53 protein-coding genes and 1 tRNA gene (1 of these 54 only partly in view) are annotated in these 55,878 nt (G+C 62.3%); 10 read left to right on the top strand and 44 right to left on the bottom strand.

Features of this window, described 5'->3' with window-relative positions:
* Together ACMKFF_RS09810 and trpS are read right to left on the bottom strand one after the other, a co-directional pair.
* Window positions 1-902: the 5' portion of an MraY family glycosyltransferase gene (locus ACMKFF_RS09810; RefSeq protein ID WP_349135495.1), read on the bottom strand. 166 nt of this gene lie to the left of the window's left edge; 902 of the gene's 1,068 nt are visible here — the first part of the coding sequence; its start codon is at window positions 900-902; its stop codon lies off the left edge, out of view.
* Between the two features lie 20 nt (window positions 903-922).
* On the bottom strand, window positions 923-1,945 hold the full coding sequence (gene trpS, locus ACMKFF_RS09805) for a tryptophan--tRNA ligase (RefSeq protein ID WP_418465273.1): 1,023 nt from the start codon (window positions 1,943-1,945) through the stop codon (window positions 923-925).
* Between the two features lie 185 nt (window positions 1,946-2,130).
* Here trpS and ACMKFF_RS09800 point away from each other — a divergent pair.
* Both ACMKFF_RS09800 and ACMKFF_RS09795 read left to right on the top strand, forming a co-directional pair.
* Window positions 2,131-2,207, top strand: a tRNA-Val gene (locus tag ACMKFF_RS09800).
* 239 nt (window positions 2,208-2,446) lie between these two features.
* Entirely contained in the window at window positions 2,447-2,821 is a 375-nt protein-coding gene (locus ACMKFF_RS09795) for a four helix bundle protein (protein ID WP_419496819.1), read from the top strand.
* 88 nt (window positions 2,822-2,909) lie between these two features.
* Here ACMKFF_RS09795 and ACMKFF_RS09790 read toward each other — a convergent pair whose 3' ends face one another.
* Genes ACMKFF_RS09790 through ACMKFF_RS09760 form a run of 7 tightly spaced genes read right to left on the bottom strand, consistent with a single transcriptional unit; the run spans window position 2,910 to window position 12,012 of the window.
* The gene (locus tag ACMKFF_RS09790; RefSeq protein WP_419496818.1) at window positions 2,910-6,728 is read right to left on the bottom strand and encodes an S-layer homology domain-containing protein; all 3,819 of its coding nucleotides are present in this window, start codon (window positions 6,726-6,728) and stop codon (window positions 2,910-2,912) included.
* Complete coding sequence (locus ACMKFF_RS09785; RefSeq protein ID WP_419496817.1) at window positions 6,725-7,510, bottom strand: ABC transporter ATP-binding protein; 786 nt, start codon at window positions 7,508-7,510, stop codon at window positions 6,725-6,727. Before ACMKFF_RS09785 ends, ACMKFF_RS09790 begins: the two co-directional genes overlap by 4 nt.
* Window positions 7,500-8,522: a FecCD family ABC transporter permease gene (locus ACMKFF_RS09780; RefSeq protein WP_419496816.1), complete on the bottom strand. Its 1,023-nt coding sequence runs from the start codon at window positions 8,520-8,522 to the stop codon at window positions 7,500-7,502. Before ACMKFF_RS09780 ends, ACMKFF_RS09785 begins: the two co-directional genes overlap by 11 nt.
* 4 nt (window positions 8,523-8,526) lie before the next feature.
* On the bottom strand, window positions 8,527-8,895 hold the full coding sequence (locus ACMKFF_RS09775) for a DUF2149 domain-containing protein (RefSeq protein WP_419496815.1): 369 nt from the start codon (window positions 8,893-8,895) through the stop codon (window positions 8,527-8,529).
* Entirely contained in the window at window positions 8,892-9,512 is a 621-nt protein-coding gene (locus ACMKFF_RS09770) for a MotA/TolQ/ExbB proton channel family protein (RefSeq protein ID WP_419496814.1), read from the bottom strand. The genes ACMKFF_RS09775 and ACMKFF_RS09770 overlap by 4 nt, the downstream gene beginning before the upstream one ends.
* Window positions 9,509-10,924 carry a hypothetical protein gene (locus ACMKFF_RS09765; protein WP_419496813.1) on the bottom strand — a complete coding sequence of 472 codons (1,416 nt, stop codon included), beginning with the start codon at window positions 10,922-10,924 and terminating at the stop codon, window positions 9,509-9,511. The genes ACMKFF_RS09770 and ACMKFF_RS09765 overlap by 4 nt, the downstream gene beginning before the upstream one ends.
* Window positions 10,921-12,012 carry an ABC transporter substrate-binding protein gene (locus ACMKFF_RS09760; RefSeq protein ID WP_419496812.1) on the bottom strand — a complete coding sequence of 364 codons (1,092 nt, stop codon included), beginning with the start codon at window positions 12,010-12,012 and terminating at the stop codon, window positions 10,921-10,923. Before ACMKFF_RS09760 ends, ACMKFF_RS09765 begins: the two co-directional genes overlap by 4 nt.
* An 860-nt stretch (window positions 12,013-12,872) precedes the next feature.
* On the opposite strand from ACMKFF_RS09760, the gene ACMKFF_RS09755 reads away from it, so the two are divergent.
* Window positions 12,873-13,496, top strand: a complete 624-nt coding sequence (locus ACMKFF_RS09755) for a hypothetical protein (RefSeq protein ID WP_419496811.1) — start codon at window positions 12,873-12,875, stop codon at window positions 13,494-13,496.
* Between the two features lie 450 nt (window positions 13,497-13,946).
* The gene (locus ACMKFF_RS09750; protein WP_419496810.1) at window positions 13,947-15,842 is read left to right on the top strand and encodes an S-layer homology domain-containing protein; all 1,896 of its coding nucleotides are present in this window, start codon (window positions 13,947-13,949) and stop codon (window positions 15,840-15,842) included.
* 66 nt (window positions 15,843-15,908) lie between these two features.
* Here the strand turns inward: ACMKFF_RS09750 and ACMKFF_RS09745 are convergent, their stop codons facing one another.
* The 10 genes from ACMKFF_RS09745 to ACMKFF_RS09700 form a co-directional block, all read right to left on the bottom strand.
* Window positions 15,909-16,328 carry a hypothetical protein gene (locus ACMKFF_RS09745; RefSeq protein WP_419496809.1) on the bottom strand — a complete coding sequence of 140 codons (420 nt, stop codon included), beginning with the start codon at window positions 16,326-16,328 and terminating at the stop codon, window positions 15,909-15,911.
* Window positions 16,325-16,843, bottom strand: coding sequence for a DUF4279 domain-containing protein (locus ACMKFF_RS09740; protein ID WP_419496808.1), 519 nt, complete (start codon window positions 16,841-16,843; stop codon window positions 16,325-16,327). Before ACMKFF_RS09740 ends, ACMKFF_RS09745 begins: the two co-directional genes overlap by 4 nt.
* Window positions 16,844-16,858: 15 nt before the next feature.
* Entirely contained in the window at window positions 16,859-17,410 is a 552-nt protein-coding gene (locus ACMKFF_RS09735) for a hypothetical protein (RefSeq protein WP_419496807.1), read from the bottom strand.
* A 67-nt stretch (window positions 17,411-17,477) separates the two neighbouring features.
* Window positions 17,478-17,924 (bottom strand): hypothetical protein, encoded by a 447-nt coding sequence (locus tag ACMKFF_RS09730; RefSeq protein WP_419496806.1) that lies wholly within the window; start codon window positions 17,922-17,924, stop codon window positions 17,478-17,480.
* Between the two features lie 122 nt (window positions 17,925-18,046).
* A complete protein-coding gene (locus ACMKFF_RS09725; RefSeq protein ID WP_418465261.1) occupies window positions 18,047-18,484 on the bottom strand; it encodes an RrF2 family transcriptional regulator in 438 nt (145 codons plus the stop codon).
* A gap of 88 nt (window positions 18,485-18,572) precedes the next feature.
* Entirely contained in the window at window positions 18,573-18,821 is a 249-nt protein-coding gene (gene spoIIID, locus ACMKFF_RS09720) for a sporulation transcriptional regulator SpoIIID (RefSeq protein WP_419496805.1), read from the bottom strand.
* A gap of 121 nt (window positions 18,822-18,942) precedes the next feature.
* Window positions 18,943-19,203 carry a hypothetical protein gene (locus ACMKFF_RS09715; RefSeq protein ID WP_419496804.1) on the bottom strand — a complete coding sequence of 87 codons (261 nt, stop codon included), beginning with the start codon at window positions 19,201-19,203 and terminating at the stop codon, window positions 18,943-18,945.
* Window positions 19,204-19,268: 65 nt separating this feature from the next.
* Window positions 19,269-19,712, bottom strand: coding sequence for a stage V sporulation protein AC (spoVAC, locus tag ACMKFF_RS09710; protein WP_418468322.1), 444 nt, complete (start codon window positions 19,710-19,712; stop codon window positions 19,269-19,271).
* Window positions 19,703-19,939 carry a hypothetical protein gene (locus tag ACMKFF_RS09705; RefSeq protein WP_419496803.1) on the bottom strand — a complete coding sequence of 79 codons (237 nt, stop codon included), beginning with the start codon at window positions 19,937-19,939 and terminating at the stop codon, window positions 19,703-19,705. Before ACMKFF_RS09705 ends, spoVAC begins: the two co-directional genes overlap by 10 nt.
* A 446-nt stretch (window positions 19,940-20,385) precedes the next feature.
* On the bottom strand, window positions 20,386-21,447 hold the full coding sequence (locus ACMKFF_RS09700; RefSeq protein ID WP_349134789.1) for an NAD(P)-dependent alcohol dehydrogenase: 1,062 nt from the start codon (window positions 21,445-21,447) through the stop codon (window positions 20,386-20,388).
* 215 nt (window positions 21,448-21,662) lie between these two features.
* On the opposite strand from ACMKFF_RS09700, the gene ACMKFF_RS09695 reads away from it, so the two are divergent.
* The gene (locus ACMKFF_RS09695; RefSeq protein ID WP_419496802.1) at window positions 21,663-22,535 is read left to right on the top strand and encodes a DegV family protein; all 873 of its coding nucleotides are present in this window, start codon (window positions 21,663-21,665) and stop codon (window positions 22,533-22,535) included.
* Window positions 22,536-22,564: 29 nt separating this feature from the next.
* On the opposite strand, the gene ACMKFF_RS09690 is transcribed toward ACMKFF_RS09695, so the two are convergent.
* The 11 genes from ACMKFF_RS09690 to ACMKFF_RS09640 all read right to left on the bottom strand — a co-directional run bounded on the left by ACMKFF_RS09690 (window position 22,565) and on the right by ACMKFF_RS09640 (window position 30,913).
* Entirely contained in the window at window positions 22,565-22,738 is a 174-nt protein-coding gene (locus ACMKFF_RS09690) for a hypothetical protein (RefSeq protein ID WP_419496801.1), read from the bottom strand.
* Between the two features lie 252 nt (window positions 22,739-22,990).
* Entirely contained in the window at window positions 22,991-23,170 is a 180-nt protein-coding gene (locus ACMKFF_RS09685) for a hypothetical protein (RefSeq protein ID WP_417326003.1), read from the bottom strand.
* Window positions 23,171-23,196: 26 nt separating this feature from the next.
* A complete protein-coding gene (locus tag ACMKFF_RS09680; protein ID WP_419496800.1) occupies window positions 23,197-23,448 on the bottom strand; it encodes a hypothetical protein in 252 nt (83 codons plus the stop codon).
* Between the two features lie 70 nt (window positions 23,449-23,518).
* The gene (locus ACMKFF_RS09675; RefSeq protein ID WP_419496799.1) at window positions 23,519-24,778 is read right to left on the bottom strand and encodes an amidohydrolase family protein; all 1,260 of its coding nucleotides are present in this window, start codon (window positions 24,776-24,778) and stop codon (window positions 23,519-23,521) included.
* 87 nt (window positions 24,779-24,865) lie between these two features.
* A complete protein-coding gene (locus ACMKFF_RS09670; RefSeq protein ID WP_419496798.1) occupies window positions 24,866-26,206 on the bottom strand; it encodes a CCA tRNA nucleotidyltransferase in 1,341 nt (446 codons plus the stop codon).
* Window positions 26,203-26,466, bottom strand: a complete 264-nt coding sequence (locus ACMKFF_RS09665) for a hypothetical protein (protein WP_349134986.1) — start codon at window positions 26,464-26,466, stop codon at window positions 26,203-26,205. The genes ACMKFF_RS09670 and ACMKFF_RS09665 overlap by 4 nt, the downstream gene beginning before the upstream one ends.
* Window positions 26,463-26,816, bottom strand: coding sequence for an arsenate reductase family protein (locus ACMKFF_RS09660; protein WP_418465254.1), 354 nt, complete (start codon window positions 26,814-26,816; stop codon window positions 26,463-26,465). The genes ACMKFF_RS09665 and ACMKFF_RS09660 overlap by 4 nt, the downstream gene beginning before the upstream one ends.
* On the bottom strand, window positions 26,813-27,547 hold the full coding sequence (truA, locus tag ACMKFF_RS09655) for a tRNA pseudouridine(38-40) synthase TruA (RefSeq protein ID WP_419496797.1): 735 nt from the start codon (window positions 27,545-27,547) through the stop codon (window positions 26,813-26,815). Before truA ends, ACMKFF_RS09660 begins: the two co-directional genes overlap by 4 nt.
* Complete coding sequence (locus ACMKFF_RS09650) at window positions 27,529-27,651, bottom strand: hypothetical protein (protein WP_349134983.1); 123 nt, start codon at window positions 27,649-27,651, stop codon at window positions 27,529-27,531. The genes truA and ACMKFF_RS09650 overlap by 19 nt, the downstream gene beginning before the upstream one ends.
* A 95-nt stretch (window positions 27,652-27,746) precedes the next feature.
* Window positions 27,747-29,876 carry a glycoside hydrolase family protein gene (locus ACMKFF_RS09645; protein ID WP_419496796.1) on the bottom strand — a complete coding sequence of 710 codons (2,130 nt, stop codon included), beginning with the start codon at window positions 29,874-29,876 and terminating at the stop codon, window positions 27,747-27,749.
* A 128-nt stretch (window positions 29,877-30,004) separates the two neighbouring features.
* A complete protein-coding gene (locus tag ACMKFF_RS09640) occupies window positions 30,005-30,913 on the bottom strand; it encodes an alpha/beta fold hydrolase (protein WP_418465251.1) in 909 nt (302 codons plus the stop codon).
* 115 nt (window positions 30,914-31,028) lie between these two features.
* Between ACMKFF_RS09640 and ACMKFF_RS09635 the strand changes: the two genes are divergently transcribed.
* On the top strand, window positions 31,029-31,199 hold the full coding sequence (locus ACMKFF_RS09635) for a hypothetical protein (protein ID WP_419496795.1): 171 nt from the start codon (window positions 31,029-31,031) through the stop codon (window positions 31,197-31,199).
* On the opposite strand, the gene ACMKFF_RS09630 is transcribed toward ACMKFF_RS09635, so the two are convergent.
* From ACMKFF_RS09630 to ACMKFF_RS09620, 3 genes are read right to left on the bottom strand one after another with little or no spacing between them, the layout of a single operon-like run.
* Window positions 31,138-32,433 (bottom strand): diaminopimelate decarboxylase family protein, encoded by a 1,296-nt coding sequence (locus ACMKFF_RS09630; RefSeq protein WP_419496794.1) that lies wholly within the window; start codon window positions 32,431-32,433, stop codon window positions 31,138-31,140. The genes ACMKFF_RS09635 and ACMKFF_RS09630 overlap by 62 nt on opposite strands.
* The gene (locus ACMKFF_RS09625) at window positions 32,420-33,190 is read right to left on the bottom strand and encodes a type III pantothenate kinase (protein ID WP_419496793.1); all 771 of its coding nucleotides are present in this window, start codon (window positions 33,188-33,190) and stop codon (window positions 32,420-32,422) included. The genes ACMKFF_RS09630 and ACMKFF_RS09625 overlap by 14 nt, the downstream gene beginning before the upstream one ends.
* Window positions 33,187-33,669 (bottom strand): metallophosphoesterase family protein, encoded by a 483-nt coding sequence (locus tag ACMKFF_RS09620; RefSeq protein WP_367927492.1) that lies wholly within the window; start codon window positions 33,667-33,669, stop codon window positions 33,187-33,189. The genes ACMKFF_RS09625 and ACMKFF_RS09620 overlap by 4 nt, the downstream gene beginning before the upstream one ends.
* A 65-nt stretch (window positions 33,670-33,734) precedes the next feature.
* Between ACMKFF_RS09620 and ACMKFF_RS09615 the strand changes: the two genes are divergently transcribed.
* Together ACMKFF_RS09615 and ACMKFF_RS09610 are read left to right on the top strand one after the other, a co-directional pair.
* Window positions 33,735-33,956 carry a hypothetical protein gene (locus ACMKFF_RS09615; protein WP_349134976.1) on the top strand — a complete coding sequence of 74 codons (222 nt, stop codon included), beginning with the start codon at window positions 33,735-33,737 and terminating at the stop codon, window positions 33,954-33,956.
* Complete coding sequence (locus ACMKFF_RS09610; protein ID WP_419496792.1) at window positions 33,953-34,333, top strand: hypothetical protein; 381 nt, start codon at window positions 33,953-33,955, stop codon at window positions 34,331-34,333. Before ACMKFF_RS09615 ends, ACMKFF_RS09610 begins: the two co-directional genes overlap by 4 nt.
* A gap of 760 nt (window positions 34,334-35,093) precedes the next feature.
* On the opposite strand, the gene cysK is transcribed toward ACMKFF_RS09610, so the two are convergent.
* The 9 genes from cysK to ACMKFF_RS09565 all read right to left on the bottom strand — a co-directional run bounded on the left by cysK (window position 35,094) and on the right by ACMKFF_RS09565 (window position 45,862).
* On the bottom strand, window positions 35,094-36,023 hold the full coding sequence (cysK, locus tag ACMKFF_RS09605; protein ID WP_419496791.1) for a cysteine synthase A: 930 nt from the start codon (window positions 36,021-36,023) through the stop codon (window positions 35,094-35,096).
* Window positions 36,024-36,179: 156 nt separating this feature from the next.
* Entirely contained in the window at window positions 36,180-36,869 is a 690-nt protein-coding gene (gene araD, locus ACMKFF_RS09600; protein WP_417326007.1) for an L-ribulose-5-phosphate 4-epimerase, read from the bottom strand.
* Between the two features lie 10 nt (window positions 36,870-36,879).
* On the bottom strand, window positions 36,880-38,346 hold the full coding sequence (gene araA / locus ACMKFF_RS09595) for an L-arabinose isomerase (protein ID WP_349136891.1): 1,467 nt from the start codon (window positions 38,344-38,346) through the stop codon (window positions 36,880-36,882).
* A 13-nt stretch (window positions 38,347-38,359) separates the two neighbouring features.
* A complete protein-coding gene (locus tag ACMKFF_RS09590; RefSeq protein WP_419496790.1) occupies window positions 38,360-39,874 on the bottom strand; it encodes a xylulokinase in 1,515 nt (504 codons plus the stop codon).
* 1 nt (window position 39,875) lies between these two features.
* Entirely contained in the window at window positions 39,876-40,553 is a 678-nt protein-coding gene (locus tag ACMKFF_RS09585) for a DUF624 domain-containing protein (protein ID WP_419496789.1), read from the bottom strand.
* 11 nt (window positions 40,554-40,564) lie between these two features.
* Window positions 40,565-41,419, bottom strand: a complete 855-nt coding sequence (locus tag ACMKFF_RS09580; protein ID WP_418465245.1) for a carbohydrate ABC transporter permease — start codon at window positions 41,417-41,419, stop codon at window positions 40,565-40,567.
* Entirely contained in the window at window positions 41,416-42,336 is a 921-nt protein-coding gene (locus ACMKFF_RS09575; RefSeq protein WP_417326015.1) for a carbohydrate ABC transporter permease, read from the bottom strand. The genes ACMKFF_RS09580 and ACMKFF_RS09575 overlap by 4 nt, the downstream gene beginning before the upstream one ends.
* Window positions 42,337-42,445: 109 nt before the next feature.
* Complete coding sequence (locus ACMKFF_RS09570; protein ID WP_417326017.1) at window positions 42,446-43,855, bottom strand: extracellular solute-binding protein; 1,410 nt, start codon at window positions 43,853-43,855, stop codon at window positions 42,446-42,448.
* A 60-nt stretch (window positions 43,856-43,915) separates the two neighbouring features.
* A complete protein-coding gene (locus ACMKFF_RS09565) occupies window positions 43,916-45,862 on the bottom strand; it encodes a glycoside hydrolase family 127 protein (protein ID WP_419496788.1) in 1,947 nt (648 codons plus the stop codon).
* Between the two features lie 436 nt (window positions 45,863-46,298).
* Between ACMKFF_RS09565 and ACMKFF_RS09560 the strand changes: the two genes are divergently transcribed.
* Together ACMKFF_RS09560 and ACMKFF_RS09555 are read left to right on the top strand one after the other, a co-directional pair.
* Window positions 46,299-47,324, top strand: coding sequence for a LacI family DNA-binding transcriptional regulator (locus ACMKFF_RS09560; RefSeq protein WP_349135281.1), 1,026 nt, complete (start codon window positions 46,299-46,301; stop codon window positions 47,322-47,324).
* Between the two features lie 3 nt (window positions 47,325-47,327).
* Window positions 47,328-48,803 carry an alpha-N-arabinofuranosidase gene (locus ACMKFF_RS09555; RefSeq protein ID WP_419496787.1) on the top strand — a complete coding sequence of 492 codons (1,476 nt, stop codon included), beginning with the start codon at window positions 47,328-47,330 and terminating at the stop codon, window positions 48,801-48,803.
* Window positions 48,804-49,283: 480 nt separating this feature from the next.
* On the opposite strand, the gene ACMKFF_RS09550 is transcribed toward ACMKFF_RS09555, so the two are convergent.
* On the bottom strand, window positions 49,284-55,607 hold the full coding sequence (locus ACMKFF_RS09550) for an S-layer homology domain-containing protein (protein ID WP_419496786.1): 6,324 nt from the start codon (window positions 55,605-55,607) through the stop codon (window positions 49,284-49,286).
* 117 nt (window positions 55,608-55,724) lie between these two features.
* Window positions 55,725-55,865, bottom strand: a complete 141-nt coding sequence (locus ACMKFF_RS09545; RefSeq protein ID WP_419496603.1) for an S-layer homology domain-containing protein — start codon at window positions 55,863-55,865, stop codon at window positions 55,725-55,727.
* Between the last annotated feature and the right edge of the window lie 13 nt (window positions 55,866-55,878).

Here is a 55,878-nt window from a genome sequence, read left to right as displayed (position 1 = left end):
ATGCCGAGAATGGCCGAGAGCATATAGGCGATGGCGACGGCCTGCTTCTGGCTGAAGCCCATGTCGATCAGGCGATGGTGCACATGGCCGCGGTCGGCATGCATCGGGCTCTGACCCTTGGAGACGCGGCGGATGACCGCGAAGCAGATATCGAAGATCGGCAGGCCCAGTACAAGGAATGGCACGGCAAACGAAATGATCGCATACATCTTGAACAGGCCGTAGATGGAGATGGACGAGAGCATAAAGCCGAGGAATGTCGAGCCGGTGTCGCCCATGAAGATCTTTGCCGGGTTGAAATTATACGGGATGAAGCCCGCGCACGCGCCGACGATGGCCGCTAGCAGGATGGCGGAGTTGTAATCCGGCACGAGCAGCGCCACGACGAGCATGGAGCCGGCCGAGATCGCAGACACGCCGGCAGCAAGGCCGTCGAGACCATCGATGAAGTTCACGGCGTTCGTGATGGCCACGATCCAGATCACGCTGACGGGATAGGAAAGCCACGTTGCCAGACGGAAACCCATAAAATGCTCGATCCGGCAGCCGTGCAGAACGGCGATAACGGCCGCAACAATCTGCACGGCAAATTTCGGCAGGGCATTGAGCGTCAGGATATCGTCAAGAATGCCGAGCACGACGATGATCGTCGCACCGAGCAAGATGCCGCGCAGCTCACGGTCGATCCCGGCAAAGCACAGCACCGCGATAAGGAACGCGAAGAAGATGGCGAGGCCGCCCATGCGCGGGATGGGGATCTTGTGCATGCGGCGCTCGTCCTTCGGCACATCCATCGCGCCGACGCGCTGCGCCAGCCGCTTGACGAGCGGCGTGACCGCAAAGGCCAGCGCCGCCGCCACGATGAGCGACAGCAGGACCTTGACAATGAAATTCGGATCCATAATCATGTTCTGCTCCCCGGTCAGCGCGCCACGAAGCCGACCTTCTTATAAACCTTGCGCAGCGTTTTTTCCGCAACATAGGCCGCCTTCTGCGCGCCGCTCTCGCAGACGCTCTGCAGATAGGCCTTGTCGGCCAGCAGGCGCTGGCTCTCCTCGCGGATGGGCCGCAGCAGCTCCACGACGGCCTCGCCGACCGTCTTCTTGAAGTCGCCGTAGCCGCGCCCTGCAAATTCCGCCTCGATCTCGGCGAACGTCCGCCCGGTCGCAGCGGAGTAGATGGTCATCAGGTTCGAAACGCCCTTCTTGTGCTCAGGGTCATAGCGCACCTCGGAGTCGCAGTCCGTGATGGCGCGCTTGAACAGGCGCATGATATCCTCCGGCTTATCCATCAGGCAGACGCGGCCGGGATCGTCGTTCTCGGACTTCGACATTTTGGCCTCGGGGTTGGCAAGGCTCATGATGCGCGCGCCGACCTTGGGGATATACGGCTCCGGCAGCTTGAACACGTCGCCGTAGATGCCGTTGAAGCGCTTGGCGATGTTGCGCGTCAGCTCGACGTGCTGCTTCTGGTCCTCGCCCACCGGAACAAGATCCGCCTGATACAGCAGGATATCCGCCGCCATCAGCGCGGGATAGGTAAACAGGCCGCCGTTGATATTGTCGGCATTTTTCGCGCTTTTATCCTTGAACTGCGTCATGCGGCTCAGCTCGCCGAACATGGAATAGCAGTTGAGCACCCAGCCGAGCTCCGCGTGCTGATGCACATGGCTCTGGATGAACAGCACGTTCTTCTCCGGGTCCAGACCGCAGGCGATATACTGCGCCAGCTGCTCCATCGTGCGGCGGCGCAGGTCTGCCGGGTTCTGCCGGACGGTAATGGCGTGAAGGTCCGCCATAAAGTAATAGCAATCGAATTCCTCTGCACGGTCGCGCCAGTTCCGGATCGCGCCGAGGTAAGAGCCGAGCGTCAGGTCGCCCGATGGCTTGATGCCGGAAAGCATACGCTTGCGCGGCGCAGTTCTTTCCGTAGTCTGTTCTGTCATAAGATCACGCCTCTTTCTCAGAAAACAGAGTTGTGCCCAGGGCACTTGATTCTATATATTCTAGCATAATTCCCGCCGATACGCAAGGCCCATGTCGTATCCTTGCGGTCCGCGTCCTTTTTTCGAAAAAAAGAAAAAAGTGCTTGACAAAAGGGCAGCCTTCTGGTATACTATGCCTTGCTGACGGACGATTAGCTCAGCTGGCTAGAGCATCCGCTTGACGTGCGGAAGGTCATAGGTTCGAGTCCTATATCGTCCACCATGAAAAGCCCTCTTTTGTCAACTTGACAAAAGAGGGTTTTTCCATGATATCCGTTCCTGTCCGAACGGGTGATATATCTTCGATATGATATCGCACTTTCGTGCGATGATATATGCCTGCGGCATATGAGGGAACGGATATTATATCATGCTTGCACAGCAAGCATATCATACGGCTTGCCGTATATCGTATCGCGATAGCGATATATCACTGGGAATCGCAGCGTCTTATGATATAATATGTTAGAAAAAGGTGCTTTTATGTCTGGAAACAAATTGCTCGACTTATCTTTTGAATTTGCGGTGGCAATTGTTCATCTTGTTGATAGCGTAACGGCACCTAAAAGCTCATATATGATCAATCAGCTTGCAAGAGCAGGTACTTCTGTAGGCGCGAATATACACGAAGCGCAGTATGCGCAGAGCAAGAAAGATTTTGTTGCAAAGTTGGAAATTGCATTGAAAGAGTCCAACGAAACAAGTTATTGGCTGAAGCTAATGTACGAAACCAAAAGAATTGATCTTACTACCTATCGATATACCGAGAAACTATGTGGTAATATTCGCAGATTGCTGATCGCTTCCTGCAAAACGGCAAAGGGAAACTTACAATAAAGCGCGTGATAGGAATCGGGATTTTTTCTATCCCCACAAATCAGCCGGGCGGCGGACTTTTTCGGTCCGCCGCCCGGCGTTTTTCTGCTTATGCCGCGCCGAGGTAGCGCATCAGGATGACGGCGACCTGCGCGCGCGTGGCGTTCTGCTGCGGCGCAAGGTAGTCCACCCCGCCCTCGCGCGTTCCGGCGATCAGTCCCGCCGCGTTGGCCCAGGACAGGGCGTCATAGGCCCAGCCGCTGACGGCTCCGCCGTCCGGGAAGCTGCCGAGGTCCGCGCGCCCGCCGGTCGGAACGCCGCGCAGGCATGCATAGCGATACAGGATCGTGGCGATCTGCTCACGCGTGACATTGCCGTCCGGCTCGAATTTCCCGCCGCCGACGCCGTTGACGACGCCGTTTTCGGCCGCCCACGCGACGGCCTCCGTATACCACTGGCCGCGCGGCACATCCGTAAAACTACTGCCGCCCGCCGCGCCGGGCTTACCGTCCATGCGCCAGAGCACCGTAACGAGCATGGCGCGCGTCATCGGCGCATCCGGGCTGAACATATCGGCCGCCGTGCCCTGGAACAGGCCGTGCTGATAAGCGAATTTCACACCGGAATAGAACCAGTCGCTCGCACGGACGTCGCGGAACGGGTCGTTCCACGGCAGCTCCGGTCCGGACCAGCGCGGGTCCCTCGCGCCGCACACCGTGCACGCGCCGTTGCGGTACTGATGTCCCGCAGCCGGGATGACCTCGCCGTGCGTGATCTCCGTGCCGCAGGCCTTACAGACCGTGTCGCCGGTGTAACCCGCCTCCGTGCAGGTGGCCGCGCGGGCGTCGCGCAGCTCCGTCTCCAGATGGGCGCAGCGCGCAGAGGCGGAAAGCTCCGGATAGGCTCCGTTTTCCAGCATGAAGCAGCCGTTTTTGTCCAGCTGCCGCAGGAAGGACAGCGCAGCGAATTCTGCCGCCGTGCGCGCCGCCGTGCCGGATGCCTCCGCCTTGCCGCCGACGGCGGTACCGCAGGAATCCGCGCGGTAATAGAGATTTTCGCGCACGTTTGTCGAACGGCTGCTGTCCCGGCCGATCAGGCCGCCCGCCGTTCCGGCCGCCGCGCTGACCGCGCCGTAGCCGAAGCAATTTTCTGCGCGGTAATCGTTTCCGTAGCCAATCAGGCCGCCCGTGCCGGAGGAGGCATAGGTATGGGCATTGCGCACCTCGCCGGCGCTGTAGCAGTCGGTGAGTGCCGACGCGCCCTCCGTCATACACGCACCGGCCACGCCGCCCAGATACCAGCCGCTGCCGGTGACGGCTCCGTAATTCGCGCAGCGGAGCAGGCTGCCTCCGATGCGCCCGGCTACGCCGCCGATGCCCGTGGCCGCACCGTTTCCGGTCACGGTGCCGCGGTTCACGCAGCCGGTCAGTGTGCTTTCCTTGTCGTTGACCACACCGGCGAGGCCGCCGACGCCGTCCGTGCCCGTGACGGCCCCGAGGTTGGTGCAGCCCGTCAGGCTGCTTGCCCCGTCGAGGAGTGCGGCAATGCCGCCCGCCTTTTCGCCGGTCGAAGTCACGGCCGCTTCATTCACGCAGCCAAGGAACTGCGTGTTCTTCGCCTGCGCCGCGATCCCGGCCGCGCTGCCGTTGGCCTTCGCCGTGCCGGAGACGCGGATGTTTTTGAGCACCGCGCCGTCCGCCGCAAGGAACAGGGCAGCGCCGCTGCCGGTCGTCTCCGCCGTCATCTCCGTGATGCGGTAGCCGTTGCCATCAAATGTACCCGCAAACGGGGCCTGCGTGCTGCCGATACCGTCGAACCAGCGGACGCTGCGGTTGAAGGTCTTGTCGTCATTTGCCAGCGAGATATCCGCGCCGAGCAGGACGGTCTTGCCCGCGAAGGAATTGCCCTGCTTGACCAGCTGGGCCAGGCCCGCCAGCTGCCGCGCGGACGTCAGGGTGAAGCGGTCGGCAGACGGCGTATACCAGTCCGTCTCGGCCAGCTGCGTCCAGACCTTGTGCGTCGTGTAGGCCGTGGCGCGCAGGCGCAGTGAGGCGCTCGTGATCCGGCTCGTGACGGTGAATTTCCCGGTGTCCGTGCTTTTCTCCGTCTGGGCCGCATCCTGGAAGGTGAAATAGTAACGGAATTTCCCGTTGTAGACATAGCTCAGATCCTCCGGCTCTGCGCCTTCCGCCAGCGTGGCCGTAGCCGTCAGCATGTCGCCCTCATAGAGCGGGTCGCCGTCCGCCACGGGATAGTCCGTCACGCGCCGCGCGGTCCCGTTTTCCATCACCGTGCCGTCCTTCTTTACCGTGATGGGGAAGGCCGGGGCGTTTTCGATGTACAGCGCCCCCGCCGTCATGCGGGAGAACACGCCGCTGACGGCCGCGTCCGCCGTCACGGTCGCATAGGGGCCGGTCAGGGTCCTGCCGTCCAGCGTATAGGTTCGGAAGGCCCAGCCGACGTCCGGCGTATTGGAAAGATGGAGCACCGTGCCGAAGGCCACGCTCTCGCCGCCGTCCGAGGCGACCGTACCGCCCTCCGGCTGCGTGATGCGGACGGTGTGGGTCGCCGGGCTGCGCTCAGCCTCCCACGCCAGAACGGGATAGCTCCCCTGCACGGCGGTATAGGCCGCGCCGTTGCAGTTCAGCGCGTCAACGAGCTTCTGCGAGCGCATGTCCGCCTTCGGCATAGCTGTGACGGAGACGACGCACGAGAGCGCCGTTCCGGTATACCAGCCGTTTGAGGCCGGGTCGTCGTCGCAGCCCTCGAGATAATAGCAGTCCGAGACGGTGTAGCTGCCGTTGTTATGGCCGCCGATGGCGCGGCCGCGCTGGCTGCCGTTCGAATCGATCACGCCGGCGTTATAACAGTTATAAATGTCCAGCCCGCCGTTGCTGCCGCAGATGCCGCCCGCCGGGCAGGCATAGCCCGTCGTGACCGAGCCGGTGTTGTAGCAGTTGACGATTGCGCCCTTGCTCCAGCCCGCGCCGACGATGCCGCCGACACCCTTGGAGTCCGTATTTTTGACGGAGGCGTGATTCGCGCAGTTCTCCAGATAGATGCCCGTGGGGATGCTGCCGGTGCGGCCGACGATGCCGCCGACCATGCGGCGGCCGTAGATGCTGCCGCTGACGGAGAGGTTCCGCACGGCCGGGGCCGTTTCCGGCGCGGCCTCGTCGTCATAGAGGTCGCCCATGTGGCCGATGAGGCCAACGCCCTGTGAATAGGCATAGCCCTTTTCGGCATAGCGGTCGCAGAACAGGTTCGTGATGCGGTGGCCCTGCCCGTCGAGCGTGCCGTTGAAATATGCCACGATCACACGCTCCGTGTTGTCACGGTCCATCGGATACAGGCCGCCGATCGGCGTCCAGTTGCTCGAGCCGCCCATGTCGAGGTCGGCCGTCAGATAGACAGTCTTGTCCGAGAAATCATGTGCGGCATCGCCGACATAGGCCGTGCCGTACTGGCTGCCGCCGCCCGCGCCGACGAGCAGATAGTCGTCGACCCGCGTGGAGACGAGCTCGCTGCGGTCGCCCTTGATGCGGTAGTCCGGCGTGCCCGCGTCGACCTGCCCGTTGACGAGGGCCGCAAGGCCCGCGAGCTTTGCAGGCGTGTCGATGGAAAACACCGTCTGCGATGCGTCATACCATGAGATATCGACCGCGCCGTCCCAGACCGTGGTAGAAAAATATTCCGGCTTTACGGTGTAGGTCCCGGCGGGACAGTCAAAGGCATAGGCATAGCCGGCCGCCGTCTCCTCGACCGAAGCAAAGAAGTAGCTCCCGTCGGCCAACTCACAGCGCACCGACGCAAGGTCATAGCCCGCGCGGCGCTCCAGCGTTCCGGTCACCCGCTCCGCGGCAGCTGCGCAGGGCACGAGGCACAGCAGCAGGCAAAGGGAAAGGATCCAGCAGAGAAGTCGTTTCATTCCATGTCCTCCGTTACAATCAGGCTGCGGACCGTGCCGCGATCCGTCGGCACCTCCGCAAGGATGGCTTGAATTCCGTAAAGCGTCTGAAGAAGCTGCGGCGTCAGTGCCGTTTCCGTCGGGCCGTCCGCCGCAATATGACCGCCCTGCAACGCAAGGACCCGGTGGGCATAGTGCAGGGCATGCTCCGGATTGTGCGTGGAGAGCAGGACGGTGTAGCCGCGCGCGGTCAGCGCCCGGATCTGCGCCAGCACGCGCTGCTGATTGCCAAAGTCCAGATTGGCCGTCGGCTCGTCCATGATGAGAATTTCCGCATTCTGTACGAGTGCACGGGCAATGAGCGCCAGCTGCCGCTCGCCGCCGGAAATGGTGCCGATGCCCCGCTGCGCAAGCGCCTCGATGCCAAGCCGCTGCAGGGCCTGCATGGCTGCCTCCTGCTGCCGCCGGCCGGGGCGCTGCAGGACATTCATCGTGCCGGTCGTGCCCATGAGCACAGTGTCGATCACAGTATAGTTGAAGATCGGCTCCGACGACTGCGGGATATAGGCAAGCTTCCCCGCGGCCTCCCGCCGGGAATAGGCGGAAAGGGGTCTGCCGGAGAGTCGGATCTCCCCCGCCTGCGGTGTCAGAAAGCCCAGCAGGCAGCGAAACAGCGTGCTTTTCCCAGCGCCGTTTGCACCGAGCACCGCCGTGAGCGTGCCCTTCTGCACGGAAAAGCTCACTTCCCGCAAAGCGGGCTGCTTTCCGTAGGAAAACGTCAGGTTCTGGACCTCAATTTCCACGCCGCGCACCTCCCGTCAGGATCAGATAGAGGAAGATCGGCGCACCGACGAAGGCCGTCAGAATGCCGAGCGGAATTTCCCCGGCCGTGGCGAGCCGCGCGATATCGTCCACGATGATCAGGAACGAGGCACCGAACAGGGCCGCTGCCGGGATCAGCCGCCGGTAGTCATAGCCGAACAGCATCCGGCAGAAATGCGGGATGACAAGGCCGACCCAGCCGATCATGCCGGAGACCGCAACGGATGCTGCCGTCAGCAGCGTCGCGCAGAGGATGACGGTGAATCGCAGCAGGCGGGTATTCACGCCCATAGAGCGCGCCTCCTCCTCGCCGAGCGTCAGCAGGTTCATGCGCCAGCTCAGGATCAGCAGCGGCACGAGCCCAAGCGTGACCGGGATCACAAGGAACAGCACATCCCGCGGCTTGATGGAGGATAGGCTTCCCATCAGCCAATAGGTAATGGCCGGGAGCTGCTGCTGCGTATCGGCGACGAGCTTGAGATAGGACGTGCCCGCCGAAAAGAGCGACGAGACCATCATGCCGGCCAGAATGAGGGCAATGGTCTGGTTCGTGCGGCTCATGCAGCTGACGGCATAGGCCGCCGCAACTGCCAGAAGGCCGAACACGAAGGCCGACATCGAAATGCCGAAATAGCCCGCGCCGAGCAAGATGGCCAGCGCCGCGCCGAAGCCCGCGCCGGTCGACGCGCCGAGAATGTCCGGCGAGACCATGGGGTTCCGGAACATGCCCTGATAGGACACGCCCGCGACTGCCAGCGCCGCGCCGATGAGGGCCGCCGCCGCAACGCGCGGGAGGCGGATCTGGAACACGACGTTTTCCGCACCGTCCCGCCAGCCCGGCTCCGTCTCGGTCAAGCGGGAGAGCAGCAGGCGGAACAGCTCCTTCGGCGTGACGGAAAAGCGCCCGAGCAGCACGGAGCCGAACAGTGCCGCCGCAAAGACGGCCCCCAGCACGGCAAAGCGGCGGGGATAGGCGTGGTTCTGCAGTTTCATGGGCTTACTTTCCGTTTTCTATAATGTAGTATTTTCCTGTCTCGGCGTCGTAGTAGACCTCGCCGAGCTTTTCCATGCCCTCGTCGGTCTCGCCCTCGGTAGAGTCCATTTGCTCCAGCTCCTCCGGCGTGAAGGACAGGGCGTCATCGCGGTCAATGGCGCTCTGGCCGCCCTGCCCCTCGGCCGCGACGGTTTCGCCGACGTTCTCGGAGCTTCTGCCGCCGGTGGAAATGTCCACGTTCCAGTGAACGATGAGGGCCAGCATCATGCCGACTGCGAGGACGAGCATCGCATCGGACAGGTTCGAAACGTAGTTCATCGGGTCGACGCTCTCGTCCGAGAAGCGTTCCCCGCGGCGTCTTCTTCTCTTCATGCCGTTTCCTCTTCGCACACGCAGTCCATCAGCGTCTCGAGGTCGGCCATGTAGCCGCCGTACCAGCGCTTGCGCAGCGTGGTCACAACGAGGCACACAGCCGCAGCGCACAGGCCCGCGATCGTCGTGTCGAACGCCGTCAGCAGGGACGTGGACAGCGTCTGCGTGTCGCCCTGCCCCAGCGCGATGATGCCGGGGCCGAGCGGGATGAGTGTGCCGAGCAGACCGAGCATCGGAGCCAGCTTGCTGACAAGCTCCGTGCATTTCAAAATATGGTCATAGTGGCTCTGCTCCCGCTCGAGCAGGTTCGCAGCCAGACTTTCGCGCAGCCCGCTGCTGAAATCGGGATGCTCCGTCAGCTCGAGCAGGGCGGCCTTTTGCCGCCGGTTGAGTTGACTTTTCCGGATAAGCGCGGCCGTGTCGGCCCCCTGCTCCCGCAGCGCGTCGAGCAGGCGCGGCAGGTCCTCCCGCATGTGGCGGTGCTCCGTAAAATACTCGCAGATCAGCCAGCCAACGGAAAACACGGCAAAGCCGAGCGCCAGCACAAGAAACACAACGTCCGGAATTTCCATCGCACCGGCGACGGCGCGCAGAATTTTGTGGAATACAGAAGTCATGATGATCTCCTCCCTCTGGTATAGTAGCGCAGCGCGCACAGCGCGCCGAGCACGGCAAGTGCAAGTGCTCCCGCGCCCGTCAGCAGCAGGAGCTTCCGGTCATCCTCCGGCTGCACCGTAACAACGGTGACAGGCACCGGATCGGCTGCGCCCGGCGCTTCCGCCTGCCCGCCGCTCTGCAGCTGCGCGGCCAGTGCATCGGGCAGGGCGTACATGCGGATGGTCTCCGGGTCCACGGCCGCCGTCGGCTCGACCGGTTCGGACGGTGCTGCCTCGGATGGCATGGACGCGGACGGCGTCGTCTCCCGCGGTTCGGCTCCGCCGGTCGGGGCGGAGGGCCCGCCGCCCGGTCCCTCGGACGGCTCCGTGGACGGCGTTGTCTCCGCCGGCTTCGTCGGTTCCGTCGGCTTTTCCTCGGGCTGCTTTGTCGTGACCTGCCGGTTTTCGGCGATGGACGTCCCGCCGAAGCCGAATGACAGCTCGACCTCTCCCTCGGCGTGCACGGTGTAGTGCACCGTCACGGTCGCAAGGTCGGAATACTGCGCGTCCGGCGTGACGGTGATGCCGGTGATCTCCAGAACGGAGCTGTCGGACGAGGCGATGTCCAGATACTGCGCCAGCGCATCGCGCAGGGCCTGCTGGCCGACGGAAATTTGAAACGTCGCCGTATGAGAGCCGAGCGTGCCGTCCAGCTCCGACGGCTCCTCCGTGATCTTCGGCGCGCCCTGCAGGGTGATGAACAGCGTGTGCGTATATTTTGCACTCTGGTTCGTGCGGCACTCGAGCGGATAGGACTGGCCGAACAGCAGGCGGAAGCGGTTGCCCGTTCCGAGCGAGGAGTAGTTTGGCGCGGTGTGCTCCGTGCCGATCTCATAGCTCACCCAGCTGTCCTCCAGTGCCAGCATCGGCTGGACCGTCCAGCAGTCGTTCCATGCCTCGTCGCCGTCATAGCCGGTCAGCGCACCATTTTCGTCATAGACCGGGCTGATGTGCGCAGAGAGATCATTATAATAGTATCGCTGCGTGCCGAACAGGTCGGCATAGGTGAACGAGGTGAAAAAGCCGACGCTCTGGTCGCGGGTGTAGAACGCGACGACCGAGATATCGCCGCTGTAGATCCCGGCGTAGCCCAGCAGGTCCGCAAGATAAAAGCCATAGGCCGAGTCGATGACCGTGTTGTAGGTCCCATCGTCCGTGCTGCGGAAGAAGGAATAGGCCTCGTAGTGCAGCGGCAGGGCGTCATAGAGCTCGCTCCAGTGGTAGGTCGCGACCTCCACATAGCGGTCCTGCTCCATGCCGTAGTAGCCGACCCTGACCGTCAGCGTATCCGTCACGGTCCCGGCCGCCTCGGCCCCGAGGCAAAGGGACAGGCACAAAAGACCCGCGACCAGGAAGGACATCTTTCGCTTCATTGGCCCTCTCTCCTAGTCTTGCGCGTGGAGCGCGCGAGCAGCTGCTCCGCCTCCTCCGCAGAAAGTTCGTAGTGCCAGAACAGGCGATAGAACTCCTGCGCCTTTTCGACCATGTCATAGTCATAAAGCTCGGGGTACAGCAGATTCCCCAGCCAGTAGATACCCAGCACGCGGTTGATGGACGGCGGAGAGGACATCCAGTCATACGGCAGGTTCGGAATTTCATAATATGTCCCGTTTTTCACGGCCGTCAGGCCGGACCATTCGCTCTCTGCCAGCGTGTCATACGGCCCGCCCGCCGCCAGAAGGATCACATCCGGGTCGCAGGCGTAGACCTCCTCGAGGTTCACGGTCGTGCCGCCGTTGCGGTTGCTGATCTCCTCGGAATGGATGGCGTTCACGGCTCCGACGAGCGACAGCACGTCCGCCTGCACCGAGCCCTCGGCATTGCAGGCAAGGCCCGTCGCGCCCGTGCCGAACAGCACGGTCTTGCGCGCGTCCTGCGGCAGCTTTGCCGAATTCTCCGCCGCCATGGCAAGCGTCTGCTCCAGATAGACCGCCAGCACCTCAGCCTCGGCCTCCCGGTGAAGAAGCCGGCCGAGCTTGCGGTAGGCCTGCGGCATTTCTTCGAGCGTCGCTTCGAGGAAGACCGTCGGGATGCCGGTCTGCTTCTGGATGCCGTCCATATCGCTGCGGACGTTCTCCTTGGCATCGCCAAGGTCGACGATGAGCTGCGGCTCGGCGTCGATCAGTGCCTCCATGTTGAGGTTGGCCTTGCTGCCGTAGAACTGGCCGAACGTCGGCAGCGTCCACATCTCCGCCGGAAAATACGGCCGCTGCGCCGTGCTGGGCGAGCTGGCAAGGCCGACAAGCAGCTCCGGCACGAGCGTCATCAGGATCATCTGTGCCGTCGAGCCGCTGGCCGCGATGCGCGTAATGCCGGCCGGGACCGTCACATCGCGCCCGGCATCGTCGGTGAACACCGTCGTCTCCACGCCCGCCAGCGGGTCATACTGCTTCCCGCCGCAGCCGGAGAACAGGCCCAGCAGCAGGGCGAGGCAGAGCGTCAGCGTCAGGATCTTTTTCATTGGGACCTCCCCGTGATACTTTTCCGAGAATTACCAAAAGGACAAAAAAGCGGATCACTTGCAGGCAAGTCATCCGTGAATACGCCATATCACAGACTTCCTTTTGACCATGCAGAAGATCGTGCCTTTCCGGAAATCACTTCTTTGGATATTATGATACAATGTGCGCCCGGAAATTGCAAGCGATATTTTGCAGGTTCGACAAAGGTGAACGCGGGCAGATTCCGGGGCACAAGGCTTCCGGCCGCGCATTGTATGGGAGGCGGGCGTTCGTCCACTGCCAGCTGCCGTTAGAATGGCATGCACCAATTGCGTCTGTAGCGGCGCTCATTGAGCGCCTTGCAGGCTGTAGGTTTGGTGGCACTCCCGCTGACCGCACACGCCATTGTAGGGGAGCGGCATGCCGCTCCCGGCGCGGTGCTGCCGACTGGTGCAGGCTGGCGTTAAAACGGTGAAAACCAAAGGTTTGTCATTGCGAGGGCGCGCTGCGCCCGTGGCAATCTCGGGAAGGCAGTTACGTTTTTGCCGGAAGTACCCAATTATCCGGCCGGGCACTGCGAGATTCCCACGTCGCTTCGCTCCTCGGAATGACACGTCAAGGCGGTGCGGCGGTGCATCAGTGCTCTTACGCGGTTGAATCGCTCTGTACAAGGCGCTCACTGAGCGCCGCTACAGACGCAATCGGTGCGCACCATTTTATCGATACCCGATACGAATCGCAAGCGTTGCGCCGGGAGCGGCATGCCGCTCCCCTACATTGGCCGGTGCGGGCCGCGAATCCCGTCCGGTTATTTTCCGCTTGCATTTTCCGGACGCTCCTGTTATGGTTGTAACAGCATCCGCCGAAAGGAGCGATCTCCATGATCTTCTACACCGCTGACCTGCATCTCGGCTATTTCCCCATCCTGCACGACACCGCGCGGCCGTTTACCGGCGTGCCGGAGATGGACGAGGCCCTCATTTCCAACTGGAACGCCCGCGTCGGCGCAGACGACAGCGTATACATCGTCGGCGACTTCTCCTACAACGGCGGCGAGGCCCCGACGCAGTATCTCTCCCGCCTGAATGGCCACCTGCATCTCATCCGCGGCAACCACGACACCGGCCTGAACCACGCCGAGCGTCTGCTGGACTACTGCGACAGCGTGACAGACTTTCTGGAGATCGACGACGGCGGCACGCACATCCTCCTGTGCCATTACCCGATCCTCCACGAAAAGGGCGGCTATATGATCCACGGCCACATCCACAATCAGCGCAACCATGCCTATGAAATTCTGAAGACCCTGCCGCGCGTTCTGAACGCGGGCGTAGACATCAACTTTTACCGCCCTGTTCCGCTCGACGAGCTGGTCGAAAACAACCGGAAATACTACAGCGAGGAATACCCCGAGCTGTTCCCGGTGCCGCCGCGCCCCGACCGCAGCGCACCCGGCCTCATGCCGCGCAAGCCGGACTTCCGCCCGCTCCCGCAGAGGCATTGATATGCGTGAGCGCCATGCGGACCCGCAAATTTCCGTGCACCATCGCCGACCGTGCAATGCTCCCAGATTTGTCATTGCGAGGAGGCCGTAGGCCGACGTGGCAATCTCACGCAACAGCCTACGGATTCGCTGAGGCTGCCCTGTTATCGGACCGGGTCCTGCAAGATTGCCACGTTGCTTCGCTCCTCGCAATGACACATCAGGGTGGTGCTGCGGTGCATCAGTGCTCTTGCGCGGTTGAATTACCCTAACAAGGCGGTCACTGACCGCTGTTGCAATAGGATATCGCGTCAAATTGCTCCCCGGGGCGCGATTTTTCTTCTCTATTCAAATCGACAAATTTTTTTAGTTTTTCAAACAAAGTATTAGACATTTTGAGCTTCGCGTGCTAGAATGAATACGGTTATTCTCACAAAAAGATAACGTTTTCAGGAAAAGGAGCGAGATAACATGAGATTCTTCCATCAGGCCGCGCGGCGTGCGGCAGTTCTGCTGCTGTGCCTCTCCATGCTGACCGGCATGCTGATCCCGGCCTTTGCAGCGACCACTGACCCCGCGACGGAAACGCCCGCCCATAACCTTGTCTGCACCGACAATCAGGACGAAAACCACGACCCGATCTATAAGGTCCGGCTGACGGATGACGGCGTGGGCGGCGGCTGCGGCGGTGGCTCCGGTGAGACCGAGGACGGCTATGTCGTCGCCCCGATTTACGCCGGTGCGACGCCGGAATTCCGCTTCGGCAGCGAAAAGCCCACCGAGCCTGTCGTTCTGACCGTCTATGAGCGCTACGAGGGCGAAGCCGCCGTTGTGGCGAAGACCTATACCCTCTCCGAGCTGAAGGCGCTGGCTCAGACCGAGGTCGTCGGCTACCAGCACTGGAAGAACGGCAGCGAAAAGGTCATTGCCGCGAACCTCTATGCGACCGTCAGCAGCCTACTGGCAGACGCCGGGGTCGAGTTCGGCGCGGGCGATGCCGTCACGGCGGCCGACCCCACGGACTTCACCTCGACGCTCACCTATGAGGACAGCGGCGTCTATAAGTATTATGTCAACGAAGAAGGTGCGACCGAGGTCCCCGCTGCCATCCTGATCTCGTGGAGCACCGGCTCCGGCACGCCCGAGGACATTGCGAAGACCGCCTATATCTCCGGCAGCCTCCGCTTTGCCTACGGCATCACCGAGCAGCAGTACGCCGACCAGTCCGCCGAGGGCAAGCGCCTTGCCTCCAATGTTGTTACGCTGACCGTCACCCATCCCGAGCGCGTCGTCCTGACCGTCTATGAGCAGGCCGAAGGCGGCGAAGCGAAGGAAGTCAAGTCCTACAAGCCGTCCGAGCTGGCCGCGCTGGCCACGGAAGGCGCTGCCGGTTATCAGTTCTGGAAGGGTACCAACGCCCAGCTTGTTGCCGCGACGGAATATGTCACCGTGAACGACCTGCTGACCGACGCCGGGGTCACGTTCTCCGATCTCGACACCCTGAAGGCCGCCGCGGCCGACGGCTTCAGCTCCGAGCTGACCTATGCCGGCAGCGGGACCTATCGCTACTACATCACCGAAGACGGCAAGACCGAGGTCCCCGCGATCCTCGCGCTGACGTGGGCCTCCGGCTCCGGCACGCTGGAGGAAGTCGCCGCCAATGCGAAGAACACCGGCAATCTCCGCTTCTGCTACGGCATCAGCGAGCAGCAGTACGCCGACCGGTCCGCCGCAGGCAAGCGCCTCGCCTCCAATATCGCCACGATCACCGTCGTGCACGGCACGAAGGCCGAGGAGCCGTGGGTCAACCCGTTCCGCGATGTCACGGAGTCCGACTGGTTCTATGACGATGTCCGCTTTGCAAATCAGAACGGTCTCTTCAACGGCGTGGAGAAGGACCTGTTCGCTCCGGAGGAGCCCATGACCCGCGGCATGCTCGTCACGGTCCTGTGGCGTCTTGACGGAGAGACGGCCCCGAAGACCGCGACGACCTTCACCGATGTGGACGCCAACGCCTACTATGCCGACGCAGTCGCATGGGCCGCAGAGTCCGGCGTTGTCAACGGCATCGGCGGCGGCAGGTTCGACCCGGAGGGCAATGTGACCCGCGAGCAGATCGCCGCCATTCTCTTCCGCTATGCATCGCTCAAGGGCGTCGACACGGCCGCGCGCGCCAACCTCACGGCCTTCCCGGACGCAGAGAAGACCAGCGCCTATGCGCACGACGCCCTCTCCTGGGCCGTCGCCGCAGCGCTCGTCAACGGCACAAAGGAAGGCTCCACGATCTACCTTGACCCGCAGGGCAGCGCCACCCGCGCGCAGGTCGCCGCCATCCTCTCCCGCTATGCACAGAATATCGTGAAATAAGCCAAACATAAAATTCCCGCAGCAGGGGCAAAACCCTGCTGCGGGAACTGTTTTATGTGGGTAGGGCTAATTGGTTTCCGCCTCTGTAAGGGGAACGATCTCCAGCGGCGGGAGCAGGCGGTCCTGCTTGACCGGCGTTCCGGCATATTCTCCGGTAAAGACAACTTCATAGGCATGCTCTCCCGGCAGGACGGAAAGCACCGTCCCGGCGGGATCGTCGGCCGGATGGGCTATCAGACGTCCCGTCTTCAGCAGGCCACCCGCCATATCCTCGGAAAAATCGCCGTACAGATTGATCTTCTGCTCCTCCGAGCCGGTGTTTTTGATCTTTGCGGTGCAGAAAAAGTCCACCTGATCCCCGGTGATCGTATAGTCCCCCAGCCATGAGCCATCGGAACATATTTCCACACGCGCACTGTCCCGGCCGCATGATGCCATCAGCAGCAGAATACCGACGGCAGCAAGCATGATCAGGATCCGTTTCAAGTCCCGTTTCTTTTTTCTTCTAATATTGGATCAAGCAGGAGCATATCGTCTTCTTCGCAGCAATGGCATTCCACGTCCACATCCACTCTGGCCCCCAGCGATGCCGCGATCTGCATCACTTCGGTCGACAGCGAGACCGTTGGGAACTGCCGTGCCTCCTGCGCCTCGACGAAGAAGCGCAGGATCAGCTCCGCAGGGGCATATTTCTCCATAGCAGCCCGGAACCCGGTTGCATGTTCCGTCAGCAGGCCGCACAGCTGCTCCGTCAGGGACTCACTGCCAAAATCCGCACATGACGGAAGCACATAGTGCCAGCATCCCGGATTCTGCCTCCCGGTAAGCGGATTGATCCGCATGGCACCGCGTGGCTCAGCGCACTTTGCCGGCAGACCGATCATCTCATCCAGCCCTTCAACGGACAAATACGAATCAAAGCACAGGCAAATCTCCGCGGTGATGCTCGGTGGAAGCGGTATGGGAATGTCGAAATCGGGGAACCAAGCGTTGTTGTCCATATTAGCACACCTCCGCTACCACCACTTCTTCGGTGTGGGGTGTTGTTTTTCCCGCTCGGCCACAAAGTCATAGTCCAGCGGGCCGTAGTATTTTTCGACATAGGCCACAATTTTCGGGCCGGACTTCTTGCCGGAGCAGTCGATCATAAAGCTCTTTCCGGCGATCCATTCCCGGAAGAATGCCCGCCGCTGCGCAGGCGGGATGTAGCCCTTCTCATCCGGGCGGTATACATGGCCCTGCGTTGTCGTGACCATCAGTGTCATCATGCCGTGCGTAAATGCCTGATTATAGACGCGCATGACGTCCCGGACCTCCGACCACGGGACAAAGCGGTAGCCGATGCCCGCGAACGTGCGGCGGACGCCGGTTTCCGTCAGAACAGGATAGCGGAGAATCAGGAGGATGGGAAACAGGAGAAACAGACTGTAGACAAGCCACACGATCAGCGCCGCCGCATTCTCCAATGCTGCCTTAAACGCCATCCATCCCAACGCCACAAATGGCAGAAAGATGATCCAGCTGTAGTCGCGAAGCGGCATCTCGTTCTTTTTATCAGGGTGCTTCATGGATAGCTCCTCTCTCGATCTTTCTATGCAAAAATCGCCGTGTCCAGCGAGGGGCACGGCGGCAGCATTATGGCAGAATAAAGATCGCGATCACGGGAAGCATACGCAGGAAAAAGCGCAGATAGGCCACGCTCTTCTGCGTCGCCCAGGCATAGAACTGCGCGTCCGGATCGTCCGGTATATCCAGCACCCACGGAATGGCGGCATAGGCCAGCGGCGCTGCCCCGCGCATGCACAGCAGGAACAGCGCAATGGACGGGAACGCGATCGATTTCGCCGGGGCGACCCCGACGGACGGCCAGAACCAGATGCCAAACAGCCAGAAATAGCCGAGGAATTCCGCCAGATCGTGCAGAATGAGCGCCCATTTCCGCGGGACGATGACGCGGCGGCATTTCATGCAGACATAGGGCGGGACCGGGTAGATCGTCTCCGTGTTGGTGGCCAGATAGCGCAGCCGCTCCCACGGCGTTTCGCCCGGAACGGGATAATGGGTCTCCTGATCGTCAAACATCGCGTCCGTCTCTCTTCCTCCGCAGTCGGATCATAGTTCCATATTAACAGGCAGGATTCCATTTGTCAAGGAATTTCCTGTAAAAATATTCAATTTCTGCGCAGCTGCCGCACGGCGCTCCCTCAGATCATGTAATCATTGGCATAGTGCGCCCGCTGCTGGTCGAGCAGGTCCTGCAGCGTGATGCCGTCGAGATATTCGTTGATGACGCGGTTCAGTCCGCGCCAGACCGGCAGCGTGGCGCAGTCCTCGCTGCGGGGGCAGTCGGCCGGGTCCTGCGCCGCGCACGGAACGGGCGCAAGGTCCCCCTCCGTCAGGCGCAGGATGTCGCCGACGGTGTACTGCCGGGGCGGCTTTGACAGCATATAGCCGCCCTGATAGCCGCGATTTGTCTTCAGAAAGCCGGACTTGTTCAGGATCGGCACGATCTGCTCCAGATATTTCTTGGAGACCTCCTGCCGCTGGGCAATATCCTTGAGCGAAATATATTCGCCGTTCTGGTGCTCCGCCAGATCGACCATCATTCTCAGCGCATAGCGCCCCTTTGTAGAGATCTTCACCGGGCCGCTCCTTCTCCGCAGCCGCGCTGCGGCTTATTCTTTTCTGTATCATCATACCATAAATATGCCCGCTTTGCAAGAAAACGCCTCAGCCCCCGCGATATTTCCGGCGCGTGGCCATGCCGCCGCGGATGTGGCGCTCCGCCTTGTTCTGCTCCATCACCGCCTTGACCTGCAGATAGAGCGCGCGGTTCCAGTGCGGCAGCCGCTCGGAGAGGTCCTTGTGGACCGTCGATTTGCTGACGCCGAAATGCCTCGCCGCGGCGCGGACGGTGGCGTGGGTCTCGATGATGTACACAGCCAACTCACAGGCTCTCTGCTCAATGTTCTCCCTCATGTGCCTGACCCCCTTCGCTGTGCGTTCAGAACACTATATGCATGGGGGACCGGCGAAACGCCAGAAAAATGCGGCGGACGCTGCCGTCCGCCGCAAAGGATGCTGCAAATAGTCTGTCGGATCAGATCGTGCGCTCCACATCACGCAGACGGTCCTCGCCGACCATGTATTCCAGTGCTTCTTCCGCCGTTTCGCACACTTTTTCCGTTTCGGGGTGGCCGCACTGGTAGATCGTGATCTTGTGATCCGTTCCATATCGGATCACACCATACAGCACGCCCTTCCATTCAAATTCGATCTCTGCGCCCCAGCTCAGACTGCGCTCGAAATCGCCGATCGACACAAGATCGTCGTTCTCTGCAAAAATCACGGCATCAGACACGGCCGGGCCCTCCTGTCAAGCGTTTTTTCGATCATACCACGATCCCGACCGACAGGCAAGGCAAATTACAGCATGGAACAAACCCAATAGATCACGCCATAGATCACGCTTGCCGACAGGCCATAGACGATGACCGGCCCGGCGATGGTGAACATCTTCGCCGCCGTTCCCAGCACGAAGCCCTCCGTCTGGAACTCGATGGCCGGGGCCACGACGGCGTTGGCGAAACCCGTGATGGGCACGAGCGTGCCCGCCCCGGCGAATTTTGCGATGTCGTCATAGACCGCAAAGCCCGTCAGGATGGCCGAGAGCAGCACAAGTGAGATGCTCACGGCCGCGCCCGCCGTCGTTTCGTCCAGCCCGAGCGCCTGATAGCCGTTCAGGAGCGCCTGCCCGATCGCGCAGATCAGCCCGCCGACCCAGAAGGCGTTCAGCAGATTTTTCCCCGTTTTCGACCGGGGCGCCAGCGCGTCCACATAGCGGCCGTATTCCTCGTTTGTCATGTGCATCCCTCCGCGTGTTTTTTCTGGGAAGCTCTGACGAAATCGTCTGCGGCGGCTGCCGGATCTTTTTCACCGATCCATCGGCTCGAAAAGCTTGAAATATTGCGCAGCCGTTGGCGGCTTTGCCGCCTTACGGATGCGGCATGCCCCTTGCGGGTACACAAAGTATTCCCGCGCTTTTCAAGCCTTGTCTCGGTAAAAAATCTCTCGCCATCCGCTCTTGCCGCTTTCATCAGGGCTTCCCTAGTATGCCGCATAGAGGACGTAGTATACAGAAATTTGGAATGGAATGCGGAAGCTCCCGGATTTGTCATTGCGAGGAGGACGCAGGCCGACGCGGCAATCTCGCAGTACCCTGTTGGATAATCGGGCAGCCCCGGCGAAATCGTAACTGCCTTCCCGAGATTGCCACGGGCGCAAAGCGCCCTCGCAATGACAAATCGGAAGCCATCAGCATTTTAACGATAGTCTGCGTGAGCAGCGGGTACGCAAGTGGGCCGGGCGTATGATGCGCCCGGCCCGAAATGCGTGACGATATGGGGGTTGACATGATCATCCACGCATGTTATCATGGCTTTGGAAGCAGCACTTGTGGCATTGGCAAGAGAGCCGGAAACGGTCACTCCCCTTTGCGGTCCTCGTGCTGCTTCTATTCATTTTTTCAGGCCCTTCAAATCGCTCAATCGAGGATCACGACCGGCTTGATGAGGTCGCGGGGTTTGTTCTTCATCAGCAGCAGGGCCTCCTCCATGTGCTCAAAGCCGTGGAAGCGATGCGTGATGAGCGGCAGGGTATCGAGGCGGCCGGTCTGCAGCAGCGCGGCCAGCTTCTCCATGCGCAGGCGGCCGCCGGGCATCAGGCCGCCCGCGATGGTCTTGTGGCCCATGCCGCAGCCCCATTCCGCGCGCGGGATGAGGACATTCTCGCCGCTGCCGAGATAGTTGACATTGCCGATGCGGCCACCCGGCTTGAGCATCTTCACGGCCTCGCCGAACGTGCACTCGGCATCGCCGCCCGCGATGATCACGCGGTCCACGCCGCGGCCGTTCGTCTTTTCCATGACCTGCGCAACGATATCGCCCTCGCGGTAGTTCAGGATCTCCGTTGCGCCGTAGCGCCGCGCCGCCTCCGCGCAGACCGGACGCGAGCCGACTGCAAACAGCTGTGCCGCACCGTGCAGGGCCGCGCCCGCAACGGACATCAGGCCGACCGGGCCGATGCCGACGACGCAGACATCATCGCCGAACTGCACATCAGCCAGCTCCACGCCGTGGAAGCCCGTCGGGACCATGTCCGCCAGCATGACGGCTGCGACCGGATCGACATCCGCAGGCAGGTGAGCCATGTTGGCATCGGCCTCGTTGACGTGGAAGAATTCGGCAAAGACGCCGTCCTTGAAGTTCGAGAATTTCCAGCCCGCCAGCATGCCGCCGGAGTGCATGGAATAGCCCGCCTGCGATTCGAGCGCACCCCAGTCGGGCGTGATGGCAGGGATGATGACGCGGTCGCCGCACTTGAAGTCGCGCACGAGCGCGCCGACCTCAACGACCTCACCCACGGCCTCGTGACCGAGGATCATGTTGTGGCGGTCGCCGATGGCGCCCTCCCACACGGTATGGACGTCAGAAGTGCAGGGCGAGACGGCGATGGGGCGCACAATGGCGTCCAGCGGTCCGCACAGCGGGCGTTCCTTTTCAATCCAACCCGTTTTTCCGATCCCAAGCATTGCGTAACCCTTCATAAAAGACCACTTCCTTCCGCTTTATTTGATATGTTTATATCGATACTTTTGTATCTGTTTGGAGTATAGCATAGATAGGTCTGTTTGTCAAGCCCGGAATTTCGGAAACGGTTTGTAAATTTCCCGCCGCGGTGATTGCTTTTCTTTGTAAAATCTGTTATACTGTCTAATAGAAAAGGCCCTGCCGTCAGCAGAGCCGAAACGGAGGGACTTTTATGTCTTTTGCGGTATTTACGGACAGCTGCTCCAATCTGCCGGGCAGCCTGCTGCGGCACTTTGGGATCCGGGTGCTCCCCTGCAGCTATACGGTGGACGGAAAGCAGATCATCTATGGCGGCGACATCGAGGCCTTTGATGCCCACACCTACTATGAACTGCTGCGGCAGGGCAAGCGCGTCACAACCTCCCTGCTCAACACGCAGGTCTTCCTCGATCATTTCCGCCCCGCGCTGGAGCAGGGGCTGGATGTTGTGTATGTCGGCCTGTCTGCCGGGATCAGCGGCACCTATCAGGCCGCTTGCATCGCAGCCGCGGAGCTGCGCGACGAATTCCCGGAGCGGGCCATCTGCCTCGTGGACTCCATGGGCGCAGGCTTCGGCACCGGCCTGCTGGCCTGCCGCGCAGCCGAACTGCGGGACGAGGGCCGCAGTGCCGCAGAGGCCACTGCCGTGCTGGAGCAGGAGGTCCAGAACCTCTGCGAATTTTTCACGGTCAGCGACCTGATGTTCCTGCACCGCACGGGCCGTGTGCAGGCCGCCGCCGCACTGGTCGGCACGGTGCTGAACCTCAAGCCCATCCTCCGCGGCGATGAGGAGGGCCACATCGTCACCTGCGAAAAGGTGCGCGGCCGCGCCCGCGCCATTGCGAATCTGGCCGCGCGCTATGAGACGCGTGCCGTCCACCCGGAGCTGCAGCGCGTTGCCATCACGCACGGTGACTGCCCCGAGGACGCACAGGCGCTGGCCGAGCGCATCCGTGCCATCGCCGAGCCGAAGGAGCTGATCGTCTGCCCGCACGAGCCGTTCACGGGTGCGCATGTCGGCCCCGGCATGCTGGGCCTGTTCTTCTTCGGCAGCGGCCGAGCATAAGGCAGCACTGCATTCCTGCAGCTTCGGCCTTAATTCTTGCGCTTCCGCAGGCGCGTTACGAACGCCCGCAGAGCCGCCTCGCTGTGCAGATCATTCGGGTCTAAGAGCCTGCGCTCCTCCGGCGAGAGCGTGCCGAGCAGAAAATACGCCTCCGGGTCGTTTTCGATCTGCTGGCCGAACGGTTTTCCGGTCTGTAACCACATAAAAAATCCCTCCCGACGCTATCGTGCGCCGGGAGGGTCATTTTATACCAGCTTGTCAAAAAAGTCCCTTCGGGATTTTTCGCCAAGCTGCTTTCAGAATTGCAAAATGAAATTTTGTAGTATTATTTTGCAATTCTGCCGCTGCGGCGGGTTATTGAACGCGAAAGGAAACCCTGACGGTTTCCTTTCACACTTTTCTTCCCTCCGAAACCTCCGGCTGAGCAGGTTTTTCGACAGACTGATTTTATACACTTATTCGCCCCGATTCAGAAAATCGATGAGTTCCTCGCTGAGATTGTTCTGGTGATACAGGAACAGCGCCATATCGATGTCATACTCCGCCACCAGCTCCGGCAGGGATTCCTCACGCAGGTAGCTGCGCGGGTCGATCACGATGATCTCCGAAAACAGCTCCGCCCAATAGTCTGTCATCGGGTCCTCCATGGAATCCTTCAAGATCAGGACACGCCGTGCGGATTCCAGTGGAAGTCCGTCTTGAAATAGAAGCTCTCGCGCTCCGAAGCGGAGTAGTCTGTCAGGAATTCTCCCGCCACATCAACGGCAAGCAGGCCGGGCAGGATTGCAAGCAGACAGAAGCCATGGCTCCCCACAAGGAGGAACGCATTGCGGAACCGCGCGGGTAGCAGATAATAGCACAGGAAAAAGAGCGGCAGAAAACAGATCAGAAATATGGCGCTGTTGAAAACCATGGGTCTTGATTCCTCTTTCGGTCAAAATAGTCTGCCGACACGGATGCACCGGGAGCGCCGGTTATTTCTATCAGAACAGCCGCGTACCCGCGACATATTTTGCCGCGATATGGCGCTCGTCTGCCAGATAGATGCAGCGCTCGAGGCGCTCGATCGGGGTCAGCTCCTGTGGGTGGACCAGGGCGCTGTCGTCCAGCACGACGGCATCCAGCGCAAAGCCCGGCTCAAAGCAGCCGACCTCTCCAAAGAACGCACCGCCGCCGCGCGTGGCCAGATAGAACGCCTGCGCGACCGTCAGCGGCGCAGTGGTGTCGTCGGCCAGACGCCAGCGGAGCTTCGAGACGCGGATGGCCTCCGCCATGACGCGGAACAGATTCTCCGTCTCTCCGGCGGCAAGGTCCGAGCCGAGGCCAACGCGCAGGCCGCGCGCCAGATAAGCGGAGACCGGTGCAATGCCGGAGCTGAGGTTGGAATTGGAGAGCGGCGAATGCGCGATGAACACGCCGCGCGCCTGCAGCAGGTCCTGCTCCTCCGGCGGGCAGTGCACGCAGTGGGCCATGATGCACGGCTGCGAAAGCAGGCCGCAGCGGTCATAGGCCTCGGCATAGAAGTCCGTCTGCGGGCACAGGGACTGCACAAGAGCGATCTCACCGAGATTTTCGGAAAGATGGCTCTGCACCGGCAGGCCGCGCCGGGCCGCCAGCTCGCCAAGCCCCTGCAGCAGAGCATCGCTGCACGACGGGACGAAGCGCGGCGTCAGGATCGGCTTTGTATGGGCGAAGCGCGCGCTGGCCAGCCATTGCTCCGTTGCGGCCAGCGAGGCCGCCGCATCCGCCTCGCGCAGGGCGTCGGGGCAGTCGCGGTCCATGTTCACCTTGCCGACATAGCTGACAAGGCCGCTGGCCTCCAGCAGCTCCATCAGAAGGGTCGTGGCGGCGGGGTGCACCGTGCCGAACACGACGGCGCGCGTCGTGGCGCTGCGGCGCAGGCAGTCCACGAACTGGCCGTACGCCAGCGCGGCATAGCTGAGATCGGCGTATTTGGCCTCCTCCGGGAACGTGCGGGCGTTTAGCCAGTCCAGCAGCTCCAGATCCATGCCCAGCCCACGGAAGGCAAACTGCGGCGCATGCAGATGGAGGTCCGTCATGCCCGGCAGGATGAGGCGGTCGCCGAAATCCGTCAGCGGCAGGCCGGAAAATCGCTCCGGCAGCGCCGAAAAGACACCGGTGCAGCGTCCCTCCTCGCAAACCAGATAGGAATCTGCCGCAACGCGGAGCCGCTCCGGAGATTCACTGTCGATAATGTTGCCGTGCAGCACAAAAGATCCCATGCGATCGCCCCTCTCGTTCAAAATGTTATATTATAATAGCGCTATTTTATCACATTGTCAATTGCAGCCAAATATTTCTCCTCATTTTTAGGCATTATTCCCAATCTCGGAAGCAAGCTTCAGCAGGGATGCACGGTCGTTCGGCGCGGAGCCGTCCAGAACGGCGTCCAGCAGGCGCTTCAGCACGGCCCCGACGGCCGGGCCCTGTGTCATGCCGAGGGCCAGCAGGTCGCGGCCGGAGACCGCAAGAGTGGAAACGCTGCTGCAGCCCTTCTCCGCCTGCGCGAGCAGGGACAGCGCAGCCTCGCACCGGGCGGTCTGCTCCGCAGCATCCGCCGTGCCGGTGCCGATGGCATCGGCGCAGCGCAGTTGGATCAATGCGCGGCAGACCGGCGCACCGAGGCGGGCCAGCATGCGCCGCATGCCGCGCAGGTCATCCGGAATGGGCCGGCCGTGCACCGCGACGAGCTGCGTGACGAATTCCGTCGTCGCGCGGTCATAGCGCAGGCGGCGCAGGACCTCCTCCGTGACGGCGGCCCCGGCGGCCGGGTGGCCGTAGAAATGGCCGACGAGATTTTTATCGAAGAAAAATGTCGCTGGCTTTCCGGCATCGTGCAGCAGTGCCGCCAGCCGGAGCGGCTCCTCGGGCGGAACGCCGTCCACAACGGCCAGCGTGTGTGTCCAGACATCGCGCGTATGATGCGGATTATACTGCCGGAAGCCCTGACAGGGGGCAAGCTCCGGGATGAGCTCGAACAGCACATCGGAGAATTCCTCCAGCAGCGCAGCAGCCTGCCTGCCGCACAGAATACCGCTAAGCTCCTTGTGCAGGCGCTCCGGCGCAACGGCGCGCAGCCGGGTCCGGGCCGCATGGATGGCGGCAGCCGTCTCTCCGTCGATGCGGAAGGACAGCCGCGCCGCAAAGCGCAGTGCGCGCAGCATCCGCAGGGCGTCTTCCGCAAAGCGCTCCGCCGGATCGCCGACGCAGCGGATCACGCCGCGGCGCAGGTCGTCCTGCCCGCCGAAGAGGTCTGTCACGGCGCCCGCTGCGTCGGCCGCCATGGCGTTGACCGTAAAATCGCGGCGCGCCAGATCGGGTGCCAGCTCGCGCAGAAAGTCGACCCGGTCCGGATGGCGGCTGTCGGCATAGCCGGCCTCAGCGCGGAACGTTGTGATCTCGTAGGGCACGCCCCCGCGCACGACCGTGACCGTGCCGTAGCGCGCGCCCGTCAGGATGGTGCGGTCCGCGGCAAAGCAGGCCTCCGTCTGCTCCGGCGCGGCGCTCGTGCAGATATCCCAGTCCTGCGGCGCGTAGCCGAGCAGGCTGTCGCGCACGCAGCCACCGACCGCATAGGCAGAAAAACCCGCCGCGTTCAGCTGCCGGAGCAGTGCCTGAACCTGCGGCGGGATCGTGATGCGGGCCGTCATTTCGTATCCCGCAGAGGGAGCTTGCAATACGGGCAGTCGTCCATTTTCCCGCGGTTGGCAGGCAGCACCCGGTGGCAGTGCGGGCAGCGGTAGAACGTCACGCTGACAAGGAAGCCCAGCACCAGCAGGGCGATGCCGCCGAACAGCAGCCAGCGCTGCGCCGTCTGCGGGGCGCTCTTCAGCGCGAGGCTGAGCACTGCCGATGCACAGCCCGCGGCATAGCAGATATTCTTGATGAGTCTTGCAAGCTGCAGCTTCATTTCTCGCTCTCCTCCCATTGCTTCCAGACGTCCGGGCAATAGCCCACGGTCGCCTTCCTGCCGTTGCGGACGACCGGCGTGCGCATGAGCTCCGGCCGTTCAAACAGCTTGTCCTCCTTGGCGCGCACGTCGTCCATATAGCGCAGCAGATCGATGTCCGGGTCGCGGCGCGACCAGTCGATGAGCTTATCCACACCGCCAACGGCGCGCAGCACGCTGTCAAATTCTCCGCCGGACATGCCGTAGCGCAGCAGGTCGATCTGCTGCACGCGGATGCGGCGCTCCTTGAAATATCGCTCGGCCTTTTTCGTGTCAAAGCACTTCGAGCGGCCGAAGATCTGAATGTTCAATATCGCACCTCCATGAGCCACAGGCCCTTTGCCGGGGCCGTCTCCCCTGCCAGCGCACGGCAGCGGGCGTCGAACAGTGCGGGCAGGCTCTCTGCCGGGCGCCTGCCGAGGCCGACCTCCAGCAGCGTGCCGACGAGGATGCGCGCCATGTGATACAAAAAGCCGTCCGCAGTCAGCGTGAAGCGCAGCTCGGCGTCCTCCTGCGTGATGTCAAGGCGGCGCAGCGTGCGCACCGTGGACTTTTTCATCTGCCGGTTGGCGCAGAACGTAAAAAAGTCATGCGTTCCCATCAGCCCGGCCGCCCCGGCGCGCATGGCGCCGCAGTCCAGCTGGCGCGGTTCCCAGGCGCGGTAGCGCCGGGCAAACACGTCCGGCCGGTCGCTGTTCCAGAGGCGGTAGACATAGGTCTTCTCGACGGCCGAAAGGCGGGCGTGGAAGCGCTCCGGCGCATAGTCGAGCGTCAGCGCACCGATATCCTCCGGCAGAAGGCGGCGCAGCTGCGCCAGCACCTCGTCCGTTGGCCGCTTCGGCGCATGGAACGACGCAACCTGACAGGCCGCATGCACCCCGGCATCCGTGCGGCCGCTGCCGCTGATCTCGAGCGGCTGGCCGAAGATCTCGCCGAGAGCCGTTTCTACGCTGGCCTGCACGGTTTTGGCGGGCGGCGGCAGACGCTGCCAGCCGCGATAGCGCGTGCCGTCATAGGCAAGCGTCAGTCGGTAATTCTGCAAAGCTCCTCCATCACCTCGCGGTGCGTGTCCGCGGAGAAGAGGAAGCTCCCGTCCGCAGCATAGACCTCATAGTGTCCCCGAACATTTCGAATCTGAACCTGCATATCGATCCCTCCTGTTGTTTCTGAGAGAGAGTATAGCAGGTTTACTGTCCAATAAATCGGACTCGGAAAGACAAATTTTCGCTGTTTCGGAAAAATTACGCCGCCGGGGCCTCGAACTTATCCTGGAAACGAACGAGCATTGCGGCGCACTGCGCGCGCGTGGCGCTGCCGGCAGGGTCGAGGCGCTTGCCGTCCGTGCCGTTCAGGATGCCGTTGGCCACGGCCCACTGCATGGCATCGGCCGCATAATCCGAGACCTTCGCCGCATCGGCAAAGTCCTTCAGCGAAGCGCGGGCCGATGTGTCATAACCGCACAGGTCGGCATAGCGCAGCAGCATCACGGCAAGCTGCTCGCGCGTGATCTCCTGCAGCGGCGCAAAGGACGTCGCCGACATGCCCTTGACCACGCCGTTTTCATAGGCCCATGCAACGGCATCGGCAAACCAGTCCGCCGCCGCGACGTCCGTGAAGGGCGCCTTTGCCGCGCCCGCAGGCGAACCCGCCATGCGGTAGATGACCGTTGCCAGCATAGCGCGGTTCATCGTGCTCTCCGGCTCGAAGGTCGTCTCGCTCGTGCCTTGGAACAGGCCGCGGTCCGTTGCCTCGGACACGGCCTCAAAATACCACGCATCGCGGGAAATATCCTGATACGGCAGGCCTGTGGTCTCCCAGCGGGCGTAGAGCGTGACGTTGCCGCGGGCAGGAGCCGCCGTCTCCGGCGTGTAGCGCGTGCCGCCCGAGAGGGCGCGGTCATACCAGCCCGTAAAATAGTGACCGGTGCGGTAAGCGTTCGGCAGGGTACCGAGAGACGTTCCGGTCTTGTAATAGACATAGTCCTCCTCGGCCTCGCCGCCCATGGCGTTGAACACGACGCGGACATAGGCCGTGCTGCCCAGACGGTAGACGCCGTTCAGATACATATCTGCCTCGTCGATGCGTCGTCTGGCCAAGCCGTCGACGACCTCGCTGCTCGAGCTGAGCCAGCGGCCCATGGTGTTGACGAATTCCATCTCCGTATAGCCGCCGTAGACAAAATACTGATAAATATTGTATTTGGGGTTGATCCACTGCGGGCCGAGGTTGAACGTGAAGCTGATCATCGCGTCATACTGCGACTGCGTGTGGACCAGCGGCGAGGCATCGAGTACATCGTCCACCATTTTTTCAAAGTCCACGAGCATCAGGCGCAGACGCTGATCGGCCTCCTCCTCCGTGATGCCGTCGGGGAATTCATTCTTCTCGCAGCGCGTGCCGTAGCCGATCGTCCACTGGCCGTAGTCCCAGTAGGCGAACTTGCTGAAGCCCTCGTGATCCTTGATAAACTGGATGCAGGCCTCGCTCGTCTTCAGCGTGACGGGATCCTCGCCGCTGCCGCCGTTGTCCTCGTTCGGGTTTTCGACCGGGGTCGAAGACCAGTGGGCATAGACGATGAGATTCTCCGCCGCGGGTGTGGAATTGGTAATGTGCGCGCCGCCGGAGGCTGCCGTATACCACCCGGCAAAATACATGCCGGAGCGCGTAGCCGTCTGCAGTGCGGCATAGGTCTCGCCGCGCGGATAGCACAGGACACGGTTGTCCTCCAGCGAGCCGCCGTTCGGCATATGGACAAGGTAGCGGAAGCCGGGGTCACTCTCGTTTCCGGTATAGTCGCCATAGAAATAGACCTGCAGCTCGCGGATACGCCGCTCGAGCATTTTGGAAGAATAGCTGCCGCCCACGCTGACCCACGAGCACCACGCATTGGCCATGCTGACCTCGGTATAGTCCCCGCCCGTCAGCAGTCGGGTCACGCGGCAGCCCGAGAGCACGGCGGAGCAGTTGAACTGCAGGGAGGCCAGCGCGTCGAACTGCTGCTGCGTCAGGGTCAGGCCGTTTGCAGAGAGGAAGCTGTTCACGCTGTTCTCCACCTGCGTCAGGGCCGTGCGGAAGCTGGAGACGCCGCGGCCCTCCAGCTCCTCGAGCATGGCGATGCCGCTGTCGCTGACCGTCATGGCCTGCGGGGCGCGCTCGTTCGCATCCGGCCCGATCGTCTCGGGAGCCTGCGTTTCCACCGGAACGGACTCCACCGGCTCCGTCGCAGCGGTCTCCACCGGCTCCGTCGCAGCGGTCTCCTCCGGCTGCACGGCAGCCGTTTCCTCGGTCCCGGCCGTCTCTGCCCGCACGGGCAGCTGTATGCCGGTAAAGATCAGCAGCGCGGAGAGCGCGCCGCACAGAATTCGCTTCATAGGGTAACTCCTTCTTTCGGGATTCTACCCCATTTTAACAAAACCGTTCCCGTTCGTCAAGATTCAGAGGTCTTTTAACAAGTTCTGCGGCCGAAAAACATTACAAAAAGGTAACAATTTTCGTCAGATCAGTCCAGATGCCGCTCATAAAACGCAAGAACGTCATCATAGACGAGCTGGCGGTTCTTCTCGTTGAGGATCTCGTGCCGCCCGTCATAGAGCTTGCAGGCCACATCCTGCATCCCGGCCGCACGGAAGGCAGCCGCCGCCTTTTCCACCCCGCGGCCCATATTGCCCACGGGGTCGCTCCTTCCGGCGATGAAAAATACCGGGAGGGCCTTGTCCATGCGCTGCAGATTAGCGGGCCTCTGGATCATGCGGATGCCGCGCAGCATCTCGCGCGTCAGGCCGATGGTCGCGTCCTGCCCGCACAGCGGGTCGGCCGTGTATTTTGCAACGACCTCGGGATCACTGCAGATCCAGTCGTTCGGCGTGCGGGCATCCGGGAATTTCCGGTTATACGCGCCGAACATCAGATTTGCCAGCAGCTTGCTGCGGCCGGTCTCGCCAAGGCGCAGCTTTTCCAGCCCGCACAGGGCAAGGCCCGCCGCAAGCACCGGGGCAGGCTGCCAGCCCGTGCCGCAGATGACGGCGGCGCGCAGCCCGGCGTCCGGATAGCGAAACAGCAGCGTGCGCGTCAAAAATGAGCCCATGGAGTGGCCCAGCACGAAATACGGCACGCCGGGATAGTCCCGCTGCGTGCGGCGCAGCAGCTCCATGCTGTCGTCCACGGCGGCGCACCAGCCGCCGGAAAAATGGCAGGGCTCCGTGCCGTGAGACTTGCCGTGGCCCATGTGGTCCTCGCCCGTGACGAGAAAACCGCGGGCATTGAGGAAGGCCGCAAACCCGGCATAGCGCGGTACATACTCCGCGATGCCGTGGATGATCTGCACCACACCGCGCGGCTGGCCCTCCGGCTCCCAGCGATAGGCGTGGATCATTCCGGCTCCGTGCGAAGAAAATTCAAATTCCAGCATAGAAATCCTCCAAAGTCCGATTTATTGGACACCTCGTCCTGTATGATAGGAGCATGCTAAGCGTTCGGGCCGCAGAAACAGAGCTGCCCGGCAAAAAATAGCAGGAAAGAAGTGCATGTTCATGAATTCCGTGATCGATCTGACCGCCTATCTGCCCGAGCAGCCCGCGCCGCGCCGCCGTAAGCGGAAATTCGGCAGCATTGCCGCCGCGGTGGAGACTGTCGTCACCCTTCTGATGGGCATTGGCTTTCTGCTTGCCCTGACGGCGTTTCTGCTGGCGCTGTAAAGTCCGGGTTTTCGTCGAGCGTGGAGAACAGCTCGTCCTCCCGCTGCGCGCGGCGGATGCAGCGAAGCGTGCCGTCCGTCTGGTAGAGATATTCCGCGCAGTGCGGCGTCAGACCATAGGAATAGCCCATGGACGCGCCGTAGGCCCCGACGTCATGGATGACAAGACGCGCGCCCCTGCGGCATTCCGGCAGAAGGCGCTGGCCGAACGGTTCGCGCGGCTCCGGGATGCGGTCGCCGACGGCATAGCGCCGCCGCCCTTCCACACGGTCGTCGCCGAGGACGGAGATATGATGATACGTCCCGTAGAGCTCCGGCCGGAGCAGATCGGCGCGGCTGGCATCCACACCGAGCCAGTCCTGCGCGCCGCGCTTGACGCCTGTCACCGTTGTAAGCAGAATGCCCGCATGGGCCGTGAGCCAGCGGCCAAGACCCGTCTCCACGGGCACGCCGCCCAAACCGGCAGGCTCCATGATCCGGGAAAATTCCGCCTGCACCCCGCGGGAGACGGCCGCGATGTCGGCGTCGCGCTCCGTGCGGCGATGAGCCACCGGGAGACCTCCGCCGAGGCAGCAATAGGACACCTGCAGGCCGAAGCTGTCATGCAGCGCCGCCGCGCAGGTGAACAGGGCGCGGGCCAGCGCGGAAAAGGCCTCGGGATCGCGCAGGCCAAGGCCGAGCATGGCGCTCAGGCCGACCTCGCGCACACCCTTGAGCCGCAGCTCCTGCGCCGTATCCAGCAGCTCGCCCGTCCGCATTCCGAAGCGCGTGGCCTCCGCCTTGTGGAAGCTGCGGTCCGGCTCCGGCCGAAGCCGCAGGCCGAGCCGCGCAGGCAGCGGACGCTCCCGCTCCAGCCGGAGCAGCAGCCCGCCGTCGTCCAGCACGAGGTCCGCAGCCGGAACGGCCAGCTCGGCGTCCGTGGGAAACTCGGGCGCAAAGCGGATGGACTCCGGGGAAAAGCCGCTGGCCAGCGCCAGCCGGTACTCCCCCGCCGTGACGCACAGCGCCCCCTGCCCCTCCTCGCGCAGGATGCGCAGGACGGTCGGGTTTGGCAGCGCCCGCACCGGGAACCAGGCCCGGAACCCGGCGCTCCACGAAAAGGCGCTGCGCAGCCGGACCGCGCGGGTGCGGAGCTGCGCCTCATCATAGACATAGCAGGGCGTCGGAAGCGCGCGGAGCAGCTCCTCCGGCGCAAAGACGGCGTCCTGCGGATCGCGCCGCTCAGGCGCGGACATTGCGCTGATAAAGCAGGTTCAGGCCCTTGAGCATCAGGGTGCGGTCGTAGAGGAGCTTTCTGCGGCACAGCGGCACAACGAATTTGGAGATGCCGCCCGTCGCCACGACCGTTGCCGGGGTCCCAAGCTCCTGCTCCATGCGGTCGAGCAGGCCGTCGAGCATGGCTGCCGCACCGAACATGATGCCGCTGCGCATGGCGTCGCGCGTATTTTTGCCGATGGCGCGCTGCGGCTCGCCCAGGCTGATGCCGGGGAGCTGGGCCGTGCGGCCGGTCAGCGCCTCGAGCGAGATCTTCAGGCCTGGGCAGATGCAGCCGCCGGTATAGATGCCGTCCTTGTCGATGGCCGTGATGGTCGTCGCCGTGCCCATATCTACGATGAGCAGCGGCGCGCCATAGTCATGGATGGCCGCAACGGAGGCGACGATGAGGTCGCTGCCGATCTCCGCAGGATTGTCCATGCGGATGTTCAGGCCCGTGCGGATGCCGGGGCCGACAACAAGGCAGTTCTTCCCCGTCAGCTTGCGGATGGCGGTGCGGAACGAATTGAGCACCGGCGGCACGACGGAGGCGACGATCGTGCCGTCGATCATGGACGGAACGACGTCGAACAGCGCCAGAATGTTCTTGAGCTCCGCACAGTACTGATCGGACGTCTTGATGGAGTCCGTCGCCATGCGCGCCTCAAACAGGATGTCGTTCCCCTCGATGCCGCCGAGGACGACGTTGGTATTGCCGATATCAATTGCAAGGATCATAAGGTTTCCTCCAGTAACAGATCTTTCACGCAGCAGACCGCTTTGCCGCCGTCCACCGTCACGATGCCGCAGCTCGGAGCGCGGCCGCCGCAGGCGCCGGGATTCAGCAGCCAGAGGCCGCCCTCCTGCCTGCAATAGGGAATGTGGGTATGGCCGAACAGCGCGACCTGCGCCTGCTGCTCCTGCGCCGCAAGAGAAAAGCGGAGCAGCCCCTGCTTGACGCCGTAGCGGTGCCCGTGCGTGCCGAAAATGCGCACGCCCTCAAAGGTCCGCAGCAGCGTCTCCGCGCGCGGCGGGCCCCACAGGTCGCAGTTGCCGCGGACGCTCAGGACCGGCAGGCCGCAGAATTCCTCCGCAAGACGGTCGGCATCGGCGCAGTGGTCGCCGAGATGGATCACGGCGTCCGGCCGCTCCCGCCGCACGGCAAGCTGCATGAATTCCTGCTCGCCATGAGAATCCGAAAGGATCAGAAGCTTCATGGCGTCACCTCCTTCGCGTTTGGTGCATATATTATAGCAGGCCACAGAGCGGGAGGCAATCATTTATGAAGCAGGAAGATGCAAAAAAAGAGGCGCAGCGGATCCTTCACGCCCCGGAGGCACAGCAGCTCCTTGCGCTGCTCTCCCGCGGCGGCGGGCAGACGCTGCAGCAGGCGGCGGCAGCGGCGCAGCGCGGCGACATGGCGGGGGCGCAGGCCATGCTGAAGCCGCTGCTGGACGACCCGCAGGCGGCCGCTCTGCTGGAAAAGCTGAAGCAGGGCAGGTGATCGGCACGGAAAATCTGGAGGAAAAGCTCAGTCAGGTCCTGAACGACCCGAATTCCATGGCGCAGCTGATGTCATTCGCGCAGTCGCTCGGCATGGGGCCGCCCGATGCGCCCCCGCCCCCCGGTCCGCCGCCCGGGCCGTCACCCGGCCCGCCGCCCGGTGACGACGCCTTCGTGCGCGGCATCCTGCAGCTCGTCCGGCAGGCGAATCAGAAGGACGGGCCGCAGGAGGCGCTGCTTGCGGCGCTCAAGCCCTATCTGCGGCCGGAGCGGCGGGAAAAGCTTGACCGGGCGATGCGCATCGCGCGCATCTCGCAGATCGCAGGCGGCGCGCTGAAGCAGCACGGCGGCCTGCTGGGAGGGCCGAACGATGTATAACCGTTATACCCCAACGCCCGGCGGGCAATACCAACGCAAGCCCGTCCCGGAGCCGAAGCGTCCGCCCGGCCCACCGCCGGGGCAGCCGTGTTTCCCCGGTCCGCCGCCTGCGCCGCAGCCGCCGGGACCGCCGCCGTGTCCTCCCCCGCCGCCCGGTCCGCCGCGCCCACCGCTGCGGCTGCCGTTTCTGGAGGGGCTGATCCCCGGCATGGACAGCGGTGATGTGCTGGTCGTGCTCATTTTGCTGCTGCTCCTGTCGGAGGGCAACGAGGACTCCGGCTCCGTGCTGATGACGCTGGCGATCTTTCTGTTTTTGCAATAGGGCAACATAAAATCACCCGCTGCGGAGACCCGCAGCGGGTGCGCTATTTTGTTTTGGGTCTGTACAGGACAATTCAAACGCGCAGGGGCGCTGGTGCACCACCGCGCTCCCCCGATTTGTCATTCCGAGGAGCGAAGCGACGTGGGAATCTCGGGAAGGCAGTTACGATTTTGCCGATAACTTCCCCGCGATCCTACTGGGTACTGCGAGATCGCCACGGCCCTGTTTGGGCCTCGCAATGACAAACTTGGGAGCATTGCGCCAATGAATTTGTGTTGGAAAACTCATGGGTTCGCAAGGTGCTCAGTGAGCGCTGCTACAGACGCAATCGGTGCACACCGTTTTAACGTTACGCTGTACGACCTGCGAATGCCTGCACGAGATTGCCACGGGCGCAAAGCGCCCTCGCAATGACAAATCTGGAGGCCTGTGCGGATTTTACTCCGTAAACATGGCCGTGGAGAGGTAGCGCTCGCCGGTATCCGGGAGCAGGGCGACGATGGTCTTGCCTGCATTTTCCGGTCGCTTGGCCAGCTCCGCCGCCGCAAAGACCGCCGCACCGGACGAAATGCCAACGAGCAGGCCCTCCTCCCGCGCCAGCGCGCGGCCGGTGGCGAAGGCGTCCTCATTTTCCACGGGGAAGACCTCGTCATAGACGGAGGTGTTGAGCGTCTTCGGCACGAAGCCCGCACCGATGCCCTGGATCTTGTGCGGGCCGGGCGTGCCCTTGGACAGGACCGGCGAACCGGCCGGCTCAACCGCAACGACGCGCACGTTCGGGTTCTGCGACTTCAGATATTCGCCCGTGCCCGTGATGGTGCCGCCGGTGCCGACGCCTGCAACGAAAATATCGACGGTGCCATCCGTATCCTGCCAGATCTCCGGGCCGGTCGTGGCGCGGTGGATGGCGGGGTTGGCCGGATTCGTAAACTGGCCGGGCAGGAAGCTGCCGGGCGTCTGCGCGGCGATCTCCTCCGCCTTGGCAATGGCACCCTTCATGCCCTGCGCGCCGTCCGTCAGAACGAGCTGCGCGCCATAAGCCTTGAGCAGGTTGCGGCGCTCGACACTCATGGTCTCCGGCATGGTCAGGATGACGCGGTAGCCGCGCGCGGCCGCCATGGCGACAAGGCCGATGCCGGTGTTGCCGCTCGTCGGCTCGACGATGACCGCGCCCGGCTTCAGCAGGCCGCGCTGCTCGGCGTCGTCCAGCATGGCACAGGCGATGCGGTCCTTTACGCTGCCCGCGGGGTTAAAATATTCGACCTTGGCCAGCAGGTTTGCCTTCAGGCCGCGCGCCGCGGCAAAGCGCTGCAGCTGCACGAGCGGCGTGTGGCCGACGAGCTCGGAAATGCTGTGATAGACTTTCATAAAACAGGCTCCTTTCGAATTCCTATATTACCTACTGTATTTCTAGGCATTATACTAGCACGAGTTTGGACCGTTGTCAAGCCCCCAAAACCGGAAAATGGAGCCGCTCCGACGGAGCAGCTCCATTTCCTCTCTTCTCCCTATCTGTAAGACAGATCAGCCCTGTCCGTAGTAGGCATTTTTCCCGTGCTTGCGCAGGTAGTGCTTATCGAGCAGCTCCTGCTGCATTGCGCCGCGGTTCGGGCTGAGCTGCAGCGCATGGAAGTTCATGAAGGCGACCTCCTCCAGAACGACCGCATTGTGCACGGCGTTTTCGGCATCGGTGCCCCAGGCAAACGGGCCGTGGCTGTTGACCAGCACGGCGGGGATGGCCTCGGGGTCCTTACCCGCGAACGTCTCGATGATGACCTTGCCGGTCTCCTTCTCATATTCGCCCGCGATCTCCTCCGGCGTCATCGGACGGGTGCAGGGGATCTCACCATAGAAGTAGTCGCCCTGCGTCGTGCCCATGGGGATGATGCCGACGCCCGCCTGCGCAAAGCTCGTTGCCCAGCGGGAGTGCGTGTGGACGATGCCGCCGATGCCGGGAAAGGCACGGTACAGCTCCACATGCGTCGGCGTGTCGCTTGAGGGCTTCCATTTGCCCTCGACGACCTTGCCGTCCAGATCCACGACGACCATATCCCCGACCGTCATGCCGTCATAGCTGACGCCGGACGGCTTGATGACGACCAGACCGCTGGCGCGATCGATCCCGGAGACGTTGCCCCAGGTAAAGGTGATGAGACCGTGCTTCGGCAGCAGGAGATTAGCCTCCAGCACCTGACGCTTCAGTTCCTCCAGCATAGCGTGCTCCTTACTTCAGCTTCCACGCAAGGTCGCTCAGGAACAGGTCGTGCTCCAGAGACTCCACCGTGGTATCCGCGCCGATGTGGACATACTCGATGTCCATGATCCGTGCCCAGTCACGCATCTGCTCGGCCGTGACGTCGTAGGACAGAACGGTGTGATGCGCGCCGCCGGCGGTGATCCAGCATTCGACGCCGGTCGTGAGGTTCGGCATGGCCTTCCACATAACGCGGGCGACGGGCAGGTTCGGCATGGGCATGATGGGCTTCACGGCCTCGATGTCCTGCACGATGAGGCGCAGACGGCCGCCCATGTCGATCAGGCTGACGACGATGGCCTTACCGGCCTTGCCCTCGAAAACCAGACGGGCGGGATCCTTCTCGTTCATGCCGATGCCCAGCGGATGGGTCTCGATGCGCGGACGGGCGCTGGCAAGGCTCGGGCAGACCTCGAGCATGTGTGCGCCGAGGCTGTATTCCTGACCCTTGACAAGATGATAGGTATAGTCCTCCATGAAGCCGGACGCGCCGTTGCCGCCCTCGCCCATGGCCTTCAGGATGGCGGTCATGGCGGAGACCTTCCAGTCGCCCTCGCCGCCGTAGCCATAGCCCTGCGCCATCAGATGCTGGGAAGCCAGGCCGGGCAGCTGCTCCATGCCGTAGAGGTCCTGGAACGTGTTGGCAAAGGCCTTGCAGCCCTCGCGGTCCATCATCTTCTTCATGGCGATCTCTTCGCGCGCCTGATAGCGGATGGCTTCGACGTTGTCCGTTGCAAAGTCATACTTCTCGCGGTAGACGTCCATGAGTGCGTCGACCTCGGCCTCCGTGACGGCGTTCATCTCCTTGACGAGATCGCCGACGGCCCAGGTGTTGACCTGCCAGCCAAGCTTGCGCTGCACCTCGACCTTATCGCCCTCGGTGACGGCGACTTCGCGCATGTTGTCGCCGAAGCGCATGACCTTCAGGCTGCGGGAGAAGGCGACGCCGACGGCGACCTTCATCCAGCTGGCCAGACGCTCCTGCACGTCGCCGTCCTGCCAGTAACCGGCAATGATCTTGCGCGGAGCGCGCAGGCGGGCGCCGATAAAGCCGTGCTCGCGGTCGCCGTGGGCGGCCTGATTCAGGTTCATGAAGTCCATGTCGATCTCTTCGTTCGGGATCTCACGGTTATACTGCGTGGCGAAGTGGCACCACGGCTTCTGGAGCAGCTCCAGACCGTTGATCCACATCTTGGACGGAGAGAACGTATGGCACCACGTCACGATACCGGCGCAGGCGTCGTTATAGTTGGCTTCCTTCACGACGTCGAGGATCTCGGCGTTGCTCTTGGCGGTGACCTTGTACTTCAGGGGATAGGGCAGAACGGCAGAAAGCTTCTGCGCCATTTCCTCGGCGCGGGCAGCGACGGTGCGGAGCACCTCTTCGCCGTACAGCGTCTGCGAGCCAACGACAAACCAGAATTCATAGTTTTTCATCTTTGTACACTCCTTACAGATTTTCTGTGGCAGCCTGCTCCACGCGGAGGCAGGCCTTATACTGATTGAGGAACGTGCGGAAGCCTTCAACGTCCGCCGGGTCCGGCTGGAGCGTCGTGCGGACGGCATCGGCGAAGACGTGCTTTGCGAGGAAGTCCTCCAGCGTCTCGCCGCCGCCCTGCAGGACGAAGGCCGCCAGAAGCGCCATGCCGTAGGGGCCGCCTTCTCCGGCGCTCTCCATGACGGTCACGGGCGCACCGCAGGCCGCGGCCATGTATTTCTGGCCGACGCCCGGCGTCTTGAACAAGCCGCCGTGGCCGGTGAGCGAATCGATGGCCACCTGCTCGGAGGCCAGCAGATCCATGCCGATCTTCAGCGTAGCCATGGTGGAATAGAGCTGTGCGCGCAGGAAGTTTGCCAGCGTGAAGCGGCTGTCCGGGCGGCGCAGGACCAGCGGGCGGCCCTCATCGAGATGGGTCACGCCCTCGCCTGCCAGATAGTTCACGACCATGACGCCGCCGCAGTCGGCCTCGCCCTCGAGGCTCTTGCGGTAGAGCTTCGTGAACAGCTCGCCCGTGTCGACGGAGCTGCCGAACAGCTCAGCCGTCTCGCGCAGGACGCCTGCCCAGGCGTTCATATCATTCGTACAGTTGTTGCAGTGCACCATGGCGACGGGGCGGCCCGTCGGCGTGGTGACAAGATCGATCTCCGGATAGACCTTCTGCAGCGGATGCTCCAGAACGACCATGGAGAAGATGGACGTGCCGGCGGAGACGTTGCCCGTGCGCGGACCGACGGCGTTCGTGGCCGTCATGCCGGTACCGGCATCGCCCTCGGCCGGGGCAAACACGATGCCCTCGGACAGCATGCCATCGAGGCGGGCCGCACCGGCGGCGGTCAGCTTGCCTGCCGGGACACCGGCGGGCAGGACCTGCGGCAGCAGATCGCGCAGCGTGAAGGGCTGCTCCGCGATGAGGCGGTCGAACTTTTCCATCATGCCGCGGTCATAGTCCAGCGTTTCGCTGTCGATGGGGAACATGCCGGAGGCCTCGCCGATGCCGACGGCGTTCACGCCGGTGAGCATATAGTGGAAATATCCCGCCAGCGTCGTGATATGCGCAAGCTTGCCGACATGCGCCTCGCCGGTGCGGATGGCATGCCAGAGATGCGCGATCGACCAGCGCTGCGGGATGTTGAAGCCGAACAGCTCCGTCAGCTCCGCCGCCTCTTCACCCGTCATGGTGTTCTGCCAGGTGCGGAAGGGCGTGAGCAAATTCCAGTCCTTGTCAAAGGCCAGATAGCCGTGCATCATGGCCGAGATGCCCATGGCATCCACGGAGACCTCGCCGAGGGCGCGCAGTGCCGTGCGAAGGCCGCTCCAGGCCTCCTCGAGGTCATAGGTCCAGACGCCGTCGCGGAGGTCGCTCTTCCAGGTGTAGTCGCCGGAGGCGACCGGGCGGAAGGCCTCGTCGATCAGGACGGCCTTGATACGGGTCGAGCCGAATTCGATACCAAGCGTGTGAGTCATATTATGTCTCCTTTTGAGCCTGCATCCTCTCCCACGGAGAAATGATGTTTTTCTGGATGGGATCATTGAGCAGATAGCAGATCAGGTATTGCGGCAGGCTGATGCCGAACAGTGCGATCACGATCAGCGTGTACGGGAAAAAGCTGAAGCCGAACAGGAAGCCGACGCCATGCACCACGATCGGCAGCCAGCCGCGGCCGCCGCGCAGGGCGGACATGCCGTTGGCATTCTTCAGGATCTGGCCGTTGGGCAGATCGAACATGGCGCGCATGAGGAAGGCATAGCTGCCGCGGCCGAGCGCGAAGCCGATGGTAAACAGGCCGAAGGCGAAGAACATCGGACCGAGGAAGGTGCCGAAGTTGCCCATACCAAGGCTGAGCAGGAAATATCCCAGAAACAGCAGTCCGCCGAACAGCAGTCCGAGCGGAAGACTGCGCCAAAAGTCCTTTTTAAATTCGTCCCGGAACTCCTCCCATAAAAGCACATTGCCCTCGCGCACGAGCACGATGAGGACGCGGTCCATGGCGCACAGCGCAGCCGGCATCGTCACGACCGGGATGCAGCAGGCCAGAAACAGCAGGTTCAGACGGATGAGCTTCCATGCATGGTTCCAAAACAGATAGAAAAACCGACGCGCACCCTCGCGGGGCGCGGGAAGGCCGCGGCCTTCCCGACGCATTCCGCGCTGCATCAGTTTTTCATACCGGTCATCACGATGCCTTCGACGAAGTACCGCTGACCGAGGAGATAGAACACGACGCCGGGCACGAAGGACATGCAGGTGCCGCACATGATGGCGGACCAGTCCGTCTTCAGGGAGCCCTTGAGCTGGCTCAGGCCCATGGAGATCGTGAACTTATCATCCGTATTGATATAGATCATCTGCTGGAGCAGATCGTTCCAGATCTGGATGAAGAGGAACATGGCGACGACGATCATCGCCGATTTGATGGAAGGAACGATGACGTTGAGGAGGATACGGAAGTAGCCTGCGCCGTCGATCGTTGCAGCTTCGTCGAGCTCACGCGGGATGGAGCGGACGAACTGGCGGATGAGGAAGATGTTGAACGCGCCGCCGCCGCAGAGATACGGCAGGATGAGCGGCCAGAACGTGTTGGACATGTTGAAGAACTTCGTCCACATGATGTACAGCGGGATGAGCGTGACCATGGTCGGCAGCAGCATGGAGCCGACGCACAGCGTGAACAGGAAGTTCCGCAGGCGGAAGCGCAGGCGCGCGAAGGCGTAGCCGCACATCGTGGCCGTGATGGTGCCGAAGATGACAGACGGGACGATGATGATCATCGTGTTCTTCAGATAGGTCCAGAACTTGAAGTATTCCAGCGTGTTGGCGTAGTTCGAGAACAGCCAGCGCGGCGGTAAGAAGGCAGGCGGCCACTTGAACAGCTCGGCGTTCGACATCAGGCTGGAGCGGAAGATCCACCAGATGGGCAGCATGCACAGACAGGTCAGGAAGATCAGCGCGATGAAGCACAGCGCATTCGTGATACGCTCGGTGCGCTTGCGGCTTTTCAGGCTGCTCATTTGTCGTCGCCTCCTTCATAGAAGATCCAGCTCTTACTGGTGGCAAACAGCAGCAGCGTAAAGGCGCCGATCAGCAGGAACAGCACGAAGGCGATCGCGCAGGCGAGACCGATCTTGCCGCGCTGCTTGAACGCGTAGTTGTAGAGCATGTAGGACATAAAGTAAGAGGATTTACCGGGGCCGCCCTTCGTCAGAGCGAGGGCAGGCGTGACGACCTGCATGTTGGTGATCAGGGACATCAGCATATTATAGAAGATAATGGGGGTCATGCTGGGGAAGGTCACATGCCAGAAGCGCTGCCATGCATTTGCGCCGTCGATCTCGGCGGCCTCATGGTACACGCGGGGCACATTCTGCAGGCCCGCCAGGAAAATCACGATCAGGTTGCCGGAGAGCCACACGGCGATCAGTGCCAGCGACGGAACGACCTGCGAGGACGAGCTGACGAACATCAGGCGTTCGATGCCGAGCTTGGAGAGGATGTAGTTGAACAGGCCCCACTCCGTGTTGTACAGCCAGCTCCAGCCGATGTAGACGGCGGCTGCGGGCAGCACATAGGGCAGGTAGAAGACCGCGCGGAAGAAGCCGCGGGCGGGGATCTTGCGGTTGAGCAGCATTGCGACAATCAGGGAATAGACCATGCTGCCGACGACAGCAAGCAGGGAGAAATAGACGGTGACTTTGATGGATTCCTTGAAATACGGATCCGTGGTGAAGAGCTTGATATAGTTATTGATGCCGTTCCATTCCGGTGCACCGGTTCCGCCCCACTTGAAAAAGCTCAGGCCGAACACCGCGATCAGCGGAATATAGGTCAGCACGATCAGGCCGATAAATGCGGGGATGAGGTAGAGATACGCAGCGCGCGCTTCCTTGCGGAGCAGCTTGCTCTTGGGTTTCTTAGTGCGTTTGGGCAACTTGCTCACCCTTTCTTTGAGTTAGGAGTTGAAAAAGACATTTTGGCCGGCCGCCGCTCCGGGCGGCCGGCCAAAACCGGGGTTTCAGATATCAGTCAGAGGGTTCTGCTTACTCGCCCATGAACACTGCGTTCAGTGCGTCGTAGTTCTCGGTGATCGCCTGCTCAGCGGTCTGCTCGCCGGTCCAGACCGGGCCGAGGACCGTGCGGAGGAGCTCGATGAACTCGGTGGTGTGCGGGATGTAGTACCAGCAGGTAGACTCAGCGCAATCTCTTGCGTAGTCAACGACAGCACCCTTGTACTCGTCATGATCCGGGAAGTTGGGGTTGTCGATCCACTTGTTGGTGAGGGTCTCATCGGTGTAGTACTCTTCGAGGATGGGCATCCAGATGCCGGTGGCGATCAGGCTGTCCCAGCTGTTCTCTTCCTTCATGTACCACTTGATGAAGGTCATGGCCTCTTCCGGATGCTTGGTCTGGGAGAAGACGACCTGCGGGCCGCCGGTGCAGATGGTGACCTCGTTGACCATCTTCGGCAGACGGGCGACGCCATAGTTCAGGCCTTCGTCACGGGCGGTGGCAAGGCAGGTGCCGACGTTCCATGCGCCAGCGGTCGCCATGGCGACGGTGCCGGTCAGCAGGGAGCGCTGCATGCCGTTGTCCTCGAGGCCTGCATTGTAAGGCATGCAGTTCTCAACGAGGGTCAGGTCAGCGACCTTCTGGATGGACTCGATGACCTTCGGGTCATTGATGGTGCAGGCGGAGCCGTCCTCGGTGAACCAGCGGCCGCCGTTGGACAGTGCCCAAACCTCAAGCTGCCAGGTCCAGTTGTCAACGACGCAGCCGTACTGCTTGATGTTTTCCTTGTCGAAATCCGGGCTCAGGGCGTTGTTGCCGTTGGCGTCGAGGGTCAGGGTCTTGGCCAGGGTGACGAACTCGTCCCAGGTCATAGCCTCGGTAGCGGACGGATAGTCCAGGCCGGCGGCATCAAACATGTCCTTGTTGTAGTACAGGGACAGGACTTCGTTCGCAGCGGAGTAAGCAACGGGCTTGCCTTCGCTCTTGAAGGTGATGGAATCAAGGGGCATGGAGTCGGCGCCCTCGTACATGGCGGAGATGTCGTACAGCAGGCCGTCGGAAGCGAAGTCCAGAACGCCGGACTCGTTCATGATGCCGCAGTCGGGAAGCTCACCCGCGGTAGCCATGGTGTTCAGCTTCGTGACATACTCTTCGTTGGGGATCGCCATGACCTCAACCTTGATGTTCGGATACTCTTCGTGGAACTTGTCGGCGACGGCCTGCACGCTGGCAGCCTCGTCCGGGGTGCCCCAATAGGAGTAGGTGATGGTGACGACGTCGCCGTCATTGCCGTTGGTGTCATCGGAGGAATCGGAGTTCTCCGTGGCGGGGGTGGTGTCCTGAGAGCCGTCGGTCTGATCGTTGTTGTCGGTGTTGGTTGCGCAGGCGACCATACCAACGATCATCAGGAGGCACAGCAGGAGCGCGATGATCTTCTTCATGGTTCAGGTTCCTTTCTTCATTTCAAGTTTTTTATTATAGCAGCTTCCTGCTGCGTATAATTACGAAATTGTGGTATCGACCCAGACGCGCATCTCGCCGGGCGTGCGGTTGCCCCACAGGCCATAGGGAACGGCGTGCAGCGTGCACGGCTCGGTGCGCAGGGCGCAGTCGGCATAGAGCTCAGCGTCGTCCACACCGGTTGAAACGATGCGGCAGCCGCTCACATCCAGCTCCGGCAGGTTGCCGGGCAGGCCCTCGGCGGGCACCTTCTCTTCAACGGCGGCATCCGGCGCCATGCGCAGGGCCGCGAGGTTTTCGCCGTTGTCCTGCTGCTCGAAGCAGTAGACGAACGGGCCCTTCTGCAGTGCGACGCGGCCGACATCGGCGCGAACACACAGGTTTGCGGCGCAGCGGTGCACGGGCACCGAGCCGCTGAGCGTGAAGTGATGCTCTCCTGCGCAGTTCACGGCAAGCACGGCATAGCCGTTCTCGACCGCAGGCTGGATCTCCTCGCCGTTCAGGCGGAAGACGGGAGCCTCGATCCACTTCGGCAGACGCAGGCGCACAACGATGGGATGCGTGCCGCTCGAGCGGACGTCCAGCTCCAGCGCGCCGCCATGCATCAGGCCGCTGCGCTGCTCGATGCGGACGTCGGTATCGCGCAGGGTCGTCTCGATGGTCGAGCCGACGAGCAGGTTGACATAAATGCTGCGGTCATCGACCGCATAGATGTACTGGCCGAGGGAAGCGAGCGTGCGCGCGATATTTGCAGGGCAGCAGGCGACCTCGAACCACGGCTGGCGGACGGGCTTGAGATACTCAATGGAAGTGTGGTCCTTGCAGTTTGCAGGCCAGACCTCCAGCGGATTGACGTAGAAGTAGCGGTCGCCCGCAGCGCTGACGCCGCCGAGCACCGTGTTGCACAGGGCACGCTCCACGGTCTCGTAGTACGAGGCGTCGCGGAACATGGCCGCCATGCGCTGGCCGAACATCATCAGACCGATGGACGCGCAGCTTTCGCAGTACATGCGGTCGTTCGGCAGGTCGTAATCCACGGTGAAGCGCTCAAGCAGGCCGGACGAGCCGATGCCGCCCGTGATATACATACGGCGCTTCGTGACATTGTCCCAGAGCGTCTGGCAGGCATTGCGCAGGGCCTCGTCCTGCTGGATATCGGCCAGATCTGCCATTGCGCTGCACTGGTACATGGCGCGGACTGCGTGGCCCTCCATTGTCTTCTGCTCCACGGGACGCACATGCGACTGGGAGTAGGAGGGATCGTAGTTGCGCAGTTCGGGGAAAATGACCTTGTGGTTCGGGTCATTCATCTCGCGCAGCAGGTAGTTCGGCGTGCGGCCGCGGCAGTCCAGGAAGAAGCGGGCCGTTTTCAGGTAACGCTCCTCGCCGGTCACGCGCCACAGCTTCACGAGGGCAAGCTCGATCTCCTGATGGCCGGGATAGCCGGGGATCTGCCCCTCGCCGTCGCCGAAGGTTTGGCAGATGAGATCTGCGAACTTTGCGGCGATGTCGAGCAGGCGGCGCTTGCCGGTCGCGTTATAGTAGGCGACGGCGGCCTCGATGAGGTGGCCCGCGCTGTAGAGCTCGTGGCCCTCGGTGAGGTTCTTCCAGCGGAGCTCGGGATGGCAGACCGTGAAATAGGTGTTCAGGTAGCCGTCCGGCTGCTGGGCCTGCCCGATGATCTCGATGAGCTCATCCGCCTGGGGGATGTACTCCGTTTCGCCGTTATTTGCGCAATAAGCGACTGCCTCGAGCCATTTATAGGCATCCGTATCGCCGAAGACAACGCCGCGGTGCTCACCCTGGAGCGTGCCGCCGGCGATGCGGAAATTATCAATGCAGAAGCAGCGGCTCTGGCCCTGCTTGCCGTTGAGGATCTCCCACTGCACGGGAATCATTTTCTTTGCGACCATGCCCGCGTAATGGCTGAACAGCGGATCCGTTACTCTAATTTTTTTCAAATCGGGGATCGTGATCTTGCTTGCCATAATGTGGAACCTCCATTGGTGGTTAAACGTTTAAGAAGAAATCAGAAAAGAAAACGCGGAATCCCGTCGTCGGTCGCCGCGTGCCGAAGCCGCAATTGGCGTCCGGTGATTTAAACGTTTAACTTTTTCTGACCTGATTATATCATAATTTTCGGATTTGTAAAGGCAGAATTACAGAATCGTGAGTTTATACAACTTTCCCGACTATTTTTTGTGCAGAATCCACAACGATCAAGCTGCGCATCTGCCGGTCTGCAGCCGTTCCGGACTGCATGTAAGCCAAAAAATGTGCAGCACGCGGGATTTCCCTGTAATTTGCGTCAAATTTAGCATTTTCCCCGAAATAAAACGTTTAGCTCTTGCTGTTTTTCGTACGGTATGATATGATTATATCAACGCTTCGCATTGTAAATTACCAGAGAAGGTGAACCATTTCATGGCAACCATTCGCGAAATCTCGGACCGAGCCGGTGTATCCATCGCAACGGTCTCCAAGGTCCTGAACAACAAATCCGGCGTCAAGCAGGAGACGGCCGACCGAATTCTGCAGATCGCGGACCAGCTCAATTATCGTCCGAATCTCAACGCCCGCTCGCTGAAGCTCGGCGACGCGCGCACCATCGGCATCATCACGGAGGACCTGACCGTCTTCAACACGCCGGAGATCGTCGACGGCGTCGCCTCCGTATGCGAAACGCTGAACTATCATTATATTCTGAGCAATCTGCGTTTCAACAAGCGCTACCACGACAATCCCTGGGACTATCCCGAGAGCAACGTGCTCGTTCGCTCCGCCGTGAACGATCTGCTGTCCAAGCAGGTCGCGGGCATCATCTATATCGGCTGTCACAGCCACCTTGTCGCATCGCTGAAGGCGCATGCCCATATCCCGTTCGTGTGCGTTTACTGCACCTGCGAGGATCAGGACGTGCCCTGCGTCGGCTATGATGACCGTCTTGCCGCCTATGAGGCCACGGGCACTCTGCTGGAGCACACGTCGGAGCACATCGGCATGATCACCGGTCCCATCCACTCCGTGCACACCCTGCGCCGCGCCAACGGCTTCCTGCAGGCCCTGCACGACCACGGCGTAGCCTATGACTCTTCCCTCGTCCGCGCAAGTGACTGGGACCGTGACTCCGGCTACCGTCTCGGCGGCGAGCTCATCCGTGCGGGCGCAAAGGCCATTTTCGCCCAGAATGACCTTGTCGGCACCGGCGTGATCGACTGGTGCAACCAGAACGGCATCGAGGTCGGCAGGGACATCTTCCTCATCGGCTACGATAACCGTGAGATCAGCTCCGTCTGCCGCCCGTCGCTCTCCACCGTCGCCCTGCCGCTGTTCCAGATGGGCCAGAGCGCGGGCCACACCCTGCTGGACATGCTCTCCGGCAAGCATCCGGCGCAGAAGGACATCATGCTGGAATGTACGATCATCAAACGAGAATCCACAGGAGGTTAATTCATGAAAGCTCGCATCCGACTGCAGAAGGACTGCATCATCTCCCCCATCGATCCCCGCGTGTTCGGCTCATTCATCGAGCATCTCGGCCGCGCTGTCTATACCGGCATCTATGAGCCGGGCCACCCGACTGCCGACGCCTTCGGCTTCCGCGGCGACGTGGAAGAGCTCATCCGTCCGCTGCATGTCACGCAGATCCGCTATCCGGGCGGCAACTTCCTCTCCGGCTACGACTGGCGCGACGGCATCGGCCCGAAGGACAGGCGTCCCGTCCGCCCCGACATGGCGTGGAGCGCCATTGAGCCGAATCAGGTCGGCACGGACGAGTTCCTGCAGTGGTGCGAGCGTATCGGCGCGCAGCCGATGATGGCCGTGAACCTCGGCACCGGCACGCCGAAGGACGCCGTGGAGCTGCTGGAATACTGCAACGGCGACATGCACACCTACTGGGCGGACAAGCGCCGCGAAAACGGCCGCGAGGCCCCCTATAACGTCAAGCTCTGGTGCCTCGGCAACGAGATGGACGGCCCCTGGCAGATCTGCTCGAAGACGGCCACGGAATACGGCCGCATCGCCTGCGAGACGGCCAAGCTCATGAAGATGTTCGACCCGACCATCGAGACCGTCGCCTGCGGCAGCTCCTACCGCACGATGCCGACGTTCGGCACCTGGGAAGAGGAGGTCCTCCGCCAGAGCTATCCCTACGTCGACTATCTGTCGCTCCATCAGTATTATACGAACCATGAGGGCGACGTCATGAATTTCCTTGCACGCAGCGAGGAGATGGGCGAGTTCATTCAGGAGGTCGCCGCCATCTGCGAAAAGATCCGCCTCGAGGTCGGCAGCGACAAGCACATCGGCCTGTCGTTCGACGAGTGGAACGTCTGGTATCACTATGCCAAGAACGGCAGGGTGCCGGAGAAGTGGACGGTCGCCCGCCCCATTGAAGAGGAGAACTACGACTTTGCAGACGCCCTGCTCGTCGGCAGCATGCTCAACACCCTGCTCAACCATGCCGACGTCGTGAAGGTTGCCTGCCTGGCCCAGCTCGTCAACGCGCTGGCCCCCATTATGACCGAGCCGGGCGGCCGCGCCTGGGCGCAGACGACGTACTGGCCGTTCCTCTATGGCTCGCAGTTCGGCCGCGGCACGGCCCTGCAGCAGGAGGTCGAGGTCCCGACCTATGCCTGCGGTGTCAGCCCGAAGGCCCCGTACCTTTCCAGCTCCGCCGTGCTCTCCGAGGACGGCACGCATGTGACGGTCTTTGCTGTGAACAAAAGCCTCGACGAGGCCATGACGCTGGAGCTCGACGGCCTGAACGCCGTGCTGGAGCAGCATGTCACGCTGACCGCTCCCTCGCTGGACTCCGAGAACACCGCAGACGCCCAGCCCGCTCTGCCGCGCGAGGTCGCCGTCGGCGCAGAAGCCCCGGAGCTCCCTGCCGCCTCGTGGAATATGCTCCGCTTCCGCCTTGCCTGATCCTGAAGATATCCCCTACCGGCGCAGGCCCCCCTGCGCCGGTTTTTTGCGTCTGTATTGGGTCATTCTGGGTCATTCATGGTAGGGGCGGGGCATGCCCCGCCCGTGCGCGAAGCGGCAAAAGCAGCACCAATTCGGTGCAGTGTACCGTTTCCTGCGCCATGCTTCCTGATGTGTCATTGCGAGGAGCGAAGCGACGTGGCAATCTCGCAGTACCCGGCCGGATAACAGGACACTCCCGGCGAAAACGCAACTGCCTCCCCGAGATTGCCACGGGCGCAAAGCGCCCTCGCAATGACAAATCGGGAGCCATCGCCGTTTTAGCGATAGCCTGTGCAAATCGTCAGTGCAGCGCCGGGAGCGGCATGCCGCTCCCCTACAATAAGGGTACGATCGACAGCGCGCCGCAAAAGTCAAAAAGGAGCCGCCCGGTGGGCGGCTCCTCCCCTGCCCGCATCGGCGGACAGGGATTTTTTTGGATCAGTTCTCCGCTGTCAGATAGCGCATCAGAATGACGGCGATCTGGGCGCGGGTCGCGGTCTCCTGCGGGGCGAGGTAGGTCTTGCCGTCGCTCTCGGAGATGCCGTTGATGAGGCCCTGCTCCACTGCCCACGCCATGGCGTCGGCGGCGTAATCGGAGACCTTCTCGGCATCCGGGAAACCGGCGAGCTTGCCCTCGACCTTCTCCGCCTTGGCATAGCGGAAGAGGATCGTCGCGATCTGCTCACGGGTGATCTGGTCGTTCGGGGCGAACGTCGTGGTGTTCACGCCCTTGACGATGCCGTTCTCCGCTGCCCAGATGACAGCGTTCGTGTACCACTGACCGTCCGCCACGTCGGCAAACGGGTTCGTGGCCGTGCTCTCCGGCTCGCCCGCGATGCGATAGAGGATCGTCACGAGCTGGGCGCGGGTCAGGTTGCCGTCGACGTCGAACGCATCGTCCGCGACGCCGTTCATGAAGCCATTCTTCACCATGAAGTCGACGCCGGTATGATACCAGCCATTCTCCTCCACGTCGGTGAAGTTCGTGCTCGGGCAGCCTGCGGTCTTGAGGGCCTCGCGTGCGGCCGCAAGGATCTCGTCGACCTCCTCGGGCGTCTTGGCAGCCTCGATGGCGGCCTTGGCGTCCTCGATGACCTTGGCATAGTCCTCACGGGCGTGGCCGGTCAGAGTCTCACTCTCGTGCAGGAGCTGTGCCAGCTCAAACGTTGCGGTGTACTTCGAAGCGGCGAGAGCAGCCTCTTCGGCAGCCTTGCGGGCCTCTTCGGCGGCCTTGCGCTCCGCCTCCGCCTTTTCGGCAGCGGCCTGAGCCTCGGCCAGATAGTTGATCAGCTCCGCCTTGATCTCGACGACCTTCTGATAGGTCTCGGCCATCTGGCGGGCATACTCGGCAGCCTCAGCGGCAGAGGCGGCAGCCTCGACCTCGGACTTCTTGGCAGCCTCGAGCGCGAGCTCGGCAGCGGCCTTGGCGTCCTCGGCAGCGGCCTTTGCATCCTCGGCAGCCTTCTTGGCAGCCTTGGCTTCCTCAGCGGCCTTCTCAGCGGCAGCCTTGTCCTCGGCGCTGGAGGCGGCGGCCTCCTCGGCCTTCTTCTGCGCCTCTTCGGCCTTGGCCTGCGCGGCCTCGGCGGCAGCCTGGGCAGCCTCGGCAGCGGTCTGAGCCTCCTGCGCCTTCCGCATGCTCTCGGCAGCCTGCGCAGCGCTCTGAGCAGCCTGCGTGGCGCTCTGCGCGGAGCGGCCAGCCTCTTCGGCAGCCTTCAGAGCCTCGGAAACAGCCTTCGCAGCCTCGGCGGCAGCGGCGGCGTTGTTCTCCTCGGCGGCCTTCCGGGCGGCTTCGGCGCCGGTCTTGGCCTCTTCGGCCTTCTTCTGGGCCTCTTCGGCCTTGGCCTGTGCGGCTTCGGCAGCGGCCTGCGCGGTTTCAGCAGCCTTGCGGGCTTCCTCGGCAGCGGCGTTGTTCTCGCCGGCCTTGGCAGCGGCGGCCTCGGCGGCCTCCTGCGCGGCCTTGGCGGCCTCAGCGGCTTCCTCGGCGGCCTTCTGCGCGGCCTCGGCCTCTTCCTGGGCCTGCTTGGCTTCCTCAGCGGCCTTCTGGGCGATTGCCGCAGCCGATGCCGTCAGTTCCTCATACAGCTCCTCGGCAGCGAGCAGCTTTTCATAGTTCTTGACCAGTTCCTTCTGCGTGTCGGTCAGGGCGTCATAGGCGGCGCGGGCAGCCTTGATCGCGTCGCCGCTCTCAAGCGTGACCTCGCCGATGGCGTCGATCAGGTCATCCACAGCCTTTGCGGCAGCGGCGTCGACCAGGGCGGTGTAAGCTTCCTCTGCCGCAGTCAGCTTCTCGTAGTTGTCGACAAGCGCCTTCTTGGCCTCGGGCAGCTTGTCATAGGCGGCGCGGGCAGCGTCGATGGCGTCGCCGCTCTCGAGCGTGACCTCGCCGATGGCGTCGATGAGCTCCTTGACCGCAACGACAGCGGGGTCGTCCGGGGCCTTGAGCACGTGGATCGTCAGCATGGCCTTCGTGGCGGTGCCTTCGACCTCGCCCTCGAAGTTCACGTCGCCGACATTGGCCAGCTCGGCAGCCGTGATGGCGGGCCAGGTGACCTTGACGGTCTGGTTGTCGAACGCGCCGTTGTTGTAGCCGACCTTCACGGTCTTCGGCAGCGCCGGGACGATACCCTGCATCGTGGTGACCTCAACGGGCTCGACGCTCGTGATGGTGGCCTTGTCCATGTCGCTGCGGACATAGATCGTGCAGGTGGTCATCTTGCCGGTGGAGTTGTTCACGCCGCGGAGCTTGACCTCGCCGTCGGTGGCGATCATGTCAGCCGTCAGGGTCTCCCAGGTGACGGGGACGCTGATGAGCGCGCCGTCCGAGGTGACTGCCGTGACGTTGGAGGGCAGCGTGGGCATGACGCCGGGCTTCGTGGCGAGGAAGACCTCGTTCAGAGAGGCGACGTCAACGGAGGAATAGACCTTGAAGCGATAGATGCCGTTGCCGGCTGCGCCGGAGCGAACGGTAACATACAGGCGCAGGCGGGTGGTGGTAACGCGGTCGAATTCAATGCGGTTGTATTTGTTCTTTGCAATGCTGCTCTCGAACGGGGTGGTGATGTTGACATCCTGCCACGCGCCGTTGGCATCGAGGTACTGCATGCGCAGCTTGGACGGGACCTGCAGGCCGCCGCCGTCGTCATACCAGTAGATGTCCGCGCCGCCGACGGTCACGGCCTCATCCCAGGTATAGCCGACGTAGTGCTCGGAGCCGACACTCTGAGACCAGTTGCCCCAGCCCTTGCCGGTGCCCGCGTTGGAGCTGGTCGGCTCGAAGCTCGGGTTGTTGATGCCGTTCAGGTTCTCCCAGCTGGAGGTGTAGTCACTTTCGACGGAAGCGGCGTCCGGAGCGACGTCCTCGCCGAGGCCGCCCGCAGCGCCCTTCTTCAGGGTGACGGTCAGCTCGCCGGTCGCGCTCAGCTCGCCGTCGCTGACGGTGAAGCGGACGGTGTACTCGCCTTCCACGGTGCCGGAGATGGTCGTGGTGGGCTTGTTGGCGCTGCTCAGCAGGGTCTCAGCGCCCTCGGGGGCGGAGATGACTTCCCAGGCGTAGGACATGTCCTTGTCGTAGGGCAGACCGTCGTCGGTGCAGGTCGCCTTCAGGGTGGTATAGAGGTTACCGGTGAGGGAGGTATCCTCAGCCAGCTTCACGGTCGGGGCCGTGTTCTGCGCGGGGTGATCGCGGTCGCCGCCCTCGTTGAAGAGCTGGATCTCGGTCACGGCAGTGAAGCCCTTGTCCTTGTTGGTGAAGGTGAAGCGGAGCTGATCCGTCTCGACCGGTGCGAAGTACACGGCGTTGTAGTTCGCGCGCGGAGCGGACGGGGTACGGGTCTGCTGCCGGACGGCCTGCCAGGCCTCGCCGTCCCAGTACTCGACTGCGAACTTGGAGGGCTCGGAGTAGCCGTTCGTCTGGCGGTCGTTGTAGAAGTACAGCGTCGCCATGTCCACGGTCTGCTTGGAGGAGAGCTTCAGCGTCAGGCTGTCGCGCTCGTTCACGCTGCCGTAGTTGCCCCAGAACGGCATGTCGACGGTCGTGCCGTCCACAACTGCCTGCGGATCGGGAGCGGTCTCATTGACGGCCTTGGACGTGGAGTCGCTGCCGTCAGCGCGGTGCTTTTCTGCCCAGGACGCGGCGCGGGCCTTGTCCGGGGTGAAGGTGGCGGTGACCTCCGCGCCCTCGGCGAGGTTCGTCATGCCGTGCACGCCGGACTTCTCCAGCATGTTGAGGACCTTCTCCTCGGTGATGGCGGTGTTCATCGCGGTGGGGATGGCAGCGCCGCCGTTATTGGTGACGATCTCGACAGCGCCGTCGGGGAAGGAGATTTCCTTCGTGGCGGAGTCATAGACGACATGGGCCAGATCCTTCAGGGTGAAGGCCAGCGTGCCGTCGATGTACAGGGAGTAGCCCTCAGGGCACTCGTTGTACCAGGTCTTGCCGTCGTCCGGCTTATCCCACACGACCGTCAGGTCATGACCGTGATAGCGGACGTTGTTGACCATGAAGTGGTCATAGGAGAAGTCGATCGGGCTCAGCTCGATCTTTTCATCGGAACGCGGCTGGATACCGGCCATGTCCTCGATGAAGAGGTAGGTGTAGTTGCCGAGGATGTTGTGGTAGATCCAGGAACGATAGTAGTTCTCATAGGTTCTGCCGTCGATGTTGTGGAACTCGTTGTTGTTCGGATAGCGGATGTCGCCTGCATCGGGGTAGACGTTCCATGCCATCCACTCGGCCATCATGGCAAGCATGTCGTCGGTGATGTAGGTCTGCTCCTTGTCATAGGTACGAAGAGCGGACTCATACAGGCGGAGCTGCACGGTAAAGTTGATGTTCGAGAAGTTGTTCGAACCGCTGACCTCCTGGTTGTGGACCTGGTTGGCGGTGTAGAACGGGAAGATCGGGAACTCCTTGCCGTTGGAGAAGGCCTTGAGGGCTTCCTTGTACTTCGTGACGGAAGCGGCATCGTCGGGGACGAGGCCCACGGCAAAGTAGTTGTAGTTGTTGGACTCGGTGTACTTGACGAGGTTGGGCTGGTTAGCGTTATGCTGTGTGCCGGTCGGACGGACGGCATAGGTCTCGAACTTCTGGCACTCCTCGCACCACATGAGCTCGAGGACGTCGGCCTTGATCTTGTCGGCCAGATCGCGGTAATACTTGGCCTGCTCGGTGTTGCCCAGCTGCTCATAGAGCTTCGCGGCGGCGTCGGCAGCGGCCCAGACGTAGGCGTTTTCGCCGTGTGCCTTCCAGGTGCCGGTGCCGGGAGCATGCATGGAGATGGTATCGGCGTCGTTGCCGGTCATGTAGTTGTTGCGGTAAGCGATGAGGTCGCGGCCCTCAATGTGGTTGCCGTAGTGCTCCAGCTGGCCGGTAGCATCGTGGCCGAAGTAGTACGCGAAGTTCTCCGCAACCTCTGCGCCGCCGCCGATGACGTTGAACGCCTCATAGCCGGCCTCAGCCAGATACTGACCATAGTGGTTGTTCCAGTTGTTGCGGTTGCCGGGGTTATCAAGGAAGGCGCTGCTCTGCGAGGAGTTGCCCGCGGACAGCAGCTGGCCGTAGGCCAGATACGGCGAGCGGAGCCACTTCGTATCCTGCAGGTGCATCGGCTGCGTCAGAATGATGGCGTTGTTGTAGCCGAGGACGCCCTCGATGGTGACGGGGTACTGATAGTCATAGCCGGGGATGTTGGCATCGAGCGAATTGAAGCGCTCCAGCCACCAGCGATAGTCGATTGCCTTCTGGACGGCCTTCTTCGGCACGTCGATGTAGGGCAGGTTCTCCGCCCAGTAGAGGTTGTATTCCGCCTTCTGCGCACGGACAGCCTCAAGGTTTCCGAGGCCCGCGAAGCGGAGGTACTGCTCGGTGGACTCCGGGATCTCTTCCGTCGTAAAGGCGATGACGACCTTCAGCTCCACACTGCCGCCCGCGGGGACGGTGACATTGCGGGACAGCCAGCAATAGTCGTCGGACGAAGCGGCCTCGAAACCGTCGCCGGTCATGCGGGCATAGATGGTGGTAAGGCCTGCAGGGGAAGAGCAGGTGCCGGTCAGCTCTGTCTGCTCTGCACCATTGACCGTGACCTTGCCGGGCTCCGTCGCAAAGGTGGAGTCCGCTGCCACCGTAATTGTCTGATCCTCTGCGGATTTGTTGGTCAGCGTCATCGTCGTAACGGCGACGTTCTCCTGATGGATGAACTTCACGACATCCAGCGTCAGGTTGCTGCCGACAGAGTAGGTGCTGGACCAGTTACTCGGCGCATTGACGCGCTTGCTGGTGTCTTCCTTCGTGGTCAGGCTGCCGTCGGCGTTCGAGAAGAGAACGCGAACCAGATCGCCCCGGCCAAGCGGCTGATGATAAGCCGTGTTGCCGCCGAAGCCGATGACGGACGGGCTGCTCGTGTACATATACAGCGCGCGGCCGCGGGTCAGGAAGGTGTTTCCGTCGGCGTTGCCGTTCGAACCGGCGTTGCCGTTGCAGACGCCCTCACGGGCGAGGATGCGGTCCATATAGAAGGAGTCGCCGCCATTGGCGAGATCCTGCTTATAGATCGCCATCATGATGTCCTTTTCGGAATAGGACACACCGAGCTTCGACAGGTCATAGACCTCGTCGAGAAGCTCTGTGTTCTTGAATGTGGGATAGCCGATGTCCAGCGCTGCGGGTGCTTCTGCGGCGGACGCCTTCAGAACGCCAGCCGGGAGCAGCGAGAGTACAACAGCCAGCACAAGCAGTGCAGAAAGCAGCTGTTTCACATGCTTCATGGTTTATTGTTCCTCCCAAGTTCGATTTTCGAGCATATTGTTTGTCTGGGTCCAATTGCCGGGAAATGCTGGGGGGCTCCCCATGCGGCAGGCCGCATGGGGAGCAGGGGGGAAAGATCAGGCGTTCAGATACCGGGCAAGGATCACGGCGATCTGTGCACGGGTCGCGGTGTCCTGCGGCAGCAGCTTGCCGTCAGAGCCGTTGATGAGGCCTCTGGCGACCGCCCAGTTCATGGCCTCCAGCGCGTAGCCGGAGATGTCCTTTGCGTCG

This window comes from Faecousia sp. (genome assembly GCF_048519415.1).
Classification (GTDB): Bacteria; Bacillota; Clostridia; order Oscillospirales; family Oscillospiraceae; genus JAZOXB01.
Note: the sequence above shows the minus strand (reverse complement) of the source record. Positions and strands in the feature narration are given on the sequence as shown.

What these genes read in the sequence shown, in the direction of transcription:
- ACMKFF_RS09750 (WP_419496810.1), top strand. Translation starts at nt 13,947, where the DNA reads ATGAGATTCTTCCATCAGGCCGCGCGGCGTGCGGCAGTTCTGCTGCTG.
- cysK (WP_419496791.1), bottom strand. Translation starts at nt 36,023, where the DNA reads ATGAAAGTCTATCACAGCATTTCCGAGCTCGTCGGCCACACGCCGCTC.
- ACMKFF_RS09555 (WP_419496787.1), top strand. Translation starts at nt 47,328, where the DNA reads ATGAAAGCTCGCATCCGACTGCAGAAGGACTGCATCATCTCCCCCATC.
- ACMKFF_RS09795 (WP_419496819.1), top strand. Translation starts at nt 2,447, where the DNA reads ATGTTAGAAAAAGGTGCTTTTATGTCTGGAAACAAATTGCTCGACTTA.
- ACMKFF_RS09630 (WP_419496794.1), bottom strand. Translation starts at nt 32,433, where the DNA reads ATGTCCGCGCCTGAGCGGCGCGATCCGCAGGACGCCGTCTTTGCGCCG.
- araA (WP_349136891.1), bottom strand. Translation starts at nt 38,346, where the DNA reads ATGAAAAACTATGAATTCTGGTTTGTCGTTGGCTCGCAGACGCTGTAC.
- ACMKFF_RS09770 (WP_419496814.1), bottom strand. Translation starts at nt 9,512, where the DNA reads ATGACTTCTGTATTCCACAAAATTCTGCGCGCCGTCGCCGGTGCGATG.
- ACMKFF_RS09650 (WP_349134983.1), bottom strand. Translation starts at nt 27,651, where the DNA reads ATGCAGGTTCAGATTCGAAATGTTCGGGGACACTATGAGGTCTATGCT.
- ACMKFF_RS09775 (WP_419496815.1), bottom strand. Translation starts at nt 8,895, where the DNA reads ATGAAGAGAAGAAGACGCCGCGGGGAACGCTTCTCGGACGAGAGCGTC.
- ACMKFF_RS09695 (WP_419496802.1), top strand. Translation starts at nt 21,663, where the DNA reads ATGTCTTTTGCGGTATTTACGGACAGCTGCTCCAATCTGCCGGGCAGC.
- ACMKFF_RS09625 (WP_419496793.1), bottom strand. Translation starts at nt 33,190, where the DNA reads ATGATCCTTGCAATTGATATCGGCAATACCAACGTCGTCCTCGGCGGC.
- ACMKFF_RS09665 (WP_349134986.1), bottom strand. Translation starts at nt 26,466, where the DNA reads ATGAAGCTGCAGCTTGCAAGACTCATCAAGAATATCTGCTATGCCGCG.
- ACMKFF_RS09675 (WP_419496799.1), bottom strand. Translation starts at nt 24,778, where the DNA reads ATGGGATCTTTTGTGCTGCACGGCAACATTATCGACAGTGAATCTCCG.
- ACMKFF_RS09700 (WP_349134789.1), bottom strand. Translation starts at nt 21,447, where the DNA reads ATGAAGGGTTACGCAATGCTTGGGATCGGAAAAACGGGTTGGATTGAA.
- spoIIID (WP_419496805.1), bottom strand. Translation starts at nt 18,821, where the DNA reads ATGAGGGAGAACATTGAGCAGAGAGCCTGTGAGTTGGCTGTGTACATC.
- ACMKFF_RS09620 (WP_367927492.1), bottom strand. Translation starts at nt 33,669, where the DNA reads ATGAAGCTTCTGATCCTTTCGGATTCTCATGGCGAGCAGGAATTCATG.
- ACMKFF_RS09790 (WP_419496818.1), bottom strand. Translation starts at nt 6,728, where the DNA reads ATGAAACGACTTCTCTGCTGGATCCTTTCCCTTTGCCTGCTGCTGTGC.
- spoVAC (WP_418468322.1), bottom strand. Translation starts at nt 19,712, where the DNA reads ATGCACATGACAAACGAGGAATACGGCCGCTATGTGGACGCGCTGGCG.
- ACMKFF_RS09565 (WP_419496788.1), bottom strand. Translation starts at nt 45,862, where the DNA reads ATGGCAAGCAAGATCACGATCCCCGATTTGAAAAAAATTAGAGTAACG.
- ACMKFF_RS09550 (WP_419496786.1), bottom strand. Translation starts at nt 55,607, where the DNA reads ATGAAGCATGTGAAACAGCTGCTTTCTGCACTGCTTGTGCTGGCTGTT.
- ACMKFF_RS09690 (WP_419496801.1), bottom strand. Translation starts at nt 22,738, where the DNA reads ATGTGGTTACAGACCGGAAAACCGTTCGGCCAGCAGATCGAAAACGAC.
- ACMKFF_RS09730 (WP_419496806.1), bottom strand. Translation starts at nt 17,924, where the DNA reads ATGTTTGACGATCAGGAGACCCATTATCCCGTTCCGGGCGAAACGCCG.
- ACMKFF_RS09670 (WP_419496798.1), bottom strand. Translation starts at nt 26,206, where the DNA reads ATGACGGCCCGCATCACGATCCCGCCGCAGGTTCAGGCACTGCTCCGG.
- ACMKFF_RS09590 (WP_419496790.1), bottom strand. Translation starts at nt 39,874, where the DNA reads ATGACTCACACGCTTGGTATCGAATTCGGCTCGACCCGTATCAAGGCC.
- ACMKFF_RS09570 (WP_417326017.1), bottom strand. Translation starts at nt 43,855, where the DNA reads ATGAAGAAGATCATCGCGCTCCTGCTGTGCCTCCTGATGATCGTTGGT.
- ACMKFF_RS09580 (WP_418465245.1), bottom strand. Translation starts at nt 41,419, where the DNA reads ATGAGCAGCCTGAAAAGCCGCAAGCGCACCGAGCGTATCACGAATGCG.
- ACMKFF_RS09755 (WP_419496811.1), top strand. Translation starts at nt 12,873, where the DNA reads ATGATCTTCTACACCGCTGACCTGCATCTCGGCTATTTCCCCATCCTG.
- ACMKFF_RS09735 (WP_419496807.1), bottom strand. Translation starts at nt 17,410, where the DNA reads ATGAAGCACCCTGATAAAAAGAACGAGATGCCGCTTCGCGACTACAGC.
- trpS (WP_418465273.1), bottom strand. Translation starts at nt 1,945, where the DNA reads ATGACAGAACAGACTACGGAAAGAACTGCGCCGCGCAAGCGTATGCTT.
- ACMKFF_RS09585 (WP_419496789.1), bottom strand. Translation starts at nt 40,553, where the DNA reads ATGCGTCGGGAAGGCCGCGGCCTTCCCGCGCCCCGCGAGGGTGCGCGT.
- ACMKFF_RS09705 (WP_419496803.1), bottom strand. Translation starts at nt 19,939, where the DNA reads ATGAAAGCGGCAAGAGCGGATGGCGAGAGATTTTTTACCGAGACAAGG.
- ACMKFF_RS09635 (WP_419496795.1), top strand. Translation starts at nt 31,029, where the DNA reads ATGTTCATGAATTCCGTGATCGATCTGACCGCCTATCTGCCCGAGCAG.
- ACMKFF_RS09760 (WP_419496812.1), bottom strand. Translation starts at nt 12,012, where the DNA reads ATGAAAAAGATCCTGACGCTGACGCTCTGCCTCGCCCTGCTGCTGGGC.
- ACMKFF_RS09685 (WP_417326003.1), bottom strand. Translation starts at nt 23,170, where the DNA reads ATGACAGACTATTGGGCGGAGCTGTTTTCGGAGATCATCGTGATCGAC.
- ACMKFF_RS09640 (WP_418465251.1), bottom strand. Translation starts at nt 30,913, where the DNA reads ATGCTGGAATTTGAATTTTCTTCGCACGGAGCCGGAATGATCCACGCC.
- ACMKFF_RS09765 (WP_419496813.1), bottom strand. Translation starts at nt 10,924, where the DNA reads ATGAAGCGAAAGATGTCCTTCCTGGTCGCGGGTCTTTTGTGCCTGTCC.
- ACMKFF_RS09645 (WP_419496796.1), bottom strand. Translation starts at nt 29,876, where the DNA reads ATGAAGCGAATTCTGTGCGGCGCGCTCTCCGCGCTGCTGATCTTTACC.
- ACMKFF_RS09615 (WP_349134976.1), top strand. Translation starts at nt 33,735, where the DNA reads ATGAAGCAGGAAGATGCAAAAAAAGAGGCGCAGCGGATCCTTCACGCC.
- araD (WP_417326007.1), bottom strand. Translation starts at nt 36,869, where the DNA reads ATGCTGGAGGAACTGAAGCGTCAGGTGCTGGAGGCTAATCTCCTGCTG.
- ACMKFF_RS09740 (WP_419496808.1), bottom strand. Translation starts at nt 16,843, where the DNA reads ATGGACAACAACGCTTGGTTCCCCGATTTCGACATTCCCATACCGCTT.
- ACMKFF_RS09780 (WP_419496816.1), bottom strand. Translation starts at nt 8,522, where the DNA reads ATGAAACTGCAGAACCACGCCTATCCCCGCCGCTTTGCCGTGCTGGGG.
- ACMKFF_RS09680 (WP_419496800.1), bottom strand. Translation starts at nt 23,448, where the DNA reads ATGGTTTTCAACAGCGCCATATTTCTGATCTGTTTTCTGCCGCTCTTT.
- ACMKFF_RS09560 (WP_349135281.1), top strand. Translation starts at nt 46,299, where the DNA reads ATGGCAACCATTCGCGAAATCTCGGACCGAGCCGGTGTATCCATCGCA.